The sequence below is a fragment of the Thioalkalivibrio sp. ALMg9 genome, from assembly GCF_000380625.1.
Taxonomy (GTDB): domain Bacteria; phylum Pseudomonadota; class Gammaproteobacteria; order Ectothiorhodospirales; family Ectothiorhodospiraceae; genus Thioalkalivibrio; species Thioalkalivibrio versutus.
In genome coordinates, this window is sequence record NZ_AQYC01000009.1 from 799087 (window position 1) to 854005 (window position 54919).

Genomic DNA, 54919 nt, shown 5'->3' on the forward strand with positions numbered 1-54919 from the left:
ACCTTGTGCAGCTCCGGCTGTGCCTCGTCGCGCGCGAGCAGTGTCAGGGTAAATTCGGCCAACGGACTTCTCCTTACGGCAGCGCGTTTCGCGCCGCATGATCAAGCATTCAAGTATAGCCACCAGCGCCGAGACAGCGCAGTTCAGGTACGCCGCTCGGGGACTTCCAGGACCGTTCCGGGCCGTCCCAACCGCCCCCGGTTCACGGAACTGACATAATGCCGTCATAGACTCTCGGTCCCACTTCTGCCGCGAGTCGTGCATGCCGGATGCCGACGTGACCCAAACCGACCTGTTCCTCAACCGCGAACTGTCCCTGCTGGAATTCAACCGCCGGGTACTCGCCATCGCCCAGGACCCGGCCTTCCCGCTACTGGAACGCCTGCGCTACCTCAGCATTTCCTCCACCAACCTGGACGAATTCTTCGAGGTCCGCGTGGGCTCGCTGCGCCAGCAGGTCGAACTGAACGTGCAGGCCCCGGGCCCGGATGGCCTCTCGGCCGCCGAACAGCTGCGCCAGATCGCGCCGCGCGCCCACGACCTGGTGGAACAGCAGTACAGCACCCTGAATGACGAACTGATCCCGGCACTCGCAGCGGAGGGGATCCACTTCGTTCGGCGCACACACTGGGACGCGGCCCAGCGGGACTGGGTGCGGGAGTACTTCCGCCAACAACTCCAGCCGGTCCTCAGCCCGATCGGCCTGGACCCCGCCCATCCGTTCCCGCGCATCCTCAACAAGAGCCTGAACTTCATCGTCACCCTCAAGGGCAAGGATGCCTTCGGGCGGGAATCCGGCCGCGCCGTGGTCCAGGCCCCGCGTTCTCTGCCACGCCTGGTGCGGCTGCCGCGCGAGGTCGCCAGCGGCGACAACGACTTCGTGCTGCTGTCGTCCATCCTGCATGCGCACGTGGACGAGCTGTTCCAGGGCATGAAGGTCACCGGCTGCTACCAGTTCCGGCTGACCCGCAACTCCGACCTGTTCGTGCAGGAAGAGGAGATCGACGACCTCCTGAACGCCCTGGAGGGCGAGCTGCCCCAGCGCAACTACGGTGCCGGCGTGCGCCTCGAGGTCGCGGACAACTGCCCGCAGGAGGTCGCGGAGTTCCTGCTGCAGCAATTCCACCTGGAGCCGGACGACCTCTACCAGGTCACCGGACTGGTCAACCTGAACCGTCTGATGGCCGTGCACGAACTGGTGGACCGGCCGGACCTCAAGTTTCCCCCGCTGGTCCCGGCCCTGCCCCGCAGTGACACGAGCGGCAGCGGCATCTTTGCCTGCATCCGCGACCAGGAGCTGCTGCTGCATCACCCCTACCAGTCGTTCATGCCGGTGGTCGACTTCCTGCGCCAGGCGGCCGCGGACCCGCGGGTGCTGGCCATCAAGCAGACGCTCTACCGCACCGGAACCCGCTCGCCGCTGGTCGAGATCCTGATCGAGGCGGCGCAGGCCGGCAAGGAGGTCACCGTCGTGATCGAGCTGCGGGCGCGCTTCGACGAGGCCGACAACATCGAACTGGCCAACCGCATGCAGGACGCGGGGGTCCATGTGACCTACGGCGTGGTCGGCTACAAGACCCACGCCAAGCTGGCGCTGGTCGTGCGCCGCGATGGCGACCGCATCACCCGCTACGCCCACCTGGGTACCGGGAACTATCACTCCGGCACCGCCAAGGCCTATACCGACTTCGGCCTGCTGACGGCCGACCCCGTGCTTACCGAGGACGTCCACCGCGTGTTCCTCCAGCTCACCGGCCTGGGCAAGGTGACCCGGCTGCGCCAGCTGCTCCAGGCGCCGTTCCGCCTGCACGCCGCGATGCTCGAGAAGATCCAGCGCGAGATCGACAACCACCAGGCCGGGAAGCCCGCCCGCATCATCGCGCGCATGAACTCGCTCAACGAGGCGAAGATCATCCAGGCCCTCTACAAGGCTTCGCAGGCGGGCGTCCCCATCCAGCTGGTCGTGCGCGGCATCTGCAGCCTGCGCCCCGGGGTGCCCGGCATCTCGGAAACCATCGAGGTGCGCTCGGTCCTGGGCCGGTTCCTGGAACACTCCCGCGTGTTCTATTTCGAGAACGGCGGCGACCCCGAGGTGTTCCTGTCCAGCGCCGACTGGATGCCGCGCAACTTCTTCCGCCGCGTCGAGGTGGCCTTCCCCGTACGCGACCCGGAACTGCGCGACCGCGTCGCCGAGGAATCCCTGTTCAACTATCTGCAGGACAACGCAACCGCCTGGGCACTGCAGCCCGACGGCAGCTACCAACGCATCCGGCCAACCGCGGGCGAGACCCCCTATTCCGCCCAGGAATCCCTGACCGCCCAACTGTCGGGTGCCAGCACGGGCTGAGCGACCCTCTGTCTCGCCGACTTCAGAATCCCTCATTGGCCACGAGCTTCAGCCAATGGCAGGGAACGTTCTCCCGGGCGTTGGCTCCCTTCCGCCGCGGTAGGGTGCCGTTGAGCGCAGCGAAACGCACCATTTCCCGCGTCATGCCAATCCCTTGATGGGATTCGCTGCGCTCATCCCATCCTGCCATCCTGCGACCCGGCGGCTGGCTGAACGTCATGGCTAGTCAGGTCAGGATTTGTCGTGGTCCCGGTCCGCTGAAGCGGTGCCGGAACGCGGGACATCGTGCATCCCGCCCAGCAAGCTGACCTCGGCGTCGCCGTGCCGCAGCAGGTCCTGCAGCAGGACCACGATCCCGGCCACGCAGAGGAACAGCCCGAAATTCAGGCCGATCGACTGCACATGGCGGAGCACAAAGAAGAATTCCGCCTCCTGCGCCGGAATCCACAGGATCGGCGCCATCACCCCCAGCAGCGCCACGAATGCGTACACCATGAAGCGAATGAAATGCACCGGGACCCTGCGGATGCTCAAGCCGTAGACGATGGTCGCCACGATCAGCACACTCGCCGTCGCCTGAACCGCAATCATGGCCCGGTCGGTGATGAACACGTACCGACCCTCCTCGTAGGTGGCTTCGCTGAGCCCGCCGAACACCGCCACCAGCAGCGCATTCCCGATCACATAGACCAGGCTGAGCAGGAAGGGCAGTGCCAGCAACCGGTTGTGTCGCATCAACCGAAACCCGGTCGCCGACCACCAGATGCCGATCCACAGTGGCACCGCGAGTACGTAGATCCAGACCACCAATGTCAGCATCCTGCGTTCCTTGTGTCCGGTTCGGAATAGGGGCTCACTCGAACTCCAGTTCCAGCTTGTGGCGGGCCCAGTCCTCGCGTTCCGCATCCAGATCGGCGCGCGTTAGCGGGTGGGTATCCAGCCAGTCGGGCGCGAAGGTCAGCGTCAGACCCTGCTGCGTCGCCTCGATGCGCTCCAGCGGCACCGGATCCGGCGCGCGCGAACGATGCAGCAACACGGCCAGACGCAACAGGGCCGCCATGAACAGCAGCGGCCGCGCGCGATCCTCTCGCACCCCGGACAACAACTTGGGCTTCAGCCCGCCCCGGTGCAGGCGCACCAGCCACGCCAACTCGGCCTGTTCGGGCTGCGAGAAACCCGGCAGGTCGGCCCAGGTGAGGATGTACTCCCCATGTTTGTGGTATTTGCTGTGGGCCAGTGCCAGGCCGATCTCGTGCAGTTCGGCCGCCCAATCCAGGCGTTCCGCGTCGTCCTCGCCGAGCTCCCAGGCGGCGCAAACGGCGCTCACCAGGCGCGCCACCGTCGCCTGCACCCGCTCCGCCTGGGACGCATCGACCGCGAACCGCCGGCGCAGATGGTGAATGGTGCTGCCACGCACGTCCTCGTGCCGAAAACGTCCCAGAAGGTCGTGAATCACGCCCTCGCGCAGGGCCCCGTCCGAGGGGTGCAGCCGCTCGATCCCCAACGCCTCGAAGGCACCCAGAAGCACCGCAAGGCCACCGGCAATCACGGGCGCCCGGTCCTCGGCCAGACCAGGCCATTTCAGCCGCTTGATGGCACCCTGCTCGATCAGCGCATCGCGGAGCCGCTCCAGGTTCTCGCGGCTTACACCCGGCGCCTCGTCCAATTCCCCCTCATGCACCATGCGGTCCAGGGCCAGGATCGTACCCGACGCCCCCAGCGGCTGCTCCCAGCCGGCCGCGCGGTAGGCACTCGCGATGGGTTGCAGCTCCCGCTGCGCCTGCAGTTGCGCGGCCGCGAAGGCCTTGCGCGTCAGTTTCCCATCGGCGAAGAAACGCTGGGTGAAGGTCACGCAGCCCATCTCCAGGCTCTCGGCCAGGACCGGCTCGAAGCGCTCTCCAATAATGAATTCGGTACTGCCGCCACCGATATCCATCACCAGCCGGCGGCCGCTATCGTCCGCCAGCGCATGCGCCACGCCCAGGTAGATCAGCCGCGCTTCCTCGCGCCCGGCAATGATCTCCACCGGATGCCCCAGGGCCTCTTCCGCCGCGCGCAGGAAGGCGCGGCTGTCGTCCATCTGGCGCAAGGTGTTGGTGCCGACCACGCGCACGCAGCCGCGCGGCAGCTGGCGCAGTCGCTGGCCGAAGCGATCCAGACAAGCCAGGGCACGCTGCCCCACCTCCGGATCCAGCTGTCCATCAGGATCCAGACCGCTGGCAAGACGCACCGTCTCCTTGATGCGGTCGACCTTCAGGACCTCGCCGTCCTGGCGCCGTGCCACGATCATGTGAAAGCTGTTGGAACCCAGATCAACGGCCGCAACCGTCTCGGCATCGTTCTCCGTGTGCATGTTCAATCCGCCTCACCGCCGGCCAGCCGTTCGAGGATACGTCGGGGCAGGTGCCAGGCGAGCTGCATGGGGCCCGGCAGCGCGCCCGTCAATCCGCAGGCATCGCCCTTGCCCATATGAACCAGACTCCGCCCGCCCGTCGTGCCCAGCAGACAGCTTACGAGCAGCGACAGGTCCGGCTCGTGTCCCACGATCACCAGGCCGCCATCCGCCGGGAGATTGCGGGCCAGGGCCTCGACCTCCAGCCCCGTGGGTTGTCCGGGCGCCAGCCATTTCTTCTGCCGCACCGGGACATCCAGCGCCTGGGACAGGGGGATCGCCGTCTGACGGGCACGCAGATAGGGACTGCAAAGGAGCTCGACCGATCCCGGCAGCAGATCCCCGAGCGCCTGCGCCATGCGTACCGCACTCACCTGGCCCTTGTCGGTCAGCGGCCGGTCACGATCCGCCCCGTCCCAGTCGCCGGGGTTTCCGGCCTGGGCGTGCCGCACCAGCACCAGCCGCGGTGCGCGCATCCCGCTCAGTCCGCCCCCGGCCGCAGCAGAAACAGGGAGTACCACTCCTCGGGCGCCGACCACTGTGCCGCATGTTCGAGCCCGGCCGCCGTCAGCAGACGGTCGATGGCCTCGCGGCTGAACTTGCGCGAGATCTCGGTCCGGATCACCTCGCCTTCGGCGATCTCCAGAACCGCCTCCGGCTCCGACACGCGCACCGTCTGCTGCCGCCGCGACACCAGGTGCATCTCGATCCGCGAGAGGTCTTCGACGAACGGAGCGCGATGCTCGAAACCCTCCGGATCGAAGTCCGCCCCCAACTCGGTATTCAACACCGACAGCAGGTTCAGGTTGAATGCCGCGGTTACCCCCGCCGCATCGTTGTAGGCCGCCTCCAGGACCGGGCGCGGCTTGACCCGGTCCAGCCCCAGCAGCAGCCGGTCTTCGGGGTTCATGGTGTCGCGGATTCGTCGCAGCAGTGCAGCCGCCTCGGCGTCCTCGAAATTCCCCAGACTGCTGCCGAGAAAGGCAAACAGGCGCGGACCGTCGGCTTGCGCACCGGAAACATCGGCCAGATGGGTCAGCGCCGCCGCATAGTCCCCGCACAGGCTGTCCACCCGCATCTGATCGAAGCGCTGCAGGAGTCGCGCGCCGGCCTCGTCGAGGATCTCGCCACAGACATCGTTCGCGACGTAATGGGGCGCGGAGACGCGGGCTTCCAGCGCCGCCAGCAGGTACTCGGTCTTGCGCGACGTCCCGCTGCCGAGTTCAAACAGCGTGCGCGCCCCGGACGCCTCCAGGATCGCTTCGGCATGCCGCTCCAGCAGGTCGGCCTCCAGGCGCGTGGGGTAATACTCCGGGGTATCGCAGATCGCATCGAATAGCTGCGATCCGCGCGCATCGTAGAAATACTTCGGCGGCAGGGACCGGGGCGGCTCGAGCATCCCCGCGCGGAAATCGGCCAGCAAGTCGGCGTGGGCGTCGCGTTCCTCCACCACCTGGCGGCTGTAACGAGGGGAAATAGAGACAGCACTGGGTTCGGCGGACATCCGGGCTTCCGTATCGGGGTGGTTTGCGGCACGCTAGCACGAAACCCCGGACGCCCCAACTGACCCTAGCCATGTGCCGACACCTCGCCTATCTGGGTCCTCCGATCACGCTCCGCAGCCTGATCCTGGATCCGCCACACAACCTGATCGAGCAAGCCATGGCCCCGCAGGAGCTGGTGTATGCCCGCGTCAACGCCGACGGCTTCGGCTTCGGGTGGTTTGGCGAGGGGGGCGTTGCGCGCCACTACCGGCGCGCCGATCCGCTCTGGCAGGATCCCAACCTGGTGGATCTGGCCAGCGACATGACCCAGCCCCTGTGGGTTGCCGCCATCCGCAGCGCAACCCCCGGCTTCGGCGGCGACACCGTCAACGCCCAGCCATTCGCCCGCGACGGCCTGCTGTACAGCCACAACGGCCTGATCAGCCGCTTCCGTCCCGACATCCGGCGCCAGATCCAGAACATCCTCAGCCAGGAGGTCGAATCGAGCATCGAGGGAACCACCGATTCCGAATACCTCTTCGCCCTGGTCCGGCAATACCTGGCCGATGACGACAACGCGACGCTGGAGGGCGCCCTCGGCGAGGCGTTCTCCACCGTGGAGACCTGGCTGGGGGCCGACACCGCCCTGCTGAACGTGATCCTGTCCGACGGCCGCCGCATCATCGCCAGCCGCCATGCGGTCAATGCGCCCTGTCCCAGCCTCTACTACACCACCGATGACGAGACGTTCCCCGACGACAGCGTGGTCGTGGCCTCCGAGCCCCTCACCGACCGCGAACGCTGGCGCCCGGTCCCGCCCGGCCATCTTCTGATCCTCGATCCCGACGAACCGCCGGAACTCCTGGCGCTGTAACACGCTCCACCGGATATGAATGCCGCCCATCCGCAGCCAAGTGCAAGCCCGCACCCATCCGACCTCCTGGACTGCCTGGCGACCCAGCACGACCGCCTGAACACGGCACTGGAGTCGACACCGGGGAACGAATGGCGCAATCAGTATCACCCGGACCTGAGTCCCATCGGGTGGCACTACGCCCATTGCCATTTCATCGAGGCGGTATGGCTACACGAACGCATCCTGGGTGAACCACCGCCCGACCGGCGCGACTGGCACGATCTCTACTTCCCGGAACAGAGCCCGAAGTGGCGCCGCGGCGGAAGACTCCCGACGCGCCAATCCCTGCTGGAATGGGGCCAGGCCAGCCAGCAACATCACCTGGACTTGTTGCACAACCATCCGGCGGTGCGGCGCCATCCCCTGCTGGAGCGGGACTACCTGACCGGTTTTCTCGCGCAGCACCACGCCATGCACCTGGAAAGCCTGGAGCAGGTGCGCTGGTTCGCCCGCCTGCATCGCCCCGCCCCACCCCGAACGCAGGAGCCAAAACCCGCACTGGCGGCCGGCGGCGACTGGATCGAGTGCCCGGGCGGCGAACATGTCAGCGGCAGCGACGCGGCGACCGCCTTCGACAACGAGCGTGGCCTCCACCCGGTCCGGCTCGCGCCCCACACGATCCGCTCGCATCCGGTCTCCAATGCCGAGATCGCCGCGTTTATCGAGGCCGGAGGCTACCGCCCGGGCCCCCACTGGGACCCGCCGGGTCGAACCTGGCTGGAACAAACGGGCATCGAGGCACCTCTCGGATGGTGGAACCTACCCGACGGCACCCGGGTACAAACCCTCCCCCACGGCACCCAGACACTCGATCCGCATGCACCCGCCGTCGGACTCTCCTGGTTCGAGGCCTCGGCCTACGCCCGCTGGGTGGGTGCCCGCCTCCCCCACGAACACGAATGGGAACACGCCGCCCAGGCCGGGCGGTTGCGCGCCACGGGCCAGGTATGGGAATGGTGCGGCAACCCCTTTCAGCCCTACCCGGGCTTCCAGCCCTTTCCGTACAAGGAATACTCCCTGCCCTGGTTCGACGGCGAACACTACGTTCTGCGCGGCGGAAGCGCCTGGAGCGATCCATTGCTCACCCGCTCTACAATGCGCAACTTCTTCACCCCCGAAAAACGTCACGTGTTCGCCGGCCTCCGGCTTGCGCGCAATCTGTAGAGGTTCATGAACATGCCACCGAAGAACACCCCCCTCGCGTCCCGCCCGTCCTGGCTCGTCGCCGGGCTCGCCGCCCTGGTCCTGGCGTTTCCGGCTACGGCCATCGCAAGCGACGGCGGAACCACGCTGGCCCTGACCGGCAAGGCCGAGCGCCAGGTCGCCAACGACCACATGACCGTTCTGATGACGACCGAGGCCCGCGCCCCGGAGGCCGCCACGGCCGCTGCCACCGTCAACCGGAACATGCAGGCCGCACTGGAACGCGCCGGCGAACAGGATGGGATTGACGCCCGCACCATCGGCTATTCCACCCGCGCCATTCACGACTCCGACGACCGCAGCCGCATCAATGCCTGGCTGGTCCAGCAGAACCTGGAACTGACCGGAGCCGATTTCGATCGGTTGACCGAACTGGTCGGCGCGCTCCAGCAGCGGGACCTCAACGTCAGCCAGATCCGATTCTCCCTCAGCCCCGAGGCGCGCCAGGAACATCGCGAGGCGATGATCGAAGAGGCGATGGAAGACCTGAAGGAACAAGCGCGCGTCATCGCCCGCTCGCTGGGGGCCACGCACCTGCGCACGCTGGAAGTGGAATTGCCGGACGACCACTACGATCGGCCACAGCCCATGATGGCCATGCGCGCCATGGACGAGTCAGCCAGCCAGCCGTCGCTGGAGGCCGGGCATTCCACCCTGACCCTCAGCGTACGTGGACGCCTGCAGGCCCTGGGCGCCGAGACCCTGCGCGTCACCCCGCGTTAGCACCTACCTCACCGTAGGGTGCTGTGAGGTGCCAGCCGAACCGCACCGTTCCCATGCAGGCCCCGGTCCACGAGCGCCCCGCGCCACGATCGGTGCAATTCGCTGCGCTCATTGGCACCCTACGTCGTTCATGATCAGGGATAGCCCTCGGATATGTAGAGTCCGTAAACCGCCCCTCGGCGAGCTACCAACGGGCGCCACAAGGCCGTACACAGCCCAAGCCGAGGCCCGCAACAAACAGCCCCCAATCCTCATCCCGGCCACAGCTCTCCCATTCTCGTCATCCCGGCCGTAGCGCAGCGAAGAGCCGGGATCTCCCCGCGCACGAACACCCCGACATCTGTGCCACCTCCAACGATGCAGATCCCGGATAACCGCTGCGCGGTTTCCGGGATGACGACGGTGAGGATCCGGGCGGCCGATGGGCTTGGGACTCCATGCCATTGCCCTTTATGCGTTGCGTCTCCCTGAGGATCGAAGCACATCAGGGGCACCGCAACCGCCCCGCACTCCTCCGCGCCTAGTAGAGGCATTGACGGAAAAATGAACGCGTGCGGGAAACGGTGTGATTCGCGGACGGACTCGGGGGCGGCTTTAGCGGGCGAGTTCCAGCACCAGTTCGCCGTCGCGCACCTCGATGGACTCGATGCCCGCGCGCAGTTGCTGGAAGGGCTCCAGCGCCAGCAGGTCCTCGTCCTTCAGCCTGCCCAGCCATGCATCCGGCAGCGGGATTCCGGCGACGCTGACGCCGACCAGGCGCGCATGCACCCGCCCATCCTCGGTCTCGAAGCGCACCCCCGAGCGTACATTCAGGACACGACCTCCCAGCAGTGGGATATCCGCCGGAACATCGATGCGCACCCGAGTGCTGACCTGCCCCGGCGTAAGACGCATGGCCACGCGTCCGGCCAGGTCCGGGTCCTGGGCGATCAGGGCATTCAGTTCGCGTTCGCTGAAGCGCACGCTGCGCGCCTCGGCGCGTTCCTCGTAGAGTTCCGGGACCAGCGGCTCGGCCTCGGCATCGAGATCGATGATCGGGTCTCCGGGCGCCTGATCCGGGCGGGGCTCGGCATCGCGCGGCCCCAGCGCCTGCAACTTGGCCTCCAGCTCGGCCTGCTCCTCGACATCCAGCGTCACCGCCTCGGGCTCGCCCGACTGCAGGTGGATCACACCCCAGAAGCCGGCCCACAACGCAGCCAGGATCAGCAGGACGATCAGGTAGCGCGGGGGACGCCCGGTAGAACGGTACTGGATGGGCGCGGAGGGTTCGTTGTTCTTGGCCATGCCGGACTCTCGCAGATCAGGACGGCGTCATGGTCGCACAAAGGCGCAACCATGGCCCGCCCGGCCAGGGAGACGGATCAGAGGAAATCGAACAGCGACAGTCGGTTCACCTGGGTATAGGTCTGCTGCGCGGCCTGCAGGGCCACCTGCTGCTGGTTGAAGCGGCTGATCGCCTCGGCGTAGTCCAGGTCGCGAATCTCGGACACCGCACTGTTCAGGTCCACCAGCCGGTCCTCGTTCAGATCCTTTTGCTGGTCAAAGGTCTTCAGGCGCGACCCCACCTCGGCGCGGATGTCGCTGAAGTTACCCAGCGCGGCATCCAGATCGGCAAGCGCGGTGTTGCTGGCCGTGGCGAGATTTGCCCGGCTGCGGCCGCTGGCACCGCCCTCTTCCAGGGCCGCAATGATCGCGTCCAGGGTCTCGAACACGCTCTTGTTCTCCGCCGGACGTGACACGACTTCGTCACCCGCCTCCGGCGTACCGCTCAGGGTGATGCTGCGGCCGGCGAACTCGATCGACTCACCCGGCACGTAGGGGACGGCTAGCTGGATCTCGGCATCGTCCTCATCCTTAATCATGTATTCCAGCCCGTCGGTACCGAGTTGGAAGGTGATGGTGTAATCCCCCGCATCGAGCTCGGAGGAATCGACCACACCGGTGCGCTCGACCACAAGGGTACTGTCCGGTTCACGGGTTCTCACTTCGGCCCCGACCCTTCCGTCATTCTCGGGGATATCCATGAACACGCGCGCGCCAGTGTCGCCCACCGGGATCTTCCGGTTGGCCGAGATCGCGACTTCGCGGACACTCCCCGTCCCTTCGGCGCCGAAGTAGTCAACCTCGCCATTGCCGTCCTGACGGAAAGGCTGATCAAGGGACTTCGTGCCGGCGAAGAGATATTCGCCGTTCGGATCCTTGGTGTTGGCGATGTCGAACATCCCTTCGCGCAGCTGACGCAGCTCGCCAGCAAGATAGCCGCGCGTCTCGTTGGTCTGGCTGTCGTTGTTGCCGGCCACAACCAGCTCGCGCGCCCGCTGCAGCAGGTCCGTTCCGCTCTGCAGGGCCGATTCCTCTTGCTGCAGACGCGGTTGGGTGTTGTCGATGTTGCGCTGGTACTGCTTGGTCGACTGGATGATCCGCTCGAACTGATTGACCTGGGTCGCACCGCTCGGGTCGTCGGACGGCGACAGGATGCGCTCGCCCCGCCCCATCTGCAGCGAGGTCCGGTTGAGCTCCGTCTGGCCGCGCTGGATCTGGTCGATCCCGGTCTGGAAGATCTGGGTGGTCGAAATGCGCATGTCCGTGTCTCCGGGTGGGCGCTAGCGGCGGACCGCGCCGAGCAGTGTATCGAACAGCGAATTGCTGACCGAGATGACCTGGGCCGCCGCCTGATAGGCCTGCTGATAGCGGATCAGGTCCGCCGCCTCTTCGTCCAGATTGACGCCGGATACCGCCTCGCGCTGGGCGCGCGCCTGCTCCAGTTGCGCATCGGCCGATTCCTGCGCGACCTGCGCCTGGCGGGTGCGCGTGCCGACATTGGCCAACAGGCTGTTGTAGCCATCCCCGAAGGTACGATCACCGCCCACCAGCCGTTCATCCGACAGATCGTTCATCGCCAGCATGTTGCGGTTATCGCCCGGGTGGTCCTCATTGCTTCTCACCACGAAGGTATCCCCTTCCGCTGGCGTGCCGCGGATCTCCATCTCCCAGCCTTTGAACGCAATGGTTGTCACGCCGTCAGGGCCGGTCTCAACGGTTGGATCGTCATCACCGTCGACAACAAACCCATCCCCATCAAACTCGACGGTAACCGAATCCAAGTCGAGGGCGTCGGCGTCCACCGCGCGAACCGAGGCGATCGTGGCATCCCCTTTGTTGTCCTCGCCGAGGTCGGCCCGCACGGCGGCCGCAGCCGCAATCCTAGAGGGGTCTGTCATCTCCACAGACAAATCCCGCGCGCCGTTGCGCGTCGGCTGGATCAGCCACTCGTCCCCTTCCTCGGCATCATCGATCGCATCGGTATTTACTCGGATCCCGTCGAATTCGAGCACGCCGTTGTCGGATGTTTTCGAGGTGCCATCAGACAACCGGGTCAACTCGTATTCGCCCCCGACATTACGCAGACGGTAGTCGGACGTTGTGATGGCGCGGACATCCGTGATCTCCACTTCCGGGACACCACCGGACTCATTTCCCGGGAACCCACGCACGGTCGGCTCACTGATCCCGAAGATATTCGCACCCAGATTGCCCTCCAGGTCCAGCCCGAGGTTATTTTGCTGGTTGAATTCCTCACCGATGCTGATCGCGAGCCGGCCCAGGGTGTTCTGCGCTTCGTCGATGATCCCGCCGCGTGTCTCCAGCAGCGCGCCCAGCTCGCCGCCCTGGATGAAGCGGGAGATGTTGACCGGATCGCCGCTGGTGGCCAGTCCGATGTCCGGCGAACGCGGGTCCCCGGTCAGCGACTCGGCGACCAGTTCGCGGTTGTTACCGCCCAGCACCAGCGCCTGGCCATTGCCGACGAACACATTCACCGCGCCGTCGTCCTGTTCGGTGATGCGGACGTTCACCTTCTCCGCCAGCTGATTCAGCACGCGATCGCGCTGGTCCAGCAGATCGTTGGGGCTGCCTTGCGTCGACTTGGATACGATCTCGCGGTTGAGCCCGGCGACCGCCTCGGTCAGCGAGTTGATCTCGTCGACGTTGGTGCGGATCTGGCCGTTGATGATGTCGCGCTGCTCCTCGATGCGCCGGTCGATCGAGGCGAAGCGCTCGGCCAGAGACTCCGCTTCGGTCAGGAAGACCGTGCGCGCGGCGCTGGAGGTGGGGTCGTTGGCCAGGTCCTGGCCGGCATCAAAAAAGTCCTGCAGCACCGGCGTCAGGCCGGAACTGGAGCTGCCCAGCAGGTCGTCGATGCGCCCGGCCAGCGACGCCTTCAGCTCGGCGTTCGACTGATCGGAGATCGAATTGCGCAGCTGGGTGTTCACGAAGTCGTCGGAGATCCGCCGGATCGTGTCCACCTGCACGCCCTGGCCCTGGAAGCTGCCCCCCAGGAACTGCGGCGTCAGGTTGGACAGCTCGGTGCGCTGACGGCTGTAGCCTTCGGTCGCCGAGTTCGCGATGTTGTTGCTGGTGGTGCCGATCGCGCGCTGGAACGCCAGCAGCGCGGAGGTGCCGATGCCGGACGCGCTCATGCCCGTGCCTCCCGCGACAACGCCTGTTCAATCACCGGACTGGGCCATTTCTTCTTCATGCTCTACCCCTTGGTACGGGTAACGGCCGCATCGGCCGCGACTTGAGTCGATCCGCTGTCACGATGCGCGGCCATCTGGTCGCGCACCCGCAGGACCTTGTCCGCGTAAGCCGGGTCGGTGGCATAGCCGGCGTCCTGCAGCTCGCGGATGTACTGCGCGTCATCGCCGGCCTGCAGGGCCCGGTGGTAACGCGGATTGTTGCGAATGAAATCGACGTAATCGGAGAACGACTCGGACGGATCGGCATAGGCCCGGAAGCGTGCCTGTTCGCGCTGGGCGACGCCCTCGCGGAACTCCAGCGTCCCCACGGAGACGCGATCGCCATCCCAGCGGCTGTCGGCCTTGATCCCGAACAGGTTGAAACTCGGCTGGCCATCGGCCCGCGACGGCACGTGCTGCCCCCAGCCGGTCTCCAGCGCGCTCTGCGCCAGCAGGATGCCGGGCTCGACGCCCAGCTCCGCCGCGGCATCCCGCGCCAGGGGTTCCAGGGTCTGCACAAAGTCCGCGGCATCCCGCGGCGGCCACGCGATGGGGGCCGGTTGCGGCGCCGCCTTGCGAGCCGCCTCCGGCGACACAGCTTCCGGGCGTTGCGGGCCCACCGGGCGCAACTCGAATTCCGCCTCGCCCTGCAACGCCCGCAGGGTATCCAGCTCCGACCGTCGACGCGGCATTTCCAGGGCCGCCTGGCGATCCGGATCATTCAGTGTCTCGGGATCGACAGGCTGCTGGGCGGAGAGCTGGCGCATCAGGGCATCACGGAGGCCGATGCCGTCGCCCTGGCTCATGGCCTTGGCGAACTCCTGATCCTGCATCTCCAGGTACATCTCGCTCTGGTCGTTGTCGAACAGGCCGTCGCCCAGAGAGGCCTCACGCATCTGCTTGAGCATCTGGCCGATCAGCATGGCCTCGAACTCGCGAGCCACGGCCTCCAGACCCTTCTGATCGCCCGAACGCGCGCCCCGGGCCAGGTCCTGCAGACCACTGGGGTCCGAGGCCATGGCCGCGCGGGCCTGCATCTGGGTATCGACGCCCGAGCCAATCATCAGATCACCACCAGCTCCGCACGCAGGGCCCCGGCCTCGCGCAGGGCCTCCAGGATCGCGACCAGATCGCCCGGCGCCGCGCCCACGTTATTCACGGCGCGGACAATCTCGTCCAGCGAGGCGCCCGGGTCGAACAGGAACATGGTGTTGTCGCCCTCCTCGATCGCGATGTCGGTATCCGGCTGGATGGCGGTCTCGCCCTCGCCAAAGGGCGCAGGCTGGACCACTTGCGGTGCCTCGCTGATGGTGACGGTCAGGCTGCCGTGGGAGACGGCCGCAGGGGTCACCTGCACACTGGAACCGATCACCACGGTCCCGGTACGCGAGTTGACGATCACGCGCGCCGGCGGTGTGCCGCGTTCGATCGGCAGGTTCTCCAGCTCGGCCACGAAACCGACCCGGTGATCCGGGTTCGCCGGCGCCCGCACCCGCACGGACGAGCCGTCGAGGGCATGGGCCACGCCATGGCCGAAGGTATCGTTCACCGTCTGCACCAGGCGGTTGGCGGTGGTGAAATCCGGTCGGTTGAGGTTCAGGGTGACGTGATCGCCCTGGGCGAACGCGGTCGGGACCTCGCGCTCCACGGTTGCGCCGTTGGGGATACGGCCGACACTGGGCACGTTCACGGTGATGCGCGAGCCATCGCTACCCTCGGCACCGAAACCGCCCACGATCAGATTGCCCTGGGCGATGCTGTAGGTCTGGCCATCCGCCCCCTTCAGCGGCGTCATCAGCAGCGTGCCACCGCGCAGGCTGGTCGCATTGCCCATGGACGACACGGTGATGTCGATCCGCTGCCCCGCCTTGGCGAACGGTGGCAGTTCAGCCGTGACCATCACCGCGGCCACGTTGCGCAGCTGCGGGTTGCCGGCGTCCGGCGTCAGCCCCAGCTGGCCCAGCATATTGTTCAGGCTCTGCACGGTGAACGGGGTCTGGGTGGTCTGGTCCCCCGTACCATCGAGGCCGACCACCAGGCCATAACCGATCAGCTGGTTATCCCGCACGCCGGAGACACTGGCCACATCCTTGACCCGCTCCATGTAGCTGCGCTCCTGCATGGCCACCTGCTGCTGCATCGCGGTCTGCGCCGAGACCGCGGCACTCCCCAGCCCCGCCACCAGCAGCGCCGCCAAGAGCAGTAGCCCCAGCCGGCGCCAGTCGCCGAACGGCGCAGCCGGTAAGCCTGAGGCGCGTTGTGTCGTGCGTGTGGAATCCATGTCGTACCTCGCCACGGTCATGCCGGGTCAGAAGGGCCAGATCGGGCTGTTGAAGAAGCGCGTGATCCACCCGGGTGTGTTGCTGTCCGCCAGTACGCCGGAACCGCCGTAGTACACGCGGGCATTGGCCACCTGGGTGGAGAGCACAGTGTTGTTGGTGGTTACGTCCACCGGGCGCACGATGCCGCGGAAGCGCACGTACTCCTCGCCCTGGTTGATGCCCAACCATTTCTCGCCCTGCACGACCAGGTTGCCGTTCGCCAGTACCTCGGCCACGGTCACGGTGATCTCGCCGTCGAGCTGGTTGCTCTGCGAGGAGTCCCCGGACCCGTCGAAGTCCCGCGAACTCGAGTTGCTCGCCCCAAACAACGGGCGACCATTGAACGTGGCATCTCGGCCGAAGGCCGAGAGATTGCCCAGCTCCAGGTTGGAATCCTTGCCGGTGGAAGTCGACGCAGACTTCTGCGCGTTGGTGCTCTCCGCCAGGATGACCGTCAGGATGTCGCCGACATTGCGCGCCTTGTAGTCCTCGAACAGCCCCTGGGAGTGGGCGGCCTGGTAGATGCCGCCATTGTTCTGCGACTGCGGGACCGGCTGCGCCGGCATCACCGGCTGGTACTCCGGGTTGTCGTCCGGCTTGGTCGTCTGAGTGGCGGCGCAGGCGGACAGCAACAATGCGGCGGTCACGGCCAGGGCCAGGCGGAGAACGGTTCCGAGGCGCGTCATCACATCACCCGATCGTCTGGTTGACGAACTGCAGCGACTGGTCGGCCGCGGAGATCGCCTTGGAGTTGACCTCGTAGGCGCGCTGGGTCTCGATCATGTTCACCAGCTCCTCGGCGATGTTCACGTTCGAGGTCTCCAGCGAGCCCTGCACCACGGTGCCGGTGCCGTTCAGGCCCGGCAGGGACTGCTGCGCCACACCCGAGGCCGCGGACTCGCGGAACAGGTTTTCGCCCACCGCCTGCAGACCGGCCGGATTCACGAAATCCGCCAGCTGGATATTGCCCAGCTCCACCGGGGCGGCCTGCCCCGGGATCTGCGCGGTCACCGTGCCGTCCTTGCCGATCGAGAGGGACTGGGTGTCCTCCGGCACGAACAGACCCGGCTGCAGCGGGTAGCCATTGGACATCACCACCTGGCCATCCGAGTTCAACTGGAAGCTGCCGTCCCGGGTGTAGCCCACATTTCCGTCCGGCAGCAGTATCTGGAAGAACCCGCGGCCCTCGATGGCCATGTCCAGCGAGTTGTCCGTCTGCTGCAGGTTGCCCTGCTGGAACATCTTCTCGGTGGAGACGGCGCGCACCCCGGTACCGATCTGCAGGCCCGAGGGCAGCTGCTGATCCTGAGTGGCCTGGGCGCCTGGCTGGCGCACGGTCTGGTAGATCAGGTCCTCGAATACCGCCCGGTCCTTCTTGAAGCCGGTGGTGTTCACGTTGGCCAGGTTGTTCGAGACCGTCGACATGCGCGTGTGCTGCGCATCGAGGCCGGTCTTGGCGATCCACAGTGCCTGGTTCATGGTGTTCTCCTGTCGTTACTCTCGAAGCCGTGCATCAGCCGAGGCCGAGCAAGCGGTTGCTGCTTTGTTCCAGCGTGTTGGCGCTGTCCATCATCTTCACCTGCATCTCGAAGTGACGGGACAGCTCGATCATCCGCGTGAGCGCCTCGATGGTGTTCACGTTGCTGCCCTCCAGCATCCCGGAGACCACGCGCACCTCGGCATCCGCCGGGGCCTCGCCCCCTTCCGCCAGGCGGAACAGGCCGTCATCCCCGCGCTGGAGCTCGTCGGTGTCCGGATTCACCAGGCGGATGCGTTCCACCGCCGCCAGGGCCTCCGGGCCCACCCCCAGGGGGCGCACGCTGATGGTGCCGTCGGTGCCGATCTCGATCTGCTCCGCCGGCGGGATGGCAATCGGACCGCCATCCCCCAGTACCTGGTGACCCTGCGCGGTGCGCAGCAGCCCAAAGGCATCCACATGCAGCGAGCCGGCGCGGGTGTAGCCTTCCTCCCCGTCCGGGCCCTGCACCGCGATAAAGCCTTCGCCCTCGATGGCGATATCCATATCGCGCCCGGTGCTCTGCATCTTGCCCTTGCTGAAGTCCACCGCATCGTTGCCGATCTGGGTGTAGTCGCGCGAGGCATGGCCCGGCCCGCGCACCGGCAAGGTATCTGCCGTGGCCAGCGCCTGGCGAAAGCCGTCGGTATTGGCGTTGGCCAGGTTGTGGTTGTTGATGGCCTGTGCGTGCATCGTCTCCTTCGCACCGGACATCGCGATGTACAGAAATCGATCCATGCTCAAGCCCTCTTCAGCGTCTCATCCGCGACTTAACGGATGTTGATGATCGTCTGGGTGACCTGATCGGCCGTCGAGATGGTCTGCGCGTTCGCCTGGAAGTTGCGCTGCGCGGTGATCAGGTTCACCAGCTCCTGGGCAATATCCACGTTGGAGGCCTCAAGTGCCCCGGACTGGATGGTTCCCAGGTTGCCGGTCCCGGGTGCCGCGAACACCGGCTCGCCGGCCGCGAAAGTCTCGGCCCAGTTGTTGTTGCCCAGCTGCTCCAGGCCCTGCGGATTGGTGAAGTTGGCCATCGCCACCTGGCCCAGTACCGTCGACTGACCATTGGTAAAGCGGGCGAACACCACACCCGAGTCGTCGATGTCCACGCCGGTCAGGCGCCCCGACGCGAAGCCGTCCTGATTGAGGTCGTTAACGGCAAAATCGCCGCCGTACTGCGTGGTACCGCCGAAATCGATTTCGAACTCGAGGGGGTTCGCGCCATTGTCAAACTCAACGAACACTTCGGGCGGGATACGGTCAACGCTTTCGATCGAGCCACTGCCATCGAAGGTAAGTTCGTATGGCGTGTCATCCGCTACACCGTCCACCGCGACATGAGCCGCCCATTGACCGACCTCTTCACCCTTGACGAAGTAGATGCTTGCATCACGCGCGGTGCCAAGCGAGTCATACAGTGTCAGCGACGTTGAAAAGTTGTAGGTATCGGGCTCATTCAAGTTGAATGGCTCCTCCGGCGGCGGTTCGGCATCGGAGCGCAGATTGAGCAGAGCTTCCACCGAAGTTGTCGCGTTGGGCGGTGCCGCGCCGGTCTGCAGGCGAATGTCTTCAAGCTGCCCCGTGTTGAAGTTCGGGTCGGCCGTATTGGGGTCCTGCGGCGGATAGCCCTGCAACTGCTGACCCTGGTTGTTCACCAGAAAGCCGTCGCGATTGACCTGGAACTCCCCGGCCCGGGTATAGGCCGTGCTGCCCTGGTCATTCAGGACGAAGAAGCCCTCGCCGTTGATGGCCAGGTCCAGGCCGTTCTCGGTGAACTCGGTCCGGCCCTGCGAGAACTGCTGGGTCACCGCCTGCAGGCGCGTACCGGAGCCGATTGCCGTCTGGCTGATACCGCCGAAGCTCTGGGCGAACACGTCACCGAACTCGGCACGCGAGCGCTTGAAGCCAGTGGTCCCCGAGTTCGAGACGTTGTTGCCGGTGGTCTGCAGGTCGGCCTGGGCCGCGTTCAGTCCGCTCAATCCGATATTGAAGGGCATGGGGTGTTTCCTCCGTCAGGGTTCTTGTTGCGGGGCGTCAGCCGCCAATCCGCCGTACATCCGAAAAGCTGATCTCGCCCAGGCCTTGCACGGTCAGTGCCAGCCCGGAGTCATTGCCCACCGCGACGCTCTCCACGCGGGCATCCAGGAAGGTATCCACGGCCTCGGACTGGGTCCCGGAGCGGGCCGTGGCCTTGAACTCGTAGACGCCCGGGGGTGCGAAGGTCCCGTCGTCGCGCATGCCGTTCCAGCTGAACTCCTGCAGGCCGCTGCCGGCGGCCCCCAGGTTCATGCGGCGGATGCGCTCGCCGGTCGGGCTGTACACGTCGATCTGCAGCTCCTCCGTGGAGCGATCCAGGTCCACCGCACCCTTGACCATGCCGTCCGGACCCAGCTCGCCGAATTCGACGGGAACCAGCACGTCCTTGCCTACCAGTGAGGCGGCCTGCAGCGTCTGGTTCTGGCCCAGCGACTGCGCCAGCTGCTGGAAGGACTTGGAGAGCTCCTCGATGCCGGTTACGGTCGAGAACTGCGCCATCTGGCCCAGGAAGTCGCCGTTGTCCATCGGCTCCATCGGATCCTGATTCTCCAGCTGGGTCGTCATCAGCTTGAGAAAGTCGGACTGGCCCAGGCGGTCCATGTCCTTGTCCTGTTTCTGCTCGGGGCGCGAGAGGCCCAGGCGATCCAGCAATTCGGGGGATATCTGTGTCATCGATGGCTCCCTAGCCTTGACCGATCTGCAATGTGCGCTGGAGCAGCTGACGCGAGGTCTCCATCACCTCCACGTTGGCTTCGTAATTGCGCGAGGCGGACATCATGTTGGCCATCTCCTCCACCACGCTGATGGCCGGACGGAAGATGTAGCCCTCCTCGTTGGCCTGCGGGTGATGGGGTTCGTAATGCGCATGCGGCGCCGCCTGCGACTCGGTCACGCCGGCCACCCGCACGGAGGTCGACGAACCGTTCGGGTTGGCCTGGTCCATCACGCTCTGGAACAGCACCTGCTTGGCGCGATAGGCCTCGTCGGGGTTGGTCGCGGCGGTGTTCGCGTTGGCCAGGTTCGAGGCCACGGTGTTCAGGCGCACCGACTGCGCCGACAGCGCCGAGGCGGAGGTATTGAACAGGCTGAAAAGGTTGCTCACGACATCGATCTCCCGATCAGGTCCGCGTTAAGGAAACACTGATTGATGTACACGCTCGCGCTCGAGTCGCTTTTGCGTGCGAACAAGGCGCGGTGACTGCCGTGCAGTCATTCTGCACAAAGGAACCGCAACGCCGTTCCCGCGCAAAAGCGGCCGAGCCCCTACTTTCCATGACTTGCGGGGGTTGGCACCCCAGGTTCCCCGATCCTGCGTTGCGGCACTTGCCGGTAGAACCACTACCGGCTGCGCACCGCGCCTTGGCTCGGAAAACCTGGGGTACCAACGCGAGTGTGTACATTAATCAGTGTTTCCTTAACGATCGCCCCGCAGGGCTTCGCGGATGCCGGAGACCCGGCGATTGAGGAATTCCAGACTGCTCTGGTACTGCACCGCGTTCTCGGCAAAGGCGGCCCGCTCCATCTGCGGGTCCACCGTGTTGCCATCCAGCGACGCCTGCGAGGGGACGCGGTAAAGCGCCTCGACCTGCCCGTTCATCGCGCCGGCGTTGGGGTCGAGATGCGCCGCCTGACTGCGCGCCATGGGCAAGGTGTTGCCGCCGCCGGCCGCGGATTCGAGCACCGCACGAAAATCGATATCCCGCGCCTTGTAGTTCGGGGTATCCGCGTTGGCGATGTTGGAGGCCAGCAGCTCCATGCGCTGCGCCCGCACATTCACCGCCTGCGGAGAAATACCCATCGCCTTGTCGAGAGAGAGACTCATCGCTTCCGTCCTGTCCGCCCGTGGCGGACCCTCGCTTGGAGAACGGGGCGCACCGATTGCGACCCTTCGCAGGGGGACTGAAGCAATCGTTATGCCATTCTCGAGCGGCGTGCCGCAGGGGCGCAGGCACAGCGGGCAGCCAGGGGAAGGGATGGAACGACTCGCCGCCCGCATTGCACGGGCGTTCCCGGGAATCAGCCCCGGGGCTGGATTACGTCAGGACTTCAGACGAAGTACCGAGCCGTACTCGGTTCGTACGGTCTCGAAAGCCTGGGTATAGGGCCCTGCGGTCTCGGAAGCGCCAAGAAACAGATACCCGCCCGGATTCATCTGCCGGGCGATAGCGTCAAGAACCTGTCGCTTGGTGTCGCCCGAGAAATAGATCAGCACGTTGCGGCAGAACACCAGGTCGAACTTGCCCAGCGCCGCATAGCTGTCGATCAGGTTGAGCTTCTGAAAGCGACAGCGCCGCTGCACATCCGGGATCACCTTGTGGCCATCCGCGACGGTCTCGAAGAAGCGCGCGCGCCGGCTCTCGCTGAGCCCGCGCACGATGCTCAGGCCGTCGTACACGGCCCGCCGCGCATCGTCCAGGATCTTCTCTGACAGGTCCGTGCCCAGAATGGAGACCGGTACCTTCCGGGCCGGCCGCGACTCCTCCCATTCCGAGACCACCATCGAGATCGTATAGGCCTCCTGCCCACTGGAGCAGCCCGCGGACCAGACCTTGATGCTGCCTCCCTTCGCGGCCAGTTCCGGCAGCAGCACGTGGCGCAGGATCTCGAACGGAAAGCCATCGCGGAACCAGGACGTCTCGTTGGTCGTCATCGCATCGATCACGCGGGTGCGCAGGCGCGGATTCGGGGCCTGCCGCATCGCATGCAGCAGTTCCGGGACGCTCTTGAAGTCGAACTCGTCGAGCAGCCGCGACAGACGACTGGAAACCAGGTACTGGCGGCTGTCACCCAACACCAAGCCGCAGCAGTCCTGCAGGAAGCGGGAGAACTCCTCGTAGTCGCGGGAATCGATCACCGAGTCATCCCTGAGCGCTGTCCATCGTGATTAGGCATCCTGATGACGAATCCTTGACCGGGGCCGCTTGGCCGGAAAACCGGGGTGATCCCGAAGATCGGATCGAGTATACGGCGTCGCGCGCATGGCACCATACACACCGACTTCCGGCCACCCGTCGCCGCTCCGGGCTTGCCGGGCGGCGACGCGGTTCCGCCCGACCGGTCATTCGGCCTGCTGACTCTCGCGCCCGGTCTGATCCAGTACGGCATTGGCCAGCTCATCGGGATTGAACTTGGAGAGAAAGGCATCCGCGCCCGCGCGCTTGACCATGTCGGTATTGAACTCACCGCTCAGCGAGGAGTGCAGCAGCACCTTCAGGTCCTTCAGCGCGGTGTTGTCCCGGATGCGCGCGGTCAGGGTGTAGCCGTCCATGCGTGGCATCTCGATATCCGAGATCACCATCTCGATCTGGTCACCCACCGGCCCTTCCGCGGCCTTCTGTTCAAGGAAATCCAGTGCCTCCTGGCCATCCTTGAAGACGTCGTATTCGAAACCGAGGCCCTTGATCGCGCCCTCGATCTGCTTGCGCGCCACCACCGAGTCATCGACGATCACGACCTTGCGCCCGCTGGCCTCTCTGGCGTTCTCGCGGATGGATGGCGAGACCTCGCTGGGCAGCGGATTGACGATGGAGAGCACCCGTTCGACGTCGATGATCTCGACCAGCTTGTTGTCGATCTCCGTGACGGCCACGAGGAAGGATTCGCGCCCGGTTCCGCGCGGGGGCGATTTCACATCCTGCCAGTTCACGTTGACGATGCGATCCACCGCCGACACCCAGAAGCCCTGCACCGAACGATTGAACTCGGTGACCACCACTTTCTGCTCCCCGTTGTCGACCGCCCCGACGGCGCCACGCAGGCCCATCGCTCGCGCCAGGTCAATGATCGGCACGGTACCGCCACGCAGCGACGCCACCCCGCGCACCACGCTCATGGAGCCGGGAATCTGACGCAGCGGTGGCGACGGAATCACCTCGCGGACCTTGAAGACATTGATCCCGAAGGTCTGCGACCCGCCCAGATGGAACAGCAGCAGCTCCATGCGGTTCTGCCCCACCAACTGGGTTCGCTGATTCACATCGTCAATGAATTGACTCATCGTGCCGCTCTCCTTGCCCCGATTGCTCTAGGCACCGGACAGGCCTCAAAGGCCAAGTGTGCACCGCGCAACCCCGGCCTGTCATTTGCATTCGCGCGCATGCGCCTGCTGGCGCCGCCTCATGGTGATAACGGCCGCCCGCGACGGGCCTTGAATGCACGCGTGGCGCCGGATGATCAGTCATTGGCACGACATCTGCATGTTTTTGCGTACTGAAACCGCACGCGATTCGCTCGACAACGACGCAAGATCCGTCAAACCCGAGCCATTCGCGCACAGTCCGACGCCCGCACCGACCTGGCTGCGCAGGACAGGACAAAACAGGACCGCGACATGAACCAGCGCCGACACATTTCAGAATTTTCTTCCGCTTCCAGGGAGACGCTGATCCGTTCGCTCGTTCGCGTTGGGGCCCTCTTCGTTCCGGAAAAAGGCGGCCGGTCCGGTGCCTCGCCAGCGAGCGCAATCGACTCGAGCGCAAACGTGCGAACCCTTCCGCGTCTCCTTGCCGGAGTCGCCCTCTTGTTCACCCTGGTGCTGCTGTCTACCAGCGTCCGGGCCGAAGTGCACCCGGTTGACGACATCCGTCACGCCGCCGAGCAGTTCCTGATTCAGGAACTGGGCGTTACCGATAGCGAGGAGGATGTTTCCATCGAGATTGGCCAGCTCGACAAGCGTCTGCGCCTCGTCCCCTGCACGGACGGCCTGGAAGCGCGTTTCCCACCCGGCGGGCGGCGTGACGGCAACACCGCTGTCCATATCCAGTGTGCCGGCCCGGTGACCTGGCAGTTATACGTGCCGGCAACCGTCGAACGTTACGCCGAAGTGCTGGTTGCGAACCGCACCCTGCCGCGCCAGCACACCCTCTCGGCGGGCGACCTGCGTTTCCAGCGAATCGAGACCTCGCGCCATGCCGGCAGTTATCATGAGGAAAAGAATGCCCTGATCGGCCAACAGACCCGCCGCAGCATCCGCCCGGGTCAGATCATCGGCACCCAGCACGTGAGCCCGCGCGAGATCATCAGTCGCGGCCAGCGGGTTACCATCCTGGCAGAGAACGGCTCGATCGCCATCCGCATGCAGGGCGAAGCGCTGGAGAACGGGACGCTCGGCGAGCGAATCCGCGTCAAGAACGCATCCTCCGGGCGCGTCGTCGAAGGCGAAATCCAGGCCTCCGGCCACATCCGGGTAGCGCTTTGAGGCCTCGCCACACCAGGCACGCCGATGATTTTCGAAGCGGACTGTGAAGCCCGTTACACTTTTCCGCCCCCGGGGCCTACAGTTTCAGCACCGCTGGCCGTAAACAATTGCAGCACAGTTACAACGACAGGAAGGCATCATGGATATCAAGGGCCTCAACACGAACAGCCTGCGCCCCGACAGCCAGAATCCCGGGGTAAAGGGTCGCGACGAGTCCGGCAACACGACGAGCCGTGCGCCGGCCTCCAGTAACGCATCGGCGCCAAACAATGATTCGGTCACGCTCACCGGGGCCGCCCAGGCGATGAATGCCGCGGCCGGCGCGGGTGACACCGCACCCTTCGACGCCGCCCGCGTTGCCGAACTGCGCGAGGCGATCTCCAGCGGCAATTATCCGGTGGACAACCAGCAGCTGGCCGATCGCATGATCGACCTCGAAAGCCTGCTGCGCTAACCCGGTCTATCGCCCATGAATGCCGACGCGCACCACAAACTGCAACGCTCGCTCGAGACCTCAATCCGGCTGGCTCATCAGCTGGAAGAGAGCCTGCTACAGGAGACGCGCGCAGTCGAAGCGCGCCAACCCGATACGCTGCAGGACGTGGTGACCGGCAAGCAGACCCTGCTGCATGAGCTGGAAACCGAGACCCGCAACCAGCAAGGCCTGGTCGAGGCCGCCGGCGAGGCCTTCAGCCCCGAGGGCGTCGCGCGCCTGTTCTCGAAGATGGACGATGGCGTAGTACTGAACGACCTGTGGCAAGCCCTGCGCCAGTCCATCGAACGCTGCGACACTCTGAATCAGGGCAATGCGCGCCTGATCGACCGTGACCGCCAGCGCGTGGAACTCTCCATGCAGATCCTCCGCGGCGAGGAAACCGGCCCCGCGGCCACCTACGACCCGTATGGCCGCGCCCGCCCCGGAAGCCGCGGCGGACGCCAGATCACCCAGGCCTGAGAGCCCGGTCCTGGTGGAGGCTGGCTTTTCGCGGCATCCACCAGTACCTTGCGTCCTCACACTTTCCTAACACTTCGGACGCATGGACGACACCGACTATACCGTCGACAAGCCGGACCGGATTGCCGGCATCCTCAAGGACCTCGACCACAAGCTCACCGTCGTGAGCGTTCGCGTGGATACCGACGGCCCCCTGTACACCTCGGCCCTGGTCCGTCTGGACCCAGCCGCCAAGGAACTCTTTCTCGACGAGCTGACCCCGCCTCGGGCGCACCAGCAGGTCCGTGCCGGCATGGACTTGCGCGTATTCGCGGCGCTGCGCGGGGTCGCAGTGCGATTCGGCACGCACGTATCACGCATCGAGCAGGAGCAAAAAGGCGCGCTCTACGTCTGCACCTATCCGGAGACTTTGCACTACCTGCAACGCCGCGAAACGTTCCGCGTGCACATTCCGATGGCACAGCGCCCTCAGATCGAACTCCATGCGAAGGCCTGGAGGGATCCCGTGATCGGCGAGGTTGCCGACCTCTCTGCCCAGGGCATGTGCATCGAGCTGCCCACCACCCTCCTGGATGCGCTTGAGGAGCAGGCGAACCTGGCCTTCGAGAACCTCTTGCTCCCCGATGTCAGGGAACGCCTTTCCGGGAACCTGCGTCTGGCCAACCGTCGCCGCAGCACACGTGATGGCTTCGAGTTTGCGGGCTTCGAGATCGTCGGCATGACCCAGTGGATGGAACGCCAGACCAACATCGCCCTGCTCCATTACCAGCGCGAGGCACGCCGCCGCTCGATGGATTGAGCCTGAGCCCAGGCGACGCCGCAACCTGCAACCCCGAACACAAAAAAGGCCGCTTGAAGCGGCCTTTTTTGATCGTTCCTGTTTGGTCGGGACGGCAGGATTTGAACCTGCGACCCTCTGCACCCCATGCAGATGCGCTACCAGACTGCGCCACGCCCCGAAGCCGCGAACTATATCCGATTCCCCGCCTTCACGAAAGCGTCGGCCACCCCATTGCAGCGAGATCCGTGCGGACCATTCGTGTCAAGTACACCGAGAGTGGCGTATTGATGCGATTCGCTACGCTCATCGCATCCTACAGAGGGGGAATTTCGAATTGGAGTTGGGTTCAGACGGACACCGTAGGATGCGACGAGCGTAGCGAATCGCATCAACACAACGCCCGGAAGCCACCCCCGCAGGGTCGGAGCCTCAGGCGCGCAACACGCGCAGAACCGACTCGAGCTCGGAGATGGTGTCCTGGATGATCTGCTGGGCCTGCTGACGATCACCCTTGGCCTCGTCGCCCGAGAGCTTCTGACGGGCACCATTGATGGTGTAGCCCTCTTCGTACAGCAATGCGCGAATCTGACGGATCAGGATCACGTCCTGACGCTGGTAGTAGCGGCGGTTGCCGCGCCGCTTGACCGGCTCCAGCATCGGGAATTCCTGCTCCCAGTACCGCAGCACATGCGGCTTGACCTGGCACAGCTCCGCGACTTCGCCGATGGTGAAGTAGCGCTTGCCCGGGATGGCGGGCAGTTCCTGGTGGTTACTCGCCTCCAGCATAGCTCTCTACCCGCTCGCGCAGTTTCTGTCCCGGCCGGAAGGTCACCACACGACGCGCGGAAACCGGAATCTCTTCGCCCGTCTTGGGATTGCGCCCTGGCCGCTGGTTCTTGTCGCGCAGGATGAAATTCCCGAACCCGGAAAGCTTCACGCCCTCGCCGGTCTCCAGCGACTGCCGCATCTCCTCGAAGAACATCTCGACGAATTCCTTGGCCTCGCGCTTGTTGAGACCCAGTTCCTCGTTTAGCGCGGCGGCGAGATCCGCCTTGGTTACAGCTGCCATCGGCTATTGTCTCAAGGTTGCGTTGAACCGGGCCTGGAGATGCTGCACCACCGCGTCGGTGACGCCAGCCACGTCCTGTTCGCCTAGGGTGCGATCAAAAGCCCGTAAAATCAAGCCCAAAGCCAGGCTTTTTTCGTCCGGATTCAAGCCTTTGCCCTGGTACACATCGAACAGGCGAACGTCCTGAAGGATCTCCAGGCCAAGCTCGTCGATGGCCGCCAGCACATCGCCCGCCGCCACCGACTCGGCCACCACCAGCGCCAGATCCCGACGGATGGACGGGTACGGCGACAACGGCGAGAACTGCGCCACCGGGGCTTGCACCACGGCAGTCGCGTCCAGATCGAACAGGTAGACCGGATCCACGTCGAAGCGCTCGCACAACGCCGGGTGCAGGCGCCCGACCCAGCCGATCGGCTGCCCGTCGACCAGTACCCGTGCGGATTGCCCGTCATGCAGCGCCGGATGACGTTCCGCGCGAAAGCCGAGCGCGCCGGCGACGCGTTCGCACAGGCCTTCCACGGTGCCCTTGGCGTCGAAGAAATCGACCTTCTTCGCCTCGCCTTCCCAGGCTTCCGGAGCCACCCTCCCACCAAGCAGGCCGGCCAGTCGCGGCTCCTGCCGCAGACCGGACGCATCCGGAACAAAGCGCAGGCCATGCTCGAACAGGCGCAGGTCCGATTGCTGGCGCGCCTGGTTGTAGGCGGCAGTGGTCACCAACCCGGACCACAGTCCCGGGCGCATCACCGCCAGATCGGACGAAATGGGATTCGCCAACGCCAGGGGCTCCACGTCCGGGTAGAACGCACTGGCGGCCTCGCGAGCGATAAAACTGAAGCTGATCACCTCATGGAAGCCCTGGCGGGCAAGCCCGTTGCGCAGTGACCGCAGACCCCACTCCGGCGTCACCGGCGCAACCGGCTTCGGGAGTGTCTGCGGCAGGGCGTCATAGCCGTGCACCCGGGCCAGCTCTTCGATCAGATCCTCCTCGCGTTCGAGGTCGAATCGGGCCCGCGGCGCGCGTACCGACCAGCCGCTCTCGCTTGTCTCGATGCGGCAGTCCAGTGCCTCCAGGATCCGCTCGACCTCGGAAGCCTCTAGGGTCACCCCGAGCAAGCGCTGGACACGATCCGGGCGCAGGACGATCGCCTGTTCCGCATGGGAGGCCGGCGTCGCGCCCACTTGCTCGACCGGGCCGCACTGCCCGCCGCAGAGTTCCAGCAGCAGCTGGGTCGCGCGTTCCATCGCCTGCGGGACCAGGGTCGGGTCGACACCCCGCTCGAAACGGTGGGAGGCATCGGTATGCAGGCCGTGGGCCCGCGCCCGACCGGCCAGGGCGCGCGGTGCGAAATGCGCACATTCGAGGATCACGCGGGTGGTGGTGGCATCGACCGCGCTGGCGGCGCCGCCCATCACTCCGGCCAGCGCCAGGGGGCCGTCATCACCCGCAATGACCAGATCCTGCGGCGACAATTTCACCGTCTGGTCGCCTCCGAGCAGCGTCAGGGTTTCCCCTTGTTTGCCCTGGCGCACTTGGATCGGGGCGCCCGTGCGATCGGCATCAAAGGCGTGCAGTGGCTGGCCCAGTTCCAGCATCACGTAATTGGTCACATCCACGATCGCGCTCAGCGCGCGTACCCCGGCACGGCGCAGGCGTTCGGTCATCCACAGCGGCGTCGCGGCCTTGGCGTCCAGGCCCTCCAGGACCCGGGCGGCATACAAGGGGCAGGCCTCCGGATTCTCGATGACGACGCTCACCCGGGCATCGCTGGCGACGTCCACGGCCGGCATCGCCGGGGCATGCAGCGGCCGGTCCAGCAATGCCGAGCACTCCCGCGCAATCCCGCGCATGCCCAGGCAATCGGCCCGGTTCGGCGTCAGGTCCACTTCCAGGATGGTGTCGTCCAGCCCCAGCGCCTCACGCAGGTCCTGGCCGGCCTCCAACGTCGTCGGCAGCGACATCAGGCCTTCGGCATCATCCGCCAGGCCAAGCTCGCGAGCGGAGCACAGCATGCCCTCGGAAGCCACGCCGCGTAGCTTGGAGCGCTTGATACGAAAATCGCCGGGCAATACCGCACCGACCACCGCCACCGGCGCCCGCATCCCTTCATGCACGTTGGGCGCGCCACAGACGATGGTCAGCGGCTCCGCCTCGCCCACTTCGACCCGGCACACGCGCAGGCGATCCGCGTCCGGGTGCGGCTCGACCGCCACCACGTGGCCCACCCGCACCCCACTGAACGCGGGCGCCGCCGCTTCCATCGCATCCAGTTCCAGACCCGCCATGGTCAGGCGATGGCCCAGTTGTTCCGGGGTCTCGTCGATCTGCAGCCATTCCTGCAGCCACTGCACACTGATACGCATTAGCCTGTCTGCCCGAATTGCCCGATGAAGCGGATATCGTTGTCGAAGAACAGCCGGAGGTCATTCACGCCATGGCGCAGCATCGCCATGCGTTCGACGCCCAGGCCAAAGGCAAAGCCGGTGTACTGCTCGGCGTCGATCCCCACGTGACCCAGCACGTTGGGGTGCACCATCCCGCAACCCATCACCTCCAGCCAGCCGGTGTGGCTGCAAACGCGGCAGCCGTGACCGCCGCAGTGCACGCACTGGATGTCGACCTCGGCCGACGGCTCGGTGAACGGGAAGTACGACGGCCGAAAGCGCGTGGCCAGATCGTCCCGATCAAAGAAGGCCTGAAGAAATGCACTCAACACGCCGCGCAGATCCGCGAACGTGATGTCCGTATCCACGCAAAGCCCTTCCACCTGGTGGAACATCGGGCTATGCGTCAGATCCGAATCGCAGCGATACACGCGCCCTGGCGCGATCACGCGAAGCGGCGGGCGCTCCTGTTCCATGGTGCGGATCTGTACCGGCGAGGTATGCGTGCGCAGCACGCGGTGGGCATCAAAGTAGAAGGTGTCGTGCATCGCCCGCGCCGGGTGATGCTCGGGGATGTTCAGGGCCTCGAAGTTGTGGAAGTCATCTTCCACCTCGGGGCCCTCGGCCACGCGGAAGCCCAATCCGGCAAAGAAGGTCTCGATGCGTTCCAGGGTTTGTGTAATGGGGTGCAGCGCGCCATCAGCCTGACGCCGCCCCGGCAGGGTCACGTCGACCTGTTCGCCCGCCAGCTGTTCCGCCAGTGCGCTCTGCGCCAGGGCCTCCTTGCGCGACTCGATTAGGCCGGCGACCTCGGTTTTGGCCTCGTTCACTTTCTGCCCCGCCGCCGGCCGTTCCTCCGCCGGTAGCTTGCCCAGCTCCTTGAGCTGTGCCGTGAGTGCGCCCTTCTTGCCGAGATAGTGCACCCGGACCTCGTCCAGCGCCTTCAGGTCCGTGGCCCCTTCGACGCGCTCGCGCGCCTCGGCGACCAGCTGTTGCAGTTGTTCCACGACTTCCCCCGACTGGTACGGGCCTCCCCGGCCCCCTATTCGCCTGCAAGGCAGCGGCCCCCGAGTGCGGGCCGCTGCCTTGCAGGCGCCTCGTTTCCTGTTCCCGAAACAAAAAAGGGAGGGCATCGACCCTCCCTTCTCGGGACCCGCCGGCACACCGCCGGCGGGCAGTCCTTCAGGCCCTGCGCCTCAGGCCGGCAGTGCAGCCTTGGCCTTCTCCGCGATCTTGCCGAACGCGGTCAGGTCGTGCACGGCCAGATCGGCCAGGGTCTTGCGGTCGATATCGATCTCGGCCTTGTTCAAACCGTTCATCAAACGGCTGTAGGACAGATCGAACTGACGGGCCGCCGCATTGATGCGGACGATCCACAGCGACCGAAACTGACGCTTCTTCTGGCGACGGTCACGGTAGGCATACTGACCGGCCTTGATGACGGCCTGGTTGGCAACGCGGAAGACGTTCTTCCGGGCGCCGTAGTAGCCCTTGGCTTGCTTCAGGACTTTCTTGTGACGGGCGTGAGCGGTTACACCGCGCTTGACTCGTGGCATGTCTCGATTCCTCGGTCAGTTCAACGGTACGGCAGCAGCTTGCGCACGGCCGGGGCATCCGACTCGTGCACCATTGCCGGACTGCGCAGGTGACGCTTACGCTTGGTAGGCTTCTTGGTCAGGATGTGGCTGCGGTGCGACTGGAACCGCTTGAACTTCCCCGACCCGGTACGGGTGAAGCGCTTGGCCGCACCCCGATTGGTCTTGATCTTCGGCATTACTCTCTCCGGCATTTTGGGCCGTACCCACTGCGGGCCGACCGTTTATGAAAAAGCGATGCGGGTATGCGGAAACCCGATCGCCCTTGTCGTCTGACGGACTTACTTCTTCTTGCCCGTCAGCACCATGATCATCTGACGTCCTTCCATCTTCGGCCGCTGTTCCACGACCGCGATATCAGCCATGTCTTTCTCGACCTTGTCGAGCAGCTCGCCACCCAGTTCCTGGTGGCGCATCTCGCGCCCGCGGAAGCGGATGGTCACCTTGCCCTTGTCACCGGCCTCGATGAAGCGGCGCAGGTTGCGAAGCTTGACGTTGTAGTCGCCCTCGTCCGTACCCGGACGAAACTTCACTTCCTTGATCTGGATCTGCTTCTGCTTCTTCTTGGCTTCCTGCGCCTTCTTCGCCTGCTCGAACTTGAACTTCCCGTAATCCATGATCCGGGCCACGGGCGGCTCGGCATTCGGCGAGATCTCGACCAGGTCCAGACCACCTTCCTGGGCCATTTCCAGGGCCTCTGCAGTGCTGCAGACACCGCGATTCTCGCCTTCGGCGTCGATCAGTCGGATCTGCGGACTCGTGATCTGATCGTTCAGGCGGACCGTTTTCGCTGCGCTAATAGCCTTCTCTCCAGTTCAGGGTTCAGTGTTGGCGACTGCCGACCTCCTCCCGGAGGCGTTCGCCGAAGTCCTCGAGGCGCATCACGCCGAGGTCTTCCCCACTCCGCGTACGCACCGCCACCTGCCCATTTTCCATCTCCTTGTCTCCAAGGACCAGCAGGTACGGCACGCGCTTGAGCGTGTGCTCGCGAATCTTAAAGCCGATCTTCTCGTTTCTCAAGTCGGCCTCGACCCGGAACCCCATCGCGCGCAGTGTCTTCGTGACCTCGCGGGCGTATTCATCCTGCCTTTCGGTAATGGTCAGCACCTCGGCCTGCACCGGGGCCAGCCACGCCGGGAAGTGTCCGGCATAGTGTTCGATCAGCACGCCGAAGAAGCGTTCCACCGAGCCTAGCAGCGCGCGGTGGATCATGATCGGACGGCGTCGCTCGTTGTCCTCGGCGACGTATTCCATGTCGAAACGCTCGGGCAGATTGAAGTCCAGCTGTACCGTGGAGCACTGCCATTCGCGGCCGATCGCATCGTGGATCTTGATATCGATCTTCGGACCGTAGAAGGCACCGCCGCCCTCGTCCACCGAATAATCCAGGCCCTTCTTCTCGATCGCCGAGCGCAGCGAAGCGGTCGCGTGTTCCCAGATTTCATCCGAGCCGACCGCATCCTCGGGCTTGGTCGACAGGTTCACGTCGAACTTTTCGAAGCCGAAGGTCTGCAGAACCTCGAGGGTCAGGTCGATCACGCCCATGACCTCGGCCTCGATCTGGTCCTCGCGGCAGAAGATGTGGGCATCGTCCTGGGTAAACCCGCGCACGCGCATCAGCCCGTGCAGCGCACCGGACATCTCGCGGCGGTACACCGTGCCCATCTCCGCCCAGCGCAGCGGCAAATCGCGATACGAATGCAGCCGGTCCTTGTACATCAGCACATGAAACGGGCAGTTCATCGGCTTGAGCTGGAAGGACTGGTGTTCGTCCTCCATCGGCTCGTACATGGACTCGGCGTAGAAATCCGCGTGGCCGGAGGTCTTCCACAGCTCCAGGTTCGCGATATGCGGCGAGACCACGAAGTCGTAACCGGCCTTCTCGTGCATGTCGTACCAGTACTTCTCGATCTCGCGGCGGATGCGCGCGCCCTTCGGGTGCCAGAACACCAGGCCACCACCGGCCTCGTCCTGGATCGAGAACAGATCCAGCTCCTGGCCGATCTTGCGATGATCGCGGCGCTCGGCCTCCTTCAGCCGATCCAGATGCTCCTTCAGCTGATCCTTGTTCGGCCAGGCGGTACCGTAGATACGCGTCAGCATCTCGTTGTCGGAGTCCCCCCGCCAGTAGGCACCGGCCACCTTGGTCAGCTTGAAGGCCTTCAGCTTGCCGGTGGACGGGATATGCGGGCCCCGGCAGAGATCGACAAAGTCGCCCTGCTTGTACAGCGAGATGTTCTCGCCCTGCGGGATGCTCGCGATGATCTCGGCCTTGTACTTCTCGCCCATGTTGCGGAAGTACTCCACCGCCTCGTCGCGGTCCATCAGCGAGCGCTCCACCGGCAAGTCCTGCTTGGCCAGCTCCTTCATGCGCTTCTCGATCTTCTCCAGATCCTCCGGCGTGAAGCCGCGGTCATAGGCGAAGTCGTAGTAGAAGCCGTTCTCGATGGTCGGGCCGATGGTCACCTGCGCGTCGGGAAACAGCTGCTTGACCGCCTGCGCCATCAGGTGCGCGGTCGAATGCCGGATGATCTCCACCCCTTCCGGGTCGCGGTCGGTCACGATCGCCAGCGCGGCGTCTGTGTCGATCTCGTGGCGGGCATCGACCAGTTCGCCATCGACCTTGCCGGCCAGGGTGGCCTTGGCCAGGCCGGGACCGATGTCCTTCGCCACGTCCAGCACGGTGACCGGGTGATCGAACTCGCGGCGGCTGCCGTCGGGGAGGGTTATTGCGGGCATTGCGAGGCTCCTTCGCCGACCCATACGCGGGGTCGAACGTCGCGTATCAGAAATTTGGAGTTGCCGGAAACGACAACGGCGCGAAGCATACCATGTGCCCCGCGCCGTCGGCAGATCTCCCGGGCTGTGGCCGGGATTACCGTGCGGTTGTTACATGTTGCCTTCGATGAACAGGTAGGTCCGGTTCACGTTCGGGCGGTGCCAGTCATCGTAGTGGCGCAGGTGCTTGAACTGTTCCAGATCCGCCAGGCGGTCGACCACCTCGCCCAGCGATTCCCAGTCCTCGATGCCTGCCGTCACCTCGCGCACCAGGAGTTCCAGGTAATCACCCGTATCCTGGCGTGCCTCGGCCATGTCGGTCGCGCGGCCGTGCCCCGGCACGACGATCTCCGGATCGATGGATTCCAGGTGCCGGAAGGCCTCGAGCTTCTCCACTGGATTGCTGAAGGGATGGATGCCCAGCATGCGCTCGGTGTAGACGATGTCACCGGTAAAGACGACGTCCTCGCCCGGAAGGTGAACCATGATGTCGCCCGGGAAGTGGGCATCCCCGGCATAGATCAGCTCGAAGTCCACACCGCCCACGGTCAGGGTGTATTCATCGGCATCGATGGGGTTCGGTGCCGGAACCGGCTGGGTGCCCTCCATCGCCTCTTCGCCCACGGAATTGGCCAGCGAGGCGATCTGCCCCTCCCCGCGATCGGCCTGGGTGCTCGCGGTCCGCTGCAGCGCAACCAGCTCCGCCCCCTGCTCGTGGAAGTAGCCGTTGCCCAGCCAGCGGTGGTCCTGGCTGCCCACCGAAATCACGTGCGTGATCGGCTTGTCGGTGACCCCGGCAATCGCCTTCTCCATGCGCTGGGCGACCTGGTAGCTCGGCCCCGAATCGATCAGCACCACGCCTTCGTCGGTCACCACGAAGCCGGTGTTATTGGTGAAACCGAGATTGGTCGGCGTGCGGTTCTCGAGCGAGCCGTAAAAGTAATGAACCCGGTCGGTCAGCTGAATCGGCTCCAGCACCTTCTCGATCGGACGATCCAGCGACTCTTCCTCCGCCTGCACGGCGGCCATGCCGAAGCCCATCAGGCCCAGCGCGAGGAAGGCCACCTGACCCTGGCGCAACAAAACATTCAATGTCATGGAAAACTCCTTGTGTCGTTCGCGCCCCGAGTCGGACAGCGCACGCAATATGTGACGGGATCGTTCGTTGAACTTCGAGATTGTGTCCGGCGGTGCGCGCTCCACGGCCGCCTCCCAACGGTAAACCCTATTATATACGCGATGGCAGATACTGCGTGCGTCTTAGTCCGTGCCCGGGTTCTCCAATCGACCCCGCCTGCGGCGCACGGCATTCACCAGCCAGCGCGCCAGGAGCGGAAAAAGCCCCGTGGCAACCAGGGACAGGACCAGCACCGGCGAGAGAATGCCCTCGATGCCATCAAGCCGCCCCAACTGCGTCCCGGCATTCGCGAACACCGCCGTGGCCGGCAGCATCCCCACGAGCGATACCCAGAAATACGTCCAGATCCGGATCGGCAACAGGCCCATCCCGGCGTTGATCAACAGGAACGGGAACACCGGAATCATCCGCAGCGCGAACAGGTAGAACGCGCCCTCGCGCTCAAAGCCCGCATTGATGCGCCCAAGTTGGTTCTTGTAACGACGCTGAACAGCATCGCGCGCCAGCGCCCGCGCCACAACAAAGGTCAGGGTCGCCCCCAGCGTCGAAGCCAGCGACGACAGCACGGTGCCCCAGACCACGCCAAACAGGGCACCGCCGGCCAGGGTCATCACCACGATCCCCGGCACCGAAAAGGCGGCCACCACCATGTACAACAGGAAGAACACCCAGGCCGTGACGAACGGGTGCGCGACCCGCCAGTCCTCCACCTGCAGGCGCGCGACCTGCAGGGTCTCCAGATCCAGACCCGGGCCCATCGCAACCACCAGCCAGACGGCGACGAGACCCACCAGGGCAACAACCAACCCCCAGTAATAGCGATTCAATCGCGACTCCTCGCGGTCAATTTGCCGGAACCATGCGCGGCAAACCCGTACACTGCAAGCATGCATGCACATCCGTACGACGAACTGAAACCCGGTGTCATCCTCGACGCGGTGGAAACGACCGGTCTGCGCTGCGACGGGCGCCTGCTGGCCCTCAACAGCTACGAAAACCGCGTCTACCAGGTCGGCATCGAGGACACCACACCGGTCATCGCCAAGTTCTATCGTCCGCAACGCTGGACACCCGCCGCCATCCGCGAGGAACACGGCTTTAGCCAGGAACTTGCAAGCCGCGAGATCCCGGTAGTCGCCCCTCTGGCCGATCCTGAAGGCGAAACCCTGCACGATCACGCCGGGTTCATGTTCGCCGTCTACCCGCGCTGCGGCGGCCGGGCGCCGGATCTGGAGCAGCGCGACACCCTGGTCCGCATCGGCCGCTTCATCGCGCGCATCCACGAGGTCGGACGCGCCGCCCGCTTTCACGAGCGGCCGGTCCTCGATCCCGTCCCGCGTGGCGAGGAGGCGCGCCAGGCCGTTCTCGACTCCGGCTTTCTGCCCCTGGAGCTGGAATCCGTGTACCGCGATCTCAGCGCCGACCTGCTGGGGCGAATCCAGCGGGACCTCGACACGATCGGGCCGGTCCCACAGCTGCGGCTGCACGGCGACACCCACCCCGGCAACATCCTGTGGACCGACGACGGCCCGCACTTTGTCGATCTGGACGACGCCTGTACTGGCCCCGCCATGCAGGACCTGTGGATGTTCCTGTCCGGCGAACCACCCGAGATGGCCTGGCAGATGCGGGCCCTGCTGGAAGGCTACGAGACCTTCGTACCGCTGGATCGCCGCCAGCTCGGTTTGATCGCCCCGCTACGCACCCTGCGCATCCTGCGCCACGCCGCCTGGCTGGCCCGGCGCGCCGACGACCCGGCCTTTGTCGACGGCTTTCCGATCTTCTACACGCCGCGCTTCTGGGAGGATCACATCCTCACCCTGCGCGAGCAGGCCGCCGCCCTCGACGAACCCGCCCTCGACCTGGGTTACTGAGGCCCGGTCTCACCGCAGGTTCCGGATCAGCTCCAGCACCGAGTCGCGGGTATCGTCGAGGCACGAGAGCACTATCAGAAAAGAGACAATGGCGCCGCCGTACCGAGGCAACTGCGCCCGTATCCGGTGGCGCCTGGGGGACAGCGATTTCCTGCTTCCCTTGCGGCTGCCCTGGACGTTGCCCATGTCCGGGCGTCCGGGTCTGCGACGTGCGCGTCCGGTCCCTCCGCCTCAGGCGGATGCGCGGTCAGTGCGGGTCCCCACAATGGCACCCAGCCCGTGGTAGTGCTGCAGCAACTGGCGTCCACTGGCCACCAGCTCGCCCGAGAGTTCCAGCCCGAAATCGCCGGCCACCCGGCGGATCTGTTCGTCGCCGGTCGCCGGTGTCTCGATCACCCGCCACAGCAGCCGGGCGCCGAGCGGGTTCAGCTCGGCAAACCGCACCCGCTCCTCCCCGGTGCGGTACGCCAGCAGGTAGGTGGGCGCCTCTCCCGGTTGATCGGGCTGGAAGTCGGCCCCGATCCGGTGCACCGGGTACTCGTAGGCCAGCAGCCGCGCGGCGGCCGAAAACACCGGAACCTGAGCCATAAGATCACCGTCCGGCGTCACATCCGGAGGTTGCGTGGTATGCGCATAGACCAGTTCGGTCTCCACCCGCTCGTAGTGGGCCAACTCGGCCAGGAAGGGCAGATCGCCGGGCTGCGCCGGGCGTTCTTCCGCCAGGTAGCGCACGAACTCCGCCGCCAACTGCGGAAAATACGGCGTCTCGCTGCCATGATCGCGATAGAAGTCGCGCACCAGCTGTTCCCAGGCGGCCGCCTCCAGCAGTCCCCGCAGGACCGGGAACCCCCGGGCCAGCAGGTTGGCCACGTTGTTGAAGAACAGACGCCGGTAGATCGCCAGGCGCCGGCTCTCGATCCCCTCCGGGGCCGGATAGCGCTCCGGGTCACGCAAGTGCCGCGCGAATGCCTCCTGCACCTGCTGGAAATCCGCCTCAGGCATGCAGGAGCCGCTCTTCCTGGCCGGCGCGCGCCCGCAACTGCAGATCCCGAATCCGGTCGGTCTCCGCCAGCAGTTCCTCCAGCGGCGGAAAGTTGAAGTCGCGCTCGAGCAGGGTGGGCACCGGCCCGATGCGCGCATAGGTGGCCTCCAGCACCGCCCAGACATCGGAACAGATCGGCTGGCCATGGGTGTCGACCCGCAGGTCCGGGGCCTCCTCCTCGTGCCCGGCAATGTGCAGGTAGCGCACTCGCTCCAGCGGCATTGCATCCAGGAACTCGGTCGGCTCGTAGCCGTGATTGATGCTGTTGACGACGATGTTGTTCACGTCGAGCAGGAGGTCGCAGTCGGCCTCCTCCAGCACGGCCCGCACGAAGGTGATCTCGTCCAGTTCGGCCCCCACCGGGGTGTAATAGGAGACATTCTCCAGCGCCACCCGGCGCCCGAGGATGTCCTGCACCTGGCGCACGCGATCGGCAACGTAGCGCACCGCCTCCTCGGTGAACGGGATCGGCATCAGGTCGTACAGATGCCCCTGGCCGTCGCCACAGGCGGAGAGATGCTCGCTGTAATCCTCGATCCCGTGGGTATCCAGGAAAGTGCGCAGGTCCTGCAGGAAGGTCTTGTCCAGCGGGCGCGGCCCGCCGATGTCGAGAGACAGCCCGTGACAGACGAAGGGCTGGGCCTCGGTGTATTCGCGAAAGATGCGGCCCAGACGTCCGCCCAGGTGCATCCAGTTCTCCGGTGCCGCCTCGAAAAACCCCAGACGTTCCGTCGCCTCCGGGGCCTCGGCCAGCGGGCCCAGCAGGGCCCGCCGCAAGCCGAGCCCGGCGCCGCTGACGCGGGCCGGGTTGGCAGGGTGGACGACCTTAGCCGCCACAGGTCCCCTCGCCACAGGCGCCTTCGGAATCCTTCTCGTCGCCGTCCGAGCCACCGCAGGTGCCCTCGCCGCAGCTGCCTTCACTGTCCTTGGTATCGCTCGCGCCACCACAAGTGCCTTCGCCACAGGAACCCTCGGCCAGCATCAGCGGCGACTGGCCGCCCTGCTGATAGCCGTGGTTCAGATCGGCCGAGGCAAACACCGGGCTGGTGGCCATGGCCATGCCGATTGCCGCCGTGCCGACGGCACCGGCCAGGGTCTTGGTGGAAAACAGATCGTTCTTCATGGTCGTACTCCTCGTGTTGCGATGATGGATCCGCTGGACCCGTTGTGTGATGGCTGCTGAAACAGCTCTTGGAGTTATCCCCTGCTCATCATCCTCCGACGGATGTAATAGTCGATGCTGACGTAGCGTCCCGCTCCCCAGAAGAACAGGACCAGCAGCATCACGAAGAAGGTCGCGGCCATCTCGATCCCGTTGTTCACGATCGCGAAGTTTCCGGTCTCGGTCAGCCAATTGTAGTTGCCGTGCTCCTGCAAAATGGACTTGGCCCGATCCAGGCGCATCTGTGCCTCCTTGATCCCGGAACAGTTGAACAGGCACATCATCGGATCGGAGATCCGTTGCCACCCGTGTTCCAGATGCACGGTCACGGCCGCCACCACCATCGTGATCATCAGCGGGATCGAGAACCAGCGCATCGCCAGTCCGAGCAGCAACGCGATCGCACCCAGCACCTCGGCATACGCGGACAGCATCACCATCAGATAGGGGAAGGGCATGCCCAGCCCCCAGTCCGCGTTGCCGTACCACATCACCACGTTCTCTTTCGGCAGGATCCCGTCCAGCTTGTTGGTCCCCGCCATCCAGAACACCGGCGCGAGGTAGAGCCGCAACAGCAGGGGCGCCAGGAAGTCCGCGCCTCGCGTCCAGTCCAGCCAACCCTGCAAGCGCACTGCCAAGGTTCCAGTCGCAGCCATCGTCCTGATCTCCTTTTCCCCTTCTACTGGGTATAAAGCCTAGACCGCGGGCTCACGCTGTACGCGGGGTGATCCGCCGGCTTTTATGTCCGATCGTCCGGGACCACGCGGAGAGGCCCGTGACGCCCGGCAACCGGGCGCCCAAAGGTCTAAGGTGAAGAAAGGCAAAAGGAAGGTTTGATGGACATCAGCCCCCACGAAGACGTGCTGTCGACGGTTCTGGCCGCCTACAACTTGCGTGCCCGCATCGACACCAACCCGCGCCTGTGCGGGGAGTGGCAGCTCAGCACGACGGGCTCGGGGAATGCCAGCTTTCACCTGGTGGGGGAAGGCGGATGCTATCTGCACATGGAGGCGATGGCCCCCGTCTGGATGGAGGCCGGCGATCTTCTCCTGCTGCCGCATGACGACTGGCACCTGATGTCCAGCCGCGACACCGTGCCCGACCGCGACAACCACCTGACGCTGGTGGAAGGCGAGGATCCGCCGGATATCCCGGTCACACAGCTCCTGTGCGGCCACTTCGAGTTCGATTCCGGCCGCCGCAACCCGATCCTGGCCGCGCTCCCCGATCACATCATCATCCGCCGCCGCGAATCCGGCGACCGGCTGTCACACCTGGCGGACCTGATGAACATCGAACTCGCGGAACGTTCCTCGGGCTACCGGCCCGTGCTGGACCGCCTCGCAGACACCCTGTTCGTGATGGCCGTGCGCCACCACATCTGTTCGCAACGCGAACACTCGGAGGGATCGCTGCTCGCCGCCCTGGCCGACGACCGCATCCGCCGGGCACTGGATGCCCTGCACGCCCACCCGGAGGCGGCCTGGACCCTGGAGGGGCTGGCCAGCGAGGCGGCCATGTCGCGCAGCAGCTTTGCCGAACGTTTCCACGCGCTGGTCGGCCAGACGCCCATCGACTACCTGACCCAGTGGCGGATGGTCCTGGCGGAACGCCTGCTACGTGACGGGCGGGAGTCGGTCGCGGGCGTGATGGACGCGGTGGGCTATACCTCGGAGGCGGCCTTTCGCAAGGCCTTCAAGCGGGTGCACGGTTTCGGGCCGGGGCGCATCCGGCAGCTACTGCGCCGGCTCGGTGCCGGCCAGGCTTGAGCCAAAGAGCGGATCAGAAGGTGTTGGCGACGCTGGCCACGCCCGGCGCACGCGACCGAACCAGGCGTTCGACCACATTCTTGAGATCCAGCGTGGAGCGCGGACAGCCCACACAGGCCCCCTTGAGTCGGACCCGCACGGTGCGGCCATCGAGCTCCACGAACTCGATATCGCCCCCGTCCTGCATCATGATCCGCCGTGCCTCCTCGATCGCGGCGCGCACCGCGTCCACGTCGATCGGGCCATCGGCCGGCACGTCGGCCGCCTCGCGTTGCGCATGGGTCTGGGCCCGGTCCAAGCGCAGCGCGAGCTCCGGATCGAGTTCCTCGATCGCGTCCAGTTCATCCTCGCTGTACACGTGATCGGGCTCGTCACTCAGCAGATGTGACACGTCCACCATCACCTGCGCGTTGTCGGGTCCAGCCATGTTCGGGCCTCCGGGTACTCGGCTTTTCGCCAGTATAGCAACGCCGCGCTCCACCCCTGCGCGAAGCCGCACCCGCCAGCCGGGATCCACCACCTCGCGCGCAGGCGACCAGCGCAACCGCACGCGCAGACGGCGCAGGTCCTCCGGATGCATGCGCCCGGCGTGCAGCCACAGGCGCCATACCCGGCCGGTACCCCGCATCCGGACCACCAGCACCACCAGCCGACGCAACACCCGTGTATCGGGAAGCACCTCCACCCAGTCCACCTGCTCCTGGCGCAGGCCCTCGGCGGTGGCCAGCCAGGTTGCACCCTCGGGCGTCTGCCCCAGCCAGTCCCAGGCCGGCGGTTGCGAGCGCCATTGCCACCACCAGCCGGCCACGGCCAGTCCGAAGACCGGGGCCAGCGTCCACAACGGGCTGTACACCAGCACATAGCCGGCCACAGCCAGGAGCAGGTGGATCTGGCCCGCGAGCGCGAGCCGGGGGAGGACCGGGTCAGGTCGGAGCCGAAGCCTGAGTGGCGGCGCGGATCGCCGGGACAAGGCGGGCTATCCCCTCGTCCACCGTGGTCTGGCGACCCATGACCACATCCAGCAGCACGTTGTCGGGGTAATCGAGCAGGCGTTCGAAGGCATCGCGACCCTCCTGGTCCAGTTGCGCATATCCCTGCGCGAGAAAGTGGCCGAGCAGCCAGTCGTTCTCCAGCATGCCGCGGCGACAGCGCCAGCGTGTCCGGTTATCCGGTTCCATCACCGAAATGCCCCACCCGCGCCCCGGTAGATACCGTCTTGCCCTACGGGGGCTGGATACCCGTTGCGGATCAGGCCACTCACAGCGACTTCTTCAGCATGGTGCGGCGGATGTCGCTGATCGCGCGGCTCGGGTTCAGGCCCTTCGGGCACACCTGGGTGCAGTTCATGATGGTGTGGCAGCGGTAAAGCTTCCAGGCATCATCCAGCTGTTCGAGACGGTGCTCGGTGGCCTCGTCGCGGCTGTCGTGGATGAAGCGCGCGGCCTGCAAAAGCGCCGCCGGCCCCAGGAACTTGTCCGGGTTCCACCAGTAGGATGGGCAGGCAGCGGAGCAGCAGCCGCACAGGATGCACTCGTAGAGCCCGTCCAGTTGTTCGCGGTCTTCGGGGCTTTGCTTGCGCTCCACCTCGGGCTCCGGGCTGTCGTTGACCAGCCAGGGCTCGGCCTTGCGGTATTGCTCCCAGAAGTTGTCCATGTCCACGATCAGGTCGCGGATCACCGGCATGCCCGGGAACGGGCGCAGGGTCACGGGTGAGTCCAGCTCCGCCAGCGGCGTGATGCACGCCAGGCCATTGGTGCCGTTGATGTTCATGCCGTCGGAGCCACACACCCCGTGCTGACAGGAGCGGCGAAAGCCCAGGGAGTCGTCCTGTTCCTTCAACAGCAGTAGCGCATCCAGCAGCATCATCCCGGGCTCGACCTGGTCATCGGGCAGGCTGAAGCGCTGCATCTTCGGCAGCGTGTCCGTCTCCGGGTTGAAGCGGTAGATCGAGAACTCCATCGGTATCTCCTGTCGGTGACCGTGGCCACCGTTGTCACACGCTGCGGTAAGCCCCAATCAATCCTGTTCCCGCGCCTCGGCACAGGCGATGCATCGCTCGGCCGACGGGTCGATCTCCAGCCGCGAGCGGGCAATCGGTTCCAGGCAGTCGATGCACAGTCCGCCCTCGCCCTCCTCCAGCCGCTTCAGCGCCCGGCGGGCGCGAACACGCTGGGCCTCGCGCCGCTGCTGGCTCGCCTTGGCCATGGCCTGGCCCTGCAGCGCGTCCATCCGCGAGAGCCGTCCGGTGCGCTGCTGGTCCAGCTCCACGGTCGCGCCGCTGTCGGCGGCGCCCGCGAGCGCGGCATCCAGCTCCGTCAGCAGCGCCTCGAGCTGCTCGTGCAGCCACGCCTCGGGTACCGGTTCGGTGGGGTTGCTCATGGTTCGTCTCCCATCGACCGCGTTGCACGTGGTTGAACGCGCGGGCTGCCATGCCCCCTGATGCGATTCGCTGCGCTCATCCGTATCCTACGGCCTGTATTGATGCACCGGTGTCGTAGGGTGCGTTGAGCATCGCGAAACGCACCGATGCCGGTGGGAATATCCGCCACATGATGCGATTCGCTGCGCTCATCCGCATCCTACGGTCGAGTCGACCCATCAATAGACGCGTTCCTTCGGCGGGAACGAGGCCACGGTATTCGGCTGGGTGCGCACCGGCTTGTAGTCCAGGCTATCGTCCGCCAGCGAGTACAGGCTGTGCTTGAGCCAGTGCTGATCGTCGCGCTCGGGGAAATCGATCCGCGAGTGGGCGCCGCGGCTTTCCTCGCGCCCCAGCGCGGAGCGGATGGTCGCGATCGCGCAGTCCATCAGGTTCTCCAGCTCCATCGCCTCCACTCGCGCGGTATTGAAGGTGCTGGAGTGATCCGCGATCACCGCATGGTTCAGGCGCTCGCGCAACGCACGGACCTTCTCCACCCCCTCGCGCATCACCTCGTCGGTGCGGAATACCGAGCAGTGGTCTTCCATCACCTTGCGCAGTTCGCGCTTGAGCGGCTCGACCTGCTCGGCGGAGCCATCGCCCGGGTCCTTGCGATCCCAGCGCGTGAGCCGCGCCATCGCCTGTTCCACGGCCGACTCGTCCAGCGGCCGGTGGTAACGGTTCTCGGCCAGGTACTCGAGGATGTGATTGGCCGCCGCGCGGCCGAACACCAGGATGTCGAGCAGTGAATTGCCACCCAGGCGGTTGGCCCCGTGCACCGAGACACAGGCCGTCTCGCCGGCCGCGTACAGCCCGGGGACCGGGTCCTCCGGCGTATCTTTCTCCGGCGCCACCACCTGCCCGAAGCGATTGGTCGGGATGCCGCCCATGCTGTAGTGACAGGTCGGGAAGATCGGGATCGGCGCCTCGATCGGATCGACCCCGAGAAAGGTCATGCTCGTCTCGCGAATCCCCGGCAGGCGCTGCATGATCGTATCGGCGCCCAGATGGCGCAGGTCCAGCAATACGTGATCCGCATTGCGCCCGCAGCCGCGTCCCTCGCGCACCTCGGTGGCAATGGAGCGGCTCACCACGTCGCGCGAGGCCAGGTCCTTCGCCCGCGGGGCGTAGCGCTCCATGAAACGCTCGCCCTCGGAATTGATCAGGAACCCGCCCTCGCCGCGGGCACCCTCGGTAATCAGCATTCCGCGCCCGGCGATGCCGGTCGGGTGGAACTGCACGAACTCCATGTCCTCCAGCGGTACCCCGGCGCGCAGGGCCATCGCCATGCCGTCACCCGTATTGATCAGCGCGTTGGTCGTGGTGCGGAACAGCTGTCCCGCCCCGCCGGTCGCGATCAGGGTGGTCTTCGCCTCGATCACGATCGGCTCGCCGGTCAGGATCTCGAACGCCAGCACGCCCAGCACGTAGCCCTGCGCGTCGCGCAGCAGGTCCACCGCGAAATACTCGTCGAAGAAGTGCGTGCGCGCGCGCAGGTTCTGCTGGTACAGCGAGTGCAGGATCGCGTGCCCGGTGCGGTCCGCCGCCGCGCAGGTGCGCGCGGCTTGATCCTGACCGAAATTCTGGCTCTGCCCGCCAAAGGCGCGCTGGTAGATGGTGCCGTTGTCCAGGCGCGAGAACGGCACGCCGAAGTGGTCCAGCTCGTAGACCACCTTGGGCGCGGCGCGACACATGTATTCGATCGCGTCCTGGTCGCCCAGATAGTCCGAGCCCTTCACCGTGTCGAACATGTGCCAGTGCCAGGAGTCCGGCAGGACGTTGGCCAGGGCGGCGTTCACCCCGCCCTGCGCCGCCACCGTGTGCGAGCGCGTGGGAAACACCTTGGAGACCACCGCGACCTTGGCATCGCCATTGGACAGCTGTAGCGCCGCGCGCAGGCCGGCCCCGCCGGCCCCGATGATCAGGGCGTCGAACTTGCGTCGCGCCACGTTCATGCCAGTCCCTTCATGCCAGTCCCGCCCGAATCAGAATGAAAAATGCCCACAGCCCCGTCAGGAGCAACCCGCCGGCGGCCAGCACGAACACCAGGAGCCGCGTGCCGGGCGCATGCACGTAGTCCATCACCACGTCGCGCAGCCCGATCCACGCATGCAGCAGCAACAGCAGCACGAACACCGCCGTCAGCAACCCAATCACCGGGTGCCCGACCACACCCAGCCATGCGGCATGATCCGCCGGCGCGGCCAGCACGAAGAATCCGAGGGCCAGGATCACGTACACGCCCACATACACCGCCGTGATGCGTTGCAGCAGCCAGGCGCGCTGTCCGCTCAGGAGCCTCATAGCACCAGCCCCAGCCACACCAGCACGGTGCCGAGGATGCCCGCGTACAGCGCATCGCGCGCCGTGCGCAGCGAGCCCGCGCGATCCTCGCCGATGCCGAATTCCATCAGCAGGTAGCGAATCCCGGCAAACAGGTGATGCAGAAGCCACCAAAGCCCCAGTGCCAGCGCCACCAGGCCGATCGGGTGATGAATGATCGCCACGGCCTGGGCGAAGCCCTCGGGGCTGGCCAACGAGCGGTCCAGCAGCCAAAGCAGCACGGGAATCGACAGAATCAGGAAGACACCGGTGATCCGGTGCAGAATGGAGACCACGGCATTCAGCGGCAGTCGGATCTTGCGCAAATCCAGAAAGACGGGACGTCCCTGCCGAGTCATGCCAACCCCTAATAGCCGGAAGAAAAGGACCGTCAGGCTGACACCCCGCGTGGGGTTCGTCTACCATCGATCCACCGAATCAGCTTACCACTCCATGCTGCCGTCGTGACCCCGTATCGCCGCCTCCCGCGCGGTACGCCCGGCGATGGCATGGGCAGCAGTCCACTGGAGATCCTCGATGCGCGAAGACTGGAAAGACCACATCACCGATGCGGGTGCCGAGTTCGAGGAGGACGACCTCCTGCACTACGGCAACCCGGAACGTGAACGGCGCATGGCCATCAACGGCGAGGTGATCTGCGACCTCTCCCATCGCGGCCTGCTGGAGGTTCGCGGCGACGACGCCACCGACTTCCTGCAGGGCCAGTTCGGCAACGACATCCGCGCGGTGGACGCGCAACACAGCCAGCTGTCCAGCTACTCCAGTCCCAAGGGCCGCGCCTACGCCGTGTTCCGCGTGCTGCGTACCCGCGACGGCTACCTGCTGGAGATGCCCGCAGACCGGATCGAGCCGGTGGCCAAGCGCCTGCAGATGTTCGTGCTGCGCGCGAACGTGATCATCGAACAGGCCGGGGATTCGCGGATCCACTTCGGCTGCTCCGGGCCGGATGCCGAGAAGGAGGTGCAAAGCGCGCTGGGTGTCTGTCCCGCCGAGGTCGAGGAGGTCGTCGAGAAGGACGGCGTCACCGTGGTCCGGGTACCCGGGGTCCACCCGCGCTTCGAGCTGTTCGGCGAGTTCGACGCCATGCGCAAGGCGTGGGACGGCCTGAACGTCCACGCGGCCCCGGTGGGCCCGCGCGACTGGGCACTGCTGGACATCCTGGCCGGGGTCCCCACCGTGGTGGAGGAAACCAGCGAGAAGTTCGTGCCGCAGATGCTCAACCTGCATGCCCTGGGCGCGGTCAGCTTCGAAAAGGGCTGTTATCCGGGCCAGGAGGTCGTGGCACGCATGCACTACCTGGGCAAGCTCAAGCGGCGCATGTTCCGCCTGGCGATCCATACTCAGACTCCACCCCAACCCGGCTCGCCTGTGTTCCAGGCCGGCGGCAACCCGGACCAGTCGGACGGCGAGATCGTCGCAGCCGAATTGCACCCGGACGGGCTGTACTCCGCCCTGGCGGTACTGCAGGTCGCGGCCGCCAAGGGCGAACTGCGCTGGGACGCACCCGACGGCGCCAAGGCCGAGGTCGTCGAACTGCCCTACGCAGTCCCCGAAGGAGCCTGACGCATGCGCTTTTTGTTCTTCTTTTTCGTCCTGATCCTGCTGGCACTGTGGGCGGCCTTCTTCAGCCGCCCCGACAACCCCACATTATCCAACTGGCTCTACGCCCTGGCCGGTGTATTGGCAGTGCTGTTCCTGATCGGCTATTTGCGCCTCGACGGGGTCATATGACCCGAACCCTCTGATCCGCATCGCCGCACCCCCGCGGGCCCGGCACCGGCCGGGCCACGCGGCTCAGGACGCCAGCCGGGTTCGGGTATCCGCCACTGGCTCGCCCAGGCGCGTCTCCAGGTCCCGCGCCTGGCGTGCATGACAACCCGACAAGGCAAACCCCTCGAGCCGTGCATCGGCGTGATACTCCAGGTGACGCCCTTCGCCGTCGCCCGAGATCTCCACCCACTCGCCCCCGTCCGTCTGCGGCGGGCAGACGTTCAACGGCAGGCTCCCGGTCTTGACCTGCACGATCCCGGCATCCGGCCGGTACACCGTCGGCTCGCCGGACAGCGTGCGCGCCAGTGCAGCTGCTTGCCCGCGCAGGGTCTCCACGTAGGGGCGTAACTGGCCGTCGAACTCGCAACCATCACCCAGGGCGAAGACCGCCGGGTCGGTGGTGCGCAAGAGTGCGTCCACCTCGATTCCCGCGTGGCAGGCCAGACCGATCCGCTCGGCCAGCTCGCGGTTGGGCACCAGCCCGAGCGCACTGATGACCACCTCGGCCTCTACGGATTCGCCGCTGGCAAGGGCAAGACGGGTCGTTCCCTCCGCAACCGGTTCGATGCGCTCGACGGTCGCCTCGGTGTGCCACTGCACGCCGCGGTCGGCCAGCGCCTTCTCCAGATCGCCGCTCAGCGACTCGGGCAGCAGATTCTGCAGCGGCCGCGACGCACACTCGATCAAAGAGACCGGATAACCACCGGCCGCCAGGTCGTCCGCCAGCTCGCAGCCCACCAGGCCGGCGCCGATGATGGCCACACGGGTATGGGCCGGTGACCCGGCCTGCGCCTCGAGGGCCGCACGCAGCGCGCGATAGTCCTCCAGCGTGTTCACCGACAGCGGCGCCCTGGCCCCACCCGGGAACGCCATTTGCCGCGGACGCGCCCCGGTGGCCAGCACCAGCTGGCCGTACGGCACGCCGCCACGGGCGGTGATGATTCTTTGCTGCGCCCGCTGGACATCGAGCACGCGGACAAACGGCATCAGGTCAATGCCGAGCCGGGCCGCTCGCGCCACGCCAGTCTCCTCCACCAGATCCGCGACCGCGACGCCCCGGGCAAAGGCATTGGAGATCCGCGGCTTGGTGTAGTAATCACCGGAATCGGCGGTCAGCAGGCGGATCGTGCGCCGCGGATCCCGCTCGCGCAGGGCCTCGGCCAGGGCCCAGCCCGCCATGCCGCCCCCGACGATCACCACCGCGTCCGGATCGGCCGCGCCGGCCCCGGCACTCCAGGCCATCGCGGCGGCACCGGCGTCCGCGGTGTCGGCGCGCGGCTCCAGGGCGGTGAAATCCGCCTTGGTCACATTACAGTCGGGGCAATACCAGTCGTCGGGGATATCCTCGAAGCGGGTCCCAGGGGCCAGACCGGAATCCGGGTCGCCCTTGGCCTCGTCGTAGATATACCCGCAGACCTTGCAGATATAGCGCTTGAACTCGTCGGTTTCGGTGCTCATCACGCGGCCTCCACGGCATCGAGAATGGCCTTCAGTTTCGGGTCCAGTTCGGACCCGATGGCGTCCAGGTCGGGGTTGGCCCACGGCGCGAACACGTCCCGTGCGGAGCGCGCGCTGACGCGCAGCATCTCCCCATCGCCGGAGACGTGGATGCGCAACGGGATGTCGATGCCGGCCGGCTTGCAGGCCTCCCAGACACGCACCGCGTAGCTCGGGTGAAAGATCTCCAGGATCTGGTCGGTCGGGACCTCGACCCCGATCTTCGCGGCATTGGCCTGGCCATTGATGTGCGAGACCAGCTTCAGGCCCTGGGCGTCAATCGCCTCCTTCAGGGTCGCGACCGCGGTCTCGAGGTCCAGTCGGGTAGTGGTTTCCAGCATGACGATTCCTTCGTTCGGTGCGGAGCCCCGGTGGCCCCGACCGTGGGTGGTGGACTAGTGCGCGTGGATCCGCGCCAGCTCCTTGCGCAGGTGCTTGATGGCCGGGGTCACGATGGCCACGAAGTACGACTCGCGCAGCTTGCGCTGGGCGGCAGCGTTCGCCAGATACCCGCGGGCCCCGGTATGCAGCAATGCCGACTGCGACGCGCGCAGTGACAGCTCGGAACCGGTCAGGCGCATCTGCAGCACATCGGCAAAGAAGCCTTCGGACTCGTCGAAGGGCGTTTCCGAAAGCGCATAGCAGGCTGCACGGCCATCCTCCAGCGCCTCTTCCAGTTCGCCCACCTGGTCATCCAGATAGCCATTCACGTGGGACAGCGTCTCGTTGGCGTCACGCATGGTCTGGATGCAGCCATCGATCAGCCCCAGCCCCATCCCCATCTGCAGCAGCACGAACCCCGGTCGGATCCGGCGGATGTACTCGGGCAGGGCGTCGGCCAGCACGTGCTCATCGGGCACGAACACGCGATCGAAATGGCAACCGAAGGTGCGCGAACCCTCCAGCGCGGTGAACTCGGGACAGGCCGTCAGGCTGAACCCGGGGTCGGAGCAGTTGATCAGCGCCATCACCGGCCGCGGGTTCGCGCCGGTGGTGCGGAAGATCGCGCCGAAGTAGTGGTCCTCGCCCAGGTTGGATACCCAGGGCAGCGCACCGGAGACCACATAACCGCCGTCCACACGTTCGGCGGAGAGCTTGAGGTCCTCGATATTGGCAAACCACTTCATCGGGTTGGACAGCGCGGTGGCGCCCAGTGCCTCGGCATTCGCCAGCCTCGGCAGAGCCTCGCGCTTCAGGGTGTCCGAGGCACTGTTCTCCACGTACCAGGCACAGGCGTTCTGGCACCAGGCGACAAAGCCGGTGGTCATGCACTCGGCCGAGATCACCTCGGTCGCGCGGATGGCACTGGCAATATCCGTGGTGCCGCTGGCGTTCTGGCTGGCCAGGTGGCGGTTAAAGACGCCGAGGCGACCGGCCTCGCGCAGGAAGTCTTCGGGGTACAGGCCTTCGCGGTCGATACGGGCGGTCAGCGGAGCCAGATCGCGCTCCACCAGCGCCTGCAGCGCGGCATCGGCATCCGCCGGCCCTGCGGCCGGCGACACCCCCGTCACGTCGTGAGTGCGGGTTTCAAGCATTGGGGTTTACTCCCGTTGGGCAGCAGGACCGGAATCAGGCCAGCTCGACACTGAGCTTGACCGGGTTGCGCATGGTGTTGGCTACCGGCGACCAGAAGTCGGCATGGGCGACCAGCTCCTTCAGCTGTTCCTCGCTGGCATCCCCTTCCAGGTTCGCCTTCACCCGGATATCGGAGAAGCCGAGGTGCTTGTTCACGTCGGTATCCCCGACGCCCCATACGGCGGTCACGTTGATGTCGCCCTCCAGGGTCAGCTCGAGCTTGGTCAGGGTGATACCGCGATCGATCGCGTTGGCGTGCATCCCCACGGACAGGCAGGCACCCAAACTGGCCAACGCGGCCTCGGAGGGGTTCGGCGCGGTGTCGTCGCCCAGCAGGTGCGGCGGCTCGTCGATCACGTGGGCCTCAAGGTCGCGCACGAAGGTCCGGTTGCGGAACTTGCCTTCGCAGACCGTGGTGGCCTTCAGCGTCACGATGTTCTCGGGGTTGGCCTTGCCCTTGGCGGCGAGGTTATTGAGGCCATCCTGGTCGATCGGCTCCAGGGCGTTGATGGACAGGGAGGTAGTGGCTTCGGCTGCAGACATGGTGGTGCTCCTGATGGTTGGGATTCGTGGATCCCCGGCATTCGACCGGGTCGTCCATCCCGGTGCAGAAGCCGTGCCAAAACCGTGCGGACCGCACCACAAAGCCATTTCCAGCCGGGCCATCCGAATCCAACCCATCCCCCGTCGGACAATCCGTCCGCTTTGTCCACTCGAATTGGTCCGCATTGTCCGGATTGTCCACTCCTCGCCCCCGCGCCGGATCCCCCCGCTTCTGCGATGCCTCGTTCGCCGCTCCCTGTATTGCGCACCAGCGCGCCGTTTCGCCCCCGGGCCGGACGAAATTCCCGGGCAACACGACGGGTTTGGCACGCCCCTTGTAAGGAACCCCTTTGAACGCGCCGCCGATCCGATCCATCCGGCGGCTCATGAACGAAGGTCAAGAGGGAAACGCCATGGGCGCCGCCATCTCCATCGACTACATCACCCACCACTATCCCGGGCAGGAAGCCCCCACGCTCCAGGACATCCAGGTCACCGTCGCACCGGGCGAGACCGTGGCCCTGATCGGCCAGAGTGGCTGCGGCAAGTCCACCCTGCTGCACATGCTCGCGGGGCTCCTGCTGCCGAGCGAAGGCTGCGTGCGCATCAACGGCCACCAGGTCATCAAGCCGAGCCCGCGCTGGAACATGATGTTCCAGAAGCCCTCGCTCTACCCCTGGATGACGGTGCGCAAGAACGCCTCGCTGGGCCTGATCTTCCAGGGCCGCAAGACCGACATGCGCGAACGCATCGACCAGCTGCTGGAGACCGTGGGCCTGAGCGAGAAGTCCGAGGTCAACGTGCAGTCGCTCTCCGGCGGTCAGCAACAGCGCGTCGCCCTGGCCCGCAGCCTGGCCACCGACCCCGAACTGCTGCTGCTCGACGAACCATTCTCGGCCCTGGACGCCTTTACCCGCGTCGCCCTGCAGGACGAAGTCACCCGCCTGGCCCGGGAACGCGGGATCTCGGTGGTGTTCGTCACCCACGACATCGAAGAGGCCGTCGCCATGGCCGACCGCGTGCTGGTCATGGGCTCCAACCCGGGGACCATCACCGCCGAACTCCCGATCGACATTGCCCACCCACGCGATCGCAACAGCCAGGCCTTCGTCGACCGCAAGGCCGAACTGATGGGCTACTTCGGCGCCACCCGCACCCTGGCCGCTGACAAGGGTTCAGCGGAGGCCGAAGCCCCGACGCCCGATACCGAAAGCGAACAAGACGAGTCTTCTTCATCCGAATCCCGAGCGCGCGTACGCGCCGCCTGATCCACCACCCCACTGCCCCGAACCCGAGCGAGGAACCGCCACCATGTGCAACTGCGACAACCACCATGACATCGACAGCGAACTGGACCGGCTGCTGGATCGCAGCTTCTCCCGTCGCAACTTCCTGCGTACCGCCGCCGTCGGCGGCCTGGCCGGGAGCGGGCTTGCCCTGCCCGGTTCCCTGTTTGGGGCCGAACCCGGGAACCTCGAAGAGCCCGAAGGCGTCGTCAGCGACTTCGACGGCGTCGTGCGCATCGGCTACATCCCGATCACCGACGCCGCCGCCCTGCTGGTCGCCCACTCCGAGGGCTATTTCGAGGACGAAGGACTGGAGGTCGCCGATCCCCAGCTGATCCGCGGCTGGTCGCCGCTGATCGAGTCCTTTGCCGCCAACCGATTCAACCTGGTGCACCTGCTGAAGCCGATCCCGCTGTGGATGCGCTACCAGAATGACTTCCCGGTGAAGATCATGTCCTGGGCCCACACCAACGGCTCGGCCGTAGTAACCGGCCGCCATGTCGACGTGCAGAGCTTCGCCGACCTCGGCGGCAAGAGCGTGGCCGTGCCCTACTGGTATTCCATGCACAACGTGGTCATGCAAATGGCCCTGCGCGATGCCGGCCTGACGCCGGTGATCCGCGACCAGGGCGACGCGCTGGAGGCGCACGAGGTCAACCTGATGCTCATGCCGCCGCCGGACATGCCCCCGGCCCTGGCCGCGCGCTCCATTGATGCCTACATCGTCGCCGAGCCGTTCAACGCCGCCGGCGAACTGCTGGCGCGCGGCAACGTGCTGCGCTTCACCGGCGATATCTGGAAGAACCACCCCTGCTGCGTGGTCTGCATGAACGAGCGCCTGACCACCCGCGAACCGGAGTGGACCCAGAAGGTGATGAACGCCGTGGTCCGCGCCCAGGGCACCATCCAGCAGGACAAGAAGAGCGTCGCCACCATGCTCTCGCGCGATGGCAAGGGCTACTTGCCGATGCCCGCCAACGTAGTGGAACGCGCGATGACCAACTATCACGACGACAGCACCTACGCCGACAGCGGCGCGATCCGTCACCCCGAGTGGGAAAACGGCCGCATCGACTTCTCGCCCTGGCCCTACCCGTCCGCGACCAAGATGCTGGTCGGCGCCATGAACGAGACCCTGGTCGGCGGCGACACCACCTTCCTCGAAGGCCTGGACCCGGACTTCGTCACCGACGACCTGGTGAACTACGACTTCGTGCGCAAGGCGATGGAAAAACACACCGCCTGGCAGGGCGCCCCGGGCGTGGACATGGATTCACCCTATGCCCGCGAGGAGGTGGTGGTCCTATGAACCGCGAAGCCACACTCTCCGTCGACACCGCGACCGTGGAGCGGCTCATGCCGGTGCTGCGGTTCGCGGACCAAGCGCGCCGGGCGCTGCAGTACCCGGCGCTGGGCATCGCCGGCCTGTTCGCCCTGTGGTACTGGGGCGGCTGGGCCATCGGCAACAACGAGGACACGATGGCCTTCGCCAGCTTCGCCCCCGGGCCCACGCTGGCGGCCTTCTGGGACATCGTCAGCTCCGGGGCCGTGTGGTCGCCGATCGAGTCCAGCCTGTACCGCGTGGGCTGGGGCCTGGCCTACGCCATTGCCATCGGCGTGCCACTGGGCGTAATGATCGGCTACTTCCTGACGCTGAAGCAGGTCACCCACGTCCCGTTCCAGTTCCTGCGGATGATCTCGCCGCTGGCCTGGATGCCGGTCGCGGTACTGGCCTTCGCCACCTGGGATGCAGCCATCATCTTCCTGATTGCCATCGCGGCCGTCTGGCCCATTACCTACGCCACCGCGCACGGGGTGCAACGCATCGATCCGATGTGGCTCAAGGTGGGCAACAACCTGGGCGCCAATCCGTACCACACCCTGCGCTACATCGTGATGCCCGCGATCGCCCAGGATGTGTTCGCCGGGATCCGCCTGGCGGTGGGTGTGGCCTGGATCGTACTGGTGCCGGCCGAGTACCTGGGCGTCACCTCGGGGCTGGGCTACGCCATCAACGATGCCCGCGACACCCTGGAGTACGACAAACTGGCCGCATTTGTCCTGGTCATCGGCATCATCGGCTACATGCTCGACGCCATCTGCGTACGCCTGATCAAGCGCAGCAGCTATCACGCCGAGGGCTGATCCCTCCAGGCCATGCCCGGGCCCGGCCGTTCCTGGCCGGGCCTTTTTGTGCGCCCGCAAAGCGGGCAAGCGCAACCCAACAGTGCAAGGCCCTGCCCCGCCTCGAGGCAACCGCGTCATCCTGACCCTGCCAGACGCCC

At 65.8% G+C, this 54919-nt stretch carries 59 protein-coding genes and 1 tRNA gene (1 of these 60 cut by a window edge); 15 read left to right on the forward strand and 45 right to left on the reverse strand.

The window, feature by feature from the left end; translation table 11 throughout:
- Window positions 1-62 carry the 5' portion of a hypothetical protein gene (locus F792_RS0112850; RefSeq protein WP_018169948.1) on the reverse strand. 556 nt of this gene lie to the left of the window's left edge, so the window shows 62 of its 618 coding nt (coding positions 1-62); its start codon is at window positions 60-62; its stop codon lies beyond the left edge, outside the window.
- A gap of 200 nt (window positions 63-262) precedes the next feature.
- Between F792_RS0112850 and ppk1 the strand changes: the two genes are divergently transcribed.
- A complete protein-coding gene (gene ppk1, locus F792_RS0112855; RefSeq protein WP_018169949.1) occupies window positions 263-2347 on the forward strand; it encodes a polyphosphate kinase 1 in 2085 nt (694 codons plus the stop codon).
- A gap of 231 nt (window positions 2348-2578) precedes the next feature.
- Here ppk1 and F792_RS0112860 read toward each other — a convergent pair whose 3' ends face one another.
- From F792_RS0112860 to egtD, 4 genes are read right to left on the reverse strand one after another with little or no spacing between them, the layout of a single operon-like run.
- Window positions 2579-3166 (reverse strand): hypothetical protein, encoded by a 588-nt coding sequence (locus F792_RS0112860; protein ID WP_018169950.1) that lies wholly within the window; start codon window positions 3164-3166, stop codon window positions 2579-2581.
- Between the two features lie 34 nt (window positions 3167-3200).
- Window positions 3201-4700, reverse strand: a complete 1500-nt coding sequence (locus F792_RS0112865) for a Ppx/GppA phosphatase family protein (RefSeq protein ID WP_018169951.1) — start codon at window positions 4698-4700, stop codon at window positions 3201-3203.
- A gap of 2 nt (window positions 4701-4702) precedes the next feature.
- On the reverse strand, window positions 4703-5215 hold the full coding sequence (locus F792_RS0112870; RefSeq protein WP_018145479.1) for a histidine phosphatase family protein: 513 nt from the start codon (window positions 5213-5215) through the stop codon (window positions 4703-4705).
- Between the two features lie 5 nt (window positions 5216-5220).
- Window positions 5221-6243: an L-histidine N(alpha)-methyltransferase gene (gene egtD, locus F792_RS0112875; protein ID WP_018145478.1), complete on the reverse strand. Its 1023-nt coding sequence runs from the start codon at window positions 6241-6243 to the stop codon at window positions 5221-5223.
- Window positions 6244-6314: 71 nt separating this feature from the next.
- Here egtD and egtC point away from each other — a divergent pair, with 71 nt between their 5' ends.
- The 3 genes from egtC to F792_RS0112890 are packed head-to-tail and all read left to right on the forward strand — an operon-like array spanning window position 6315 to window position 9065.
- Window positions 6315-7097 carry an ergothioneine biosynthesis protein EgtC gene (egtC, locus tag F792_RS0112880; RefSeq protein WP_018145477.1) on the forward strand — a complete coding sequence of 261 codons (783 nt, stop codon included), beginning with the start codon at window positions 6315-6317 and terminating at the stop codon, window positions 7095-7097.
- A 15-nt stretch (window positions 7098-7112) separates the two neighbouring features.
- Entirely contained in the window at window positions 7113-8303 is a 1191-nt protein-coding gene (locus F792_RS0112885) for an SUMF1/EgtB/PvdO family nonheme iron enzyme (protein WP_018169952.1), read from the forward strand.
- Window positions 8304-8315: 12 nt separating this feature from the next.
- Window positions 8316-9065 (forward strand): SIMPL domain-containing protein, encoded by a 750-nt coding sequence (locus tag F792_RS0112890; protein ID WP_018169953.1) that lies wholly within the window; start codon window positions 8316-8318, stop codon window positions 9063-9065.
- Between the two features lie 594 nt (window positions 9066-9659).
- Here F792_RS0112890 and F792_RS0112895 read toward each other — a convergent pair.
- The 14 genes from F792_RS0112895 to F792_RS0112960 all read right to left on the reverse strand — a co-directional run bounded on the left by F792_RS0112895 (window position 9660) and on the right by F792_RS0112960 (window position 23453).
- Window positions 9660-10349 (reverse strand): hypothetical protein, encoded by a 690-nt coding sequence (locus F792_RS0112895; RefSeq protein WP_018169954.1) that lies wholly within the window; start codon window positions 10347-10349, stop codon window positions 9660-9662.
- A 77-nt stretch (window positions 10350-10426) separates the two neighbouring features.
- Window positions 10427-11647 (reverse strand): flagellar hook-associated protein FlgL, encoded by a 1221-nt coding sequence (flgL, locus tag F792_RS0112900; protein WP_018169955.1) that lies wholly within the window; start codon window positions 11645-11647, stop codon window positions 10427-10429.
- A gap of 21 nt (window positions 11648-11668) precedes the next feature.
- Window positions 11669-13543, reverse strand: coding sequence for a flagellar hook-associated protein FlgK (flgK, locus tag F792_RS0112905; RefSeq protein WP_018169956.1), 1875 nt, complete (start codon window positions 13541-13543; stop codon window positions 11669-11671).
- A 62-nt stretch (window positions 13544-13605) separates the two neighbouring features.
- Complete coding sequence (gene flgJ / locus F792_RS0112910; protein ID WP_018169957.1) at window positions 13606-14646, reverse strand: flagellar assembly peptidoglycan hydrolase FlgJ; 1041 nt, start codon at window positions 14644-14646, stop codon at window positions 13606-13608.
- Window positions 14646-15863 (reverse strand): flagellar basal body P-ring protein FlgI, encoded by a 1218-nt coding sequence (locus F792_RS0112915; RefSeq protein WP_018169958.1) that lies wholly within the window; start codon window positions 15861-15863, stop codon window positions 14646-14648. The genes flgJ and F792_RS0112915 overlap by 1 nt, the downstream gene beginning before the upstream one ends.
- Before the next feature lie 27 nt (window positions 15864-15890).
- The gene (gene flgH / locus F792_RS0112920; RefSeq protein ID WP_018145469.1) at window positions 15891-16589 is read right to left on the reverse strand and encodes a flagellar basal body L-ring protein FlgH; all 699 of its coding nucleotides are present in this window, start codon (window positions 16587-16589) and stop codon (window positions 15891-15893) included.
- A gap of 4 nt (window positions 16590-16593) precedes the next feature.
- Entirely contained in the window at window positions 16594-17382 is a 789-nt protein-coding gene (flgG, locus tag F792_RS0112925) for a flagellar basal-body rod protein FlgG (RefSeq protein ID WP_018145468.1), read from the reverse strand.
- A gap of 34 nt (window positions 17383-17416) precedes the next feature.
- A complete protein-coding gene (gene flgF / locus F792_RS0112930) occupies window positions 17417-18157 on the reverse strand; it encodes a flagellar basal-body rod protein FlgF (RefSeq protein ID WP_018169959.1) in 741 nt (246 codons plus the stop codon).
- Between the two features lie 32 nt (window positions 18158-18189).
- Window positions 18190-19416, reverse strand: a complete 1227-nt coding sequence (gene flgE, locus F792_RS0112935) for a flagellar hook protein FlgE (protein WP_018169960.1) — start codon at window positions 19414-19416, stop codon at window positions 18190-18192.
- Window positions 19417-19453: 37 nt separating this feature from the next.
- Entirely contained in the window at window positions 19454-20128 is a 675-nt protein-coding gene (locus F792_RS0112940) for a flagellar hook assembly protein FlgD (protein ID WP_018169961.1), read from the reverse strand.
- A 10-nt stretch (window positions 20129-20138) separates the two neighbouring features.
- Window positions 20139-20558 (reverse strand): flagellar basal body rod protein FlgC, encoded by a 420-nt coding sequence (flgC, locus tag F792_RS0112945; RefSeq protein WP_018169962.1) that lies wholly within the window; start codon window positions 20556-20558, stop codon window positions 20139-20141.
- 312 nt (window positions 20559-20870) lie between these two features.
- The gene (flgB, locus tag F792_RS0112950) at window positions 20871-21278 is read right to left on the reverse strand and encodes a flagellar basal body rod protein FlgB (protein WP_018169963.1); all 408 of its coding nucleotides are present in this window, start codon (window positions 21276-21278) and stop codon (window positions 20871-20873) included.
- A gap of 216 nt (window positions 21279-21494) precedes the next feature.
- On the reverse strand, window positions 21495-22310 hold the full coding sequence (locus F792_RS0112955) for a protein-glutamate O-methyltransferase CheR (protein WP_018145462.1): 816 nt from the start codon (window positions 22308-22310) through the stop codon (window positions 21495-21497).
- Between the two features lie 204 nt (window positions 22311-22514).
- Window positions 22515-23453, reverse strand: a complete 939-nt coding sequence (locus F792_RS0112960; RefSeq protein ID WP_018169964.1) for a chemotaxis protein CheV — start codon at window positions 23451-23453, stop codon at window positions 22515-22517.
- 522 nt (window positions 23454-23975) lie between these two features.
- Here F792_RS0112960 and flgA point away from each other — a divergent pair.
- From flgA to F792_RS0112980, 4 genes are all read left to right on the forward strand, one after another.
- The gene (flgA, locus tag F792_RS0112965; protein WP_018169965.1) at window positions 23976-24653 is read left to right on the forward strand and encodes a flagellar basal body P-ring formation chaperone FlgA; all 678 of its coding nucleotides are present in this window, start codon (window positions 23976-23978) and stop codon (window positions 24651-24653) included.
- A 139-nt stretch (window positions 24654-24792) separates the two neighbouring features.
- Window positions 24793-25107, forward strand: coding sequence for a flagellar biosynthesis anti-sigma factor FlgM (gene flgM / locus F792_RS0112970; RefSeq protein ID WP_018169966.1), 315 nt, complete (start codon window positions 24793-24795; stop codon window positions 25105-25107).
- Window positions 25108-25122: 15 nt separating this feature from the next.
- Window positions 25123-25608, forward strand: coding sequence for a flagella synthesis protein FlgN (locus F792_RS0112975; protein ID WP_018169967.1), 486 nt, complete (start codon window positions 25123-25125; stop codon window positions 25606-25608).
- Between the two features lie 82 nt (window positions 25609-25690).
- Window positions 25691-26407 carry a flagellar brake protein gene (locus F792_RS0112980; protein ID WP_018169968.1) on the forward strand — a complete coding sequence of 239 codons (717 nt, stop codon included), beginning with the start codon at window positions 25691-25693 and terminating at the stop codon, window positions 26405-26407.
- 83 nt (window positions 26408-26490) lie between these two features.
- Here the strand turns inward: F792_RS0112980 and F792_RS0112985 are convergent.
- The 11 genes from F792_RS0112985 to F792_RS0113035 form a co-directional block, all read right to left on the reverse strand.
- Window positions 26491-26567: transfer RNA gene (locus F792_RS0112985), tRNA-Pro, on the reverse strand.
- A gap of 251 nt (window positions 26568-26818) precedes the next feature.
- Complete coding sequence (locus F792_RS0112990) at window positions 26819-27175, reverse strand: MerR family transcriptional regulator (protein ID WP_018140933.1); 357 nt, start codon at window positions 27173-27175, stop codon at window positions 26819-26821.
- Window positions 27159-27458 carry an integration host factor subunit alpha gene (locus tag F792_RS0112995; RefSeq protein WP_018140932.1) on the reverse strand — a complete coding sequence of 100 codons (300 nt, stop codon included), beginning with the start codon at window positions 27456-27458 and terminating at the stop codon, window positions 27159-27161. Before F792_RS0112995 ends, F792_RS0112990 begins: the two co-directional genes overlap by 17 nt.
- Before the next feature lie 3 nt (window positions 27459-27461).
- Complete coding sequence (gene pheT, locus F792_RS0113000; protein WP_018169969.1) at window positions 27462-29822, reverse strand: phenylalanine--tRNA ligase subunit beta; 2361 nt, start codon at window positions 29820-29822, stop codon at window positions 27462-27464.
- Window positions 29822-30850 carry a phenylalanine--tRNA ligase subunit alpha gene (gene pheS / locus F792_RS0113005; RefSeq protein ID WP_018169970.1) on the reverse strand — a complete coding sequence of 343 codons (1029 nt, stop codon included), beginning with the start codon at window positions 30848-30850 and terminating at the stop codon, window positions 29822-29824. The genes pheT and pheS overlap by 1 nt, the downstream gene beginning before the upstream one ends.
- A gap of 189 nt (window positions 30851-31039) precedes the next feature.
- On the reverse strand, window positions 31040-31399 hold the full coding sequence (gene rplT / locus F792_RS0113010; protein WP_018145454.1) for a 50S ribosomal protein L20: 360 nt from the start codon (window positions 31397-31399) through the stop codon (window positions 31040-31042).
- Between the two features lie 20 nt (window positions 31400-31419).
- Window positions 31420-31617 (reverse strand): 50S ribosomal protein L35, encoded by a 198-nt coding sequence (gene rpmI, locus F792_RS0113015; protein WP_017942014.1) that lies wholly within the window; start codon window positions 31615-31617, stop codon window positions 31420-31422.
- Window positions 31618-31719: 102 nt separating this feature from the next.
- Window positions 31720-32238, reverse strand: a complete 519-nt coding sequence (gene infC / locus F792_RS0113020) for a translation initiation factor IF-3 (RefSeq protein WP_081620152.1) — start codon at window positions 32236-32238, stop codon at window positions 31720-31722.
- Window positions 32239-32260: 22 nt separating this feature from the next.
- Window positions 32261-34177 carry a threonine--tRNA ligase gene (gene thrS, locus F792_RS0113025; protein ID WP_018169972.1) on the reverse strand — a complete coding sequence of 639 codons (1917 nt, stop codon included), beginning with the start codon at window positions 34175-34177 and terminating at the stop codon, window positions 32261-32263.
- Window positions 34178-34327: 150 nt separating this feature from the next.
- Window positions 34328-35314, reverse strand: coding sequence for an MBL fold metallo-hydrolase (locus tag F792_RS0113030; RefSeq protein ID WP_018169973.1), 987 nt, complete (start codon window positions 35312-35314; stop codon window positions 34328-34330).
- A gap of 162 nt (window positions 35315-35476) precedes the next feature.
- Complete coding sequence (locus F792_RS0113035) at window positions 35477-36181, reverse strand: TVP38/TMEM64 family protein (protein ID WP_018169974.1); 705 nt, start codon at window positions 36179-36181, stop codon at window positions 35477-35479.
- A gap of 60 nt (window positions 36182-36241) precedes the next feature.
- On the opposite strand from F792_RS0113035, the gene F792_RS0113040 reads away from it, so the two are divergent.
- On the forward strand, window positions 36242-37228 hold the full coding sequence (locus tag F792_RS0113040) for a serine/threonine protein kinase (protein WP_018169975.1): 987 nt from the start codon (window positions 36242-36244) through the stop codon (window positions 37226-37228).
- 231 nt (window positions 37229-37459) lie between these two features.
- On the opposite strand, the gene F792_RS0113050 is transcribed toward F792_RS0113040, so the two are convergent.
- The 4 genes from F792_RS0113050 to F792_RS0113065 all read right to left on the reverse strand — a co-directional run bounded on the left by F792_RS0113050 (window position 37460) and on the right by F792_RS0113065 (window position 40088).
- Window positions 37460-38230, reverse strand: coding sequence for a DUF2063 domain-containing protein (locus F792_RS0113050; protein ID WP_018169977.1), 771 nt, complete (start codon window positions 38228-38230; stop codon window positions 37460-37462).
- Window positions 38223-39107 (reverse strand): DUF692 domain-containing protein, encoded by an 885-nt coding sequence (locus F792_RS0113055; protein ID WP_018169978.1) that lies wholly within the window; start codon window positions 39105-39107, stop codon window positions 38223-38225. The genes F792_RS0113050 and F792_RS0113055 overlap by 8 nt, the downstream gene beginning before the upstream one ends.
- Window positions 39097-39393: a hypothetical protein gene (locus F792_RS0113060; RefSeq protein ID WP_018169979.1), complete on the reverse strand. Its 297-nt coding sequence runs from the start codon at window positions 39391-39393 to the stop codon at window positions 39097-39099. The genes F792_RS0113055 and F792_RS0113060 overlap by 11 nt, the downstream gene beginning before the upstream one ends.
- 74 nt (window positions 39394-39467) lie before the next feature.
- On the reverse strand, window positions 39468-40088 hold the full coding sequence (locus tag F792_RS0113065) for a DoxX family protein (protein WP_081620153.1): 621 nt from the start codon (window positions 40086-40088) through the stop codon (window positions 39468-39470).
- 180 nt (window positions 40089-40268) lie between these two features.
- Between F792_RS0113065 and F792_RS0113070 the strand changes: the two genes are divergently transcribed.
- Window positions 40269-41201 (forward strand): AraC family transcriptional regulator, encoded by a 933-nt coding sequence (locus tag F792_RS0113070; RefSeq protein ID WP_018169981.1) that lies wholly within the window; start codon window positions 40269-40271, stop codon window positions 41199-41201.
- Between the two features lie 13 nt (window positions 41202-41214).
- On the opposite strand, the gene F792_RS0113075 is transcribed toward F792_RS0113070, so the two are convergent.
- The 7 genes from F792_RS0113075 to sdhC form a co-directional block, all read right to left on the reverse strand.
- The gene (locus F792_RS0113075; RefSeq protein WP_018169982.1) at window positions 41215-42072 is read right to left on the reverse strand and encodes a NifU family protein; all 858 of its coding nucleotides are present in this window, start codon (window positions 42070-42072) and stop codon (window positions 41215-41217) included.
- A gap of 52 nt (window positions 42073-42124) precedes the next feature.
- Complete coding sequence (locus F792_RS0113080) at window positions 42125-42379, reverse strand: succinate dehydrogenase assembly factor 2 (RefSeq protein ID WP_026305976.1); 255 nt, start codon at window positions 42377-42379, stop codon at window positions 42125-42127.
- A 79-nt stretch (window positions 42380-42458) separates the two neighbouring features.
- Window positions 42459-43160, reverse strand: a complete 702-nt coding sequence (locus F792_RS0113085) for a succinate dehydrogenase iron-sulfur subunit (RefSeq protein WP_018169984.1) — start codon at window positions 43158-43160, stop codon at window positions 42459-42461.
- 57 nt (window positions 43161-43217) lie between these two features.
- Entirely contained in the window at window positions 43218-43580 is a 363-nt protein-coding gene (locus tag F792_RS0113090) for a TraR/DksA C4-type zinc finger protein (RefSeq protein WP_018169985.1), read from the reverse strand.
- Between the two features lie 219 nt (window positions 43581-43799).
- Window positions 43800-45575 carry a succinate dehydrogenase flavoprotein subunit gene (sdhA, locus tag F792_RS0113095; protein ID WP_018169986.1) on the reverse strand — a complete coding sequence of 592 codons (1776 nt, stop codon included), beginning with the start codon at window positions 45573-45575 and terminating at the stop codon, window positions 43800-43802.
- A gap of 10 nt (window positions 45576-45585) precedes the next feature.
- Window positions 45586-45924: a succinate dehydrogenase, hydrophobic membrane anchor protein gene (gene sdhD, locus F792_RS0113100; RefSeq protein WP_018169987.1), complete on the reverse strand. Its 339-nt coding sequence runs from the start codon at window positions 45922-45924 to the stop codon at window positions 45586-45588.
- Entirely contained in the window at window positions 45921-46301 is a 381-nt protein-coding gene (gene sdhC / locus F792_RS0113105) for a succinate dehydrogenase, cytochrome b556 subunit (protein WP_018650004.1), read from the reverse strand. Before sdhC ends, sdhD begins: the two co-directional genes overlap by 4 nt.
- A 178-nt stretch (window positions 46302-46479) precedes the next feature.
- Between sdhC and F792_RS0113110 the strand changes: the two genes are divergently transcribed.
- Window positions 46480-47526, forward strand: a complete 1047-nt coding sequence (locus F792_RS0113110) for a folate-binding protein YgfZ (RefSeq protein ID WP_018169989.1) — start codon at window positions 46480-46482, stop codon at window positions 47524-47526.
- A 3-nt stretch (window positions 47527-47529) separates the two neighbouring features.
- A complete protein-coding gene (locus F792_RS14925) occupies window positions 47530-47694 on the forward strand; it encodes a hypothetical protein (protein ID WP_018140916.1) in 165 nt (54 codons plus the stop codon).
- Between the two features lie 63 nt (window positions 47695-47757).
- On the opposite strand, the gene F792_RS0113120 is transcribed toward F792_RS14925, so the two are convergent.
- The 4 genes from F792_RS0113120 to F792_RS0113135 are packed head-to-tail and all read right to left on the reverse strand — an operon-like array spanning window position 47758 to window position 51348.
- Window positions 47758-49191 (reverse strand): FAD-dependent oxidoreductase, encoded by a 1434-nt coding sequence (locus F792_RS0113120; RefSeq protein ID WP_018169990.1) that lies wholly within the window; start codon window positions 49189-49191, stop codon window positions 47758-47760.
- Window positions 49191-49571: a DUF302 domain-containing protein gene (locus tag F792_RS0113125; RefSeq protein ID WP_018169991.1), complete on the reverse strand. Its 381-nt coding sequence runs from the start codon at window positions 49569-49571 to the stop codon at window positions 49191-49193. The genes F792_RS0113120 and F792_RS0113125 overlap by 1 nt, the downstream gene beginning before the upstream one ends.
- A 54-nt stretch (window positions 49572-49625) precedes the next feature.
- Complete coding sequence (locus F792_RS0113130; protein WP_018169992.1) at window positions 49626-50765, reverse strand: acyl-CoA dehydrogenase family protein; 1140 nt, start codon at window positions 50763-50765, stop codon at window positions 49626-49628.
- A 34-nt stretch (window positions 50766-50799) separates the two neighbouring features.
- On the reverse strand, window positions 50800-51348 hold the full coding sequence (locus tag F792_RS0113135) for an OsmC family protein (protein WP_018169993.1): 549 nt from the start codon (window positions 51346-51348) through the stop codon (window positions 50800-50802).
- 413 nt (window positions 51349-51761) lie between these two features.
- Here F792_RS0113135 and F792_RS0113140 point away from each other — a divergent pair, with 413 nt between their 5' ends.
- From F792_RS0113140 to F792_RS0113150, 3 genes are read left to right on the forward strand one after another with little or no spacing between them, the layout of a single operon-like run.
- On the forward strand, window positions 51762-52616 hold the full coding sequence (locus F792_RS0113140) for an ABC transporter ATP-binding protein (protein ID WP_026305977.1): 855 nt from the start codon (window positions 51762-51764) through the stop codon (window positions 52614-52616).
- A gap of 43 nt (window positions 52617-52659) precedes the next feature.
- Window positions 52660-53943 (forward strand): ABC transporter substrate-binding protein, encoded by a 1284-nt coding sequence (locus F792_RS0113145; protein WP_018169995.1) that lies wholly within the window; start codon window positions 52660-52662, stop codon window positions 53941-53943.
- Entirely contained in the window at window positions 53940-54779 is an 840-nt protein-coding gene (locus F792_RS0113150; RefSeq protein WP_018145428.1) for an ABC transporter permease, read from the forward strand. Before F792_RS0113145 ends, F792_RS0113150 begins: the two co-directional genes overlap by 4 nt.
- Window positions 54780-54919 lie beyond the last annotated feature (140 nt).

What these genes read in the sequence shown, in the direction of transcription:
- F792_RS0113140 (WP_026305977.1), top strand. Translation starts at nt 51,762, where the DNA reads ATGGGCGCCGCCATCTCCATCGACTACATCACCCACCACTATCCCGGG.
- F792_RS0112975 (WP_018169967.1), top strand. Translation starts at nt 25,123, where the DNA reads ATGAATGCCGACGCGCACCACAAACTGCAACGCTCGCTCGAGACCTCA.
- flgJ (WP_018169957.1), bottom strand. Translation starts at nt 14,646, where the DNA reads ATGATTGGCTCGGGCGTCGATACCCAGATGCAGGCCCGCGCGGCCATG.
- sdhD (WP_018169987.1), bottom strand. Translation starts at nt 45,924, where the DNA reads ATGAGGCTCCTGAGCGGACAGCGCGCCTGGCTGCTGCAACGCATCACG.
- F792_RS0113060 (WP_018169979.1), bottom strand. Translation starts at nt 39,393, where the DNA reads ATGAAGAACGATCTGTTTTCCACCAAGACCCTGGCCGGTGCCGTCGGC.
- F792_RS0112895 (WP_018169954.1), bottom strand. Translation starts at nt 10,349, where the DNA reads ATGGCCAAGAACAACGAACCCTCCGCGCCCATCCAGTACCGTTCTACC.
- F792_RS0113070 (WP_018169981.1), top strand. Translation starts at nt 40,269, where the DNA reads ATGGACATCAGCCCCCACGAAGACGTGCTGTCGACGGTTCTGGCCGCC.
- flgM (WP_018169966.1), top strand. Translation starts at nt 24,793, where the DNA reads ATGGATATCAAGGGCCTCAACACGAACAGCCTGCGCCCCGACAGCCAG.
- F792_RS0112995 (WP_018140932.1), bottom strand. Translation starts at nt 27,458, where the DNA reads ATGGCAGCTGTAACCAAGGCGGATCTCGCCGCCGCGCTAAACGAGGAA.
- F792_RS0112990 (WP_018140933.1), bottom strand. Translation starts at nt 27,175, where the DNA reads ATGCTGGAGGCGAGTAACCACCAGGAACTGCCCGCCATCCCGGGCAAG.
- F792_RS0113135 (WP_018169993.1), bottom strand. Translation starts at nt 51,348, where the DNA reads ATGTCTGCAGCCGAAGCCACTACCTCCCTGTCCATCAACGCCCTGGAG.
- flgK (WP_018169956.1), bottom strand. Translation starts at nt 13,543, where the DNA reads ATGAGCGCGTCCGGCATCGGCACCTCCGCGCTGCTGGCGTTCCAGCGC.
- flgL (WP_018169955.1), bottom strand. Translation starts at nt 11,647, where the DNA reads ATGCGCATTTCGACCACCCAGATCTTCCAGACCGGGATCGACCAGATC.
- thrS (WP_018169972.1), bottom strand. Translation starts at nt 34,177, where the DNA reads ATGCCCGCAATAACCCTCCCCGACGGCAGCCGCCGCGAGTTCGATCAC.
- rpmI (WP_017942014.1), bottom strand. Translation starts at nt 31,617, where the DNA reads ATGCCGAAGATCAAGACCAATCGGGGTGCGGCCAAGCGCTTCACCCGT.
- F792_RS0112890 (WP_018169953.1), top strand. Translation starts at nt 8,316, where the DNA reads ATGCCACCGAAGAACACCCCCCTCGCGTCCCGCCCGTCCTGGCTCGTC.
- F792_RS0112870 (WP_018145479.1), bottom strand. Translation starts at nt 5,215, where the DNA reads ATGCGCGCACCGCGGCTGGTGCTGGTGCGGCACGCCCAGGCCGGAAAC.
- F792_RS0113080 (WP_026305976.1), bottom strand. Translation starts at nt 42,379, where the DNA reads ATGGAACCGGATAACCGGACACGCTGGCGCTGTCGCCGCGGCATGCTG.
- flgG (WP_018145468.1), bottom strand. Translation starts at nt 17,382, where the DNA reads ATGAACCAGGCACTGTGGATCGCCAAGACCGGCCTCGATGCGCAGCAC.
- F792_RS0113085 (WP_018169984.1), bottom strand. Translation starts at nt 43,160, where the DNA reads ATGGAGTTCTCGATCTACCGCTTCAACCCGGAGACGGACACGCTGCCG.
- egtC (WP_018145477.1), top strand. Translation starts at nt 6,315, where the DNA reads ATGTGCCGACACCTCGCCTATCTGGGTCCTCCGATCACGCTCCGCAGC.
- F792_RS0113065 (WP_081620153.1), bottom strand. Translation starts at nt 40,088, where the DNA reads ATGGCTGCGACTGGAACCTTGGCAGTGCGCTTGCAGGGTTGGCTGGAC.
- F792_RS0113145 (WP_018169995.1), top strand. Translation starts at nt 52,660, where the DNA reads ATGTGCAACTGCGACAACCACCATGACATCGACAGCGAACTGGACCGG.
- flgH (WP_018145469.1), bottom strand. Translation starts at nt 16,589, where the DNA reads ATGACGCGCCTCGGAACCGTTCTCCGCCTGGCCCTGGCCGTGACCGCC.
- rplT (WP_018145454.1), bottom strand. Translation starts at nt 31,399, where the DNA reads ATGCCACGAGTCAAGCGCGGTGTAACCGCTCACGCCCGTCACAAGAAA.
- F792_RS0113150 (WP_018145428.1), top strand. Translation starts at nt 53,940, where the DNA reads ATGAACCGCGAAGCCACACTCTCCGTCGACACCGCGACCGTGGAGCGG.
- pheT (WP_018169969.1), bottom strand. Translation starts at nt 29,822, where the DNA reads ATGCGTATCAGTGTGCAGTGGCTGCAGGAATGGCTGCAGATCGACGAG.
- flgF (WP_018169959.1), bottom strand. Translation starts at nt 18,157, where the DNA reads ATGGATCGATTTCTGTACATCGCGATGTCCGGTGCGAAGGAGACGATG.
- flgB (WP_018169963.1), bottom strand. Translation starts at nt 21,278, where the DNA reads ATGAGTCTCTCTCTCGACAAGGCGATGGGTATTTCTCCGCAGGCGGTG.
- egtD (WP_018145478.1), bottom strand. Translation starts at nt 6,243, where the DNA reads ATGTCCGCCGAACCCAGTGCTGTCTCTATTTCCCCTCGTTACAGCCGC.
- F792_RS0112860 (WP_018169950.1), bottom strand. Translation starts at nt 3,166, where the DNA reads ATGCTGACATTGGTGGTCTGGATCTACGTACTCGCGGTGCCACTGTGG.
- F792_RS0113040 (WP_018169975.1), top strand. Translation starts at nt 36,242, where the DNA reads ATGCATGCACATCCGTACGACGAACTGAAACCCGGTGTCATCCTCGAC.
- F792_RS0112940 (WP_018169961.1), bottom strand. Translation starts at nt 20,128, where the DNA reads ATGACACAGATATCCCCCGAATTGCTGGATCGCCTGGGCCTCTCGCGC.
- F792_RS0112960 (WP_018169964.1), bottom strand. Translation starts at nt 23,453, where the DNA reads ATGAGTCAATTCATTGACGATGTGAATCAGCGAACCCAGTTGGTGGGG.
- F792_RS0113050 (WP_018169977.1), bottom strand. Translation starts at nt 38,230, where the DNA reads ATGCCTGAGGCGGATTTCCAGCAGGTGCAGGAGGCATTCGCGCGGCAC.
- F792_RS0113030 (WP_018169973.1), bottom strand. Translation starts at nt 35,314, where the DNA reads ATGACATTGAATGTTTTGTTGCGCCAGGGTCAGGTGGCCTTCCTCGCG.
- F792_RS0112915 (WP_018169958.1), bottom strand. Translation starts at nt 15,863, where the DNA reads ATGGATTCCACACGCACGACACAACGCGCCTCAGGCTTACCGGCTGCG.
- sdhC (WP_018650004.1), bottom strand. Translation starts at nt 46,301, where the DNA reads ATGACTCGGCAGGGACGTCCCGTCTTTCTGGATTTGCGCAAGATCCGA.
- F792_RS0112885 (WP_018169952.1), top strand. Translation starts at nt 7,113, where the DNA reads ATGAATGCCGCCCATCCGCAGCCAAGTGCAAGCCCGCACCCATCCGAC.
- F792_RS0112980 (WP_018169968.1), top strand. Translation starts at nt 25,691, where the DNA reads ATGGACGACACCGACTATACCGTCGACAAGCCGGACCGGATTGCCGGC.
- F792_RS0113125 (WP_018169991.1), bottom strand. Translation starts at nt 49,571, where the DNA reads ATGCTGGAAACCACTACCCGACTGGACCTCGAGACCGCGGTCGCGACC.
- sdhA (WP_018169986.1), bottom strand. Translation starts at nt 45,575, where the DNA reads ATGAACGTGGCGCGACGCAAGTTCGACGCCCTGATCATCGGGGCCGGC.
- F792_RS0113120 (WP_018169990.1), bottom strand. Translation starts at nt 49,191, where the DNA reads ATGAGCACCGAAACCGACGAGTTCAAGCGCTATATCTGCAAGGTCTGC.
- F792_RS0113090 (WP_018169985.1), bottom strand. Translation starts at nt 43,580, where the DNA reads ATGAGCAACCCCACCGAACCGGTACCCGAGGCGTGGCTGCACGAGCAG.
- flgE (WP_018169960.1), bottom strand. Translation starts at nt 19,416, where the DNA reads ATGCCCTTCAATATCGGATTGAGCGGACTGAACGCGGCCCAGGCCGAC.
- ppk1 (WP_018169949.1), top strand. Translation starts at nt 263, where the DNA reads ATGCCGGATGCCGACGTGACCCAAACCGACCTGTTCCTCAACCGCGAA.
- F792_RS0113110 (WP_018169989.1), top strand. Translation starts at nt 46,480, where the DNA reads ATGCGCGAAGACTGGAAAGACCACATCACCGATGCGGGTGCCGAGTTC.
- F792_RS0112865 (WP_018169951.1), bottom strand. Translation starts at nt 4,700, where the DNA reads ATGCACACGGAGAACGATGCCGAGACGGTTGCGGCCGTTGATCTGGGT.
- F792_RS14925 (WP_018140916.1), top strand. Translation starts at nt 47,530, where the DNA reads ATGCGCTTTTTGTTCTTCTTTTTCGTCCTGATCCTGCTGGCACTGTGG.
- F792_RS0113130 (WP_018169992.1), bottom strand. Translation starts at nt 50,765, where the DNA reads ATGCTTGAAACCCGCACTCACGACGTGACGGGGGTGTCGCCGGCCGCA.